Source organism: Acinetobacter sp. NBRC 100985, from assembly GCF_000241225.1.
In the GTDB taxonomy this organism is placed as follows: Bacteria; Pseudomonadota; Gammaproteobacteria; order Pseudomonadales; family Moraxellaceae; genus Acinetobacter; species Acinetobacter venetianus.
In genome coordinates this window covers 1-57,671 of the sequence record NZ_BAEB01000006.1, presented here as the reverse complement: position 1 = coordinate 57,671, position 57,671 = coordinate 1, and the positions used below count along the sequence as shown (strand labels likewise).

Here is a 57,671-nt window from a genome sequence, read left to right as displayed (position 1 = left end):
ATAAATACCTGAGTTGCACCTTCTTCAGATAACTCTTTCAAACCTTTTTGCAATTGCTTCGATTTCAAAGGATCTTTTAAGCGTACACGACGGAACATTTCAGGCGCAAAATGTGGAATACCTGTGAAATGTAAGTCTTCACCGCTGGTAAATGTATCACCAATTTGAATCGTACCGTGGTTGTGCAAACCAATGATATCCCCAGCCCAAGCTTCCTCTAGATGTTCACGCTCACCTGCCAAGAATGTTAAAGCATCCGAAATACGTACATCTTTACCAATACGTACATGATTCATTTTCAGACCTTTTTCATATTTGCCTGAACAAATACGCATAAAGGCAATACGGTCACGATGCTTAGGATCCATATTGGCTTGAATCTTAAACACAAAGCCTGAAAATTTCTCTTCCGTGGCTTCTACAGTACGTTCTTGTGTTGGATGTGCTTTTGGTTCAGGTGCCCAATCAATAAACGCATCAAGCACATGATCAACTGCGAAGTTACCCAAAGCAGTACCGAACAATACAGGTGTTTGCTTACCTTGTAAGAATAGCTCGCGATCTAATGGCTCATTTGCCATTTGTACTAGCTCAAGAGATTCTTCAAATGAAGCCCAAGCCAACTCACCTACTTTTTCACGAATGTCAGCATGGTCATAACCATCACGGATTTCAATATCTGTGATCGTCGAGCCAAAACCAGCTTTATAGACGTAAAGTTTATTTTCAAGGATATTATAAACCCCTGCAAAATCACGTCCCATGCCCAGTGGCCATGTGATTGGAACACAACGAATTTTTAAGACATTTTCAATTTCATCAAGCAACTCTAAAGGCTCGCGAATCTCACGGTCCATTTTGTTAACGAATGAAATGATCGGTGTATCGCGCATACGACACACTTCCATCAGTTTAATAGTTCGTTCTTCGACACCTTTTGCACCGTCGATCACCATCAATGCAGAGTCAACAGCAGTTAAAGTACGGTAAGTATCTTCCGAAAAGTCTTCATGTCCTGGGGTATCGAGTAAGTTGATGGTGTGCTTTTTATAAGGGAACTGCATCACCGATGTCGTAATCGAGATACCACGTTCTTTTTCCATTTCCATCCAGTCGGATGTCGCAGAACGATCAGATTTACGGCTTTTAACCATACCCGCAACCTGAATCGCCTTACCCCATAACAACAGTTTTTCTGTCATTGTGGTTTTACCCGCATCGGGGTGGGAAATGATGGCAAAAGTGCGTCGTTGGGCAACCTGTGCCGCTAATTCGTCTTTAAAACTCATGAGAAAATCTACAATTTTGTGCACCCACGTATCTTTGCAAATCGAGACAAAGAAAAATGGCATGCGAAAGAATTTGAAATTGGCGCAATTGTAGCAGATTTCTGAGATAGGTTTGTGATTGTTGATATGTCTTGATTTATCCACAAAGTAAGACATGTGCGAAGACAAATTAGCGTTCAATCAGATGTAATTGTTACGCAACGCTTTTAGGGCACATAAATATTTTTAAGCTTTTAAAGCAATTCAATATGACCATGCTCAAAATCAATTCTTTGAAGTCGATCACAAAAACTTCACTCTTTAAGCCGTATAAATAATCAGAGTCTTATTTTGATCAAGCAACTCAAGAAAACTATAAGGCTAAAAACAAAAATGAAACTACAAAGATTTAAAAATATCAAGGAGATACAAAATGGACTCTCGTCTACTTCTAGCAATTATGCTGAGTAGTTTTAGTGTAGCCGCGTCTGCTTCCAGTCATCGTGAAGCACCATCAATCACTAAAATGCCAAAAGTCGATGCAACCGATTTCTATATGTTCAAAAGTTACGAACCTAACCGTAGTAATTTCGTGACCATACTCGCCAACTATCAACCCCTACAAGATGCTTACGGAGGGCCTAATTACTTTTCATTAGATCCAAAAGCCTTGTATGAGATACATATCGATAATAATGGTGATGCGCAAGAGGACATCACATTTCAATTCAAATTTGATCAGGAGTTAAAAGACTTACAAGTCCCTGTTGGTGGTAAAAATATCTCCGTTCCATTATCAAATATTGGCAAAATTACCAATGATAGTAGTTCAGCACAAAATACCGCTGAAACATACACCGTTACAATGATCAAAGGTGATCGCCGCAAAGGAGATCGAAGCGTTCTCGGCTCTTTCAAAAAACCATTCGATAACGTTGGTGCAAAATCAATTCCAAACTATCAAAGCTATGCCAACAGCTTTGTTCAAAACATTAACTTTGGAAGTTGTGGCTCTGGTAAAGTTTTTGTCGGTCAACGCCAAGATCCTTTTGCCGTTAACTTAGGTGAGGTCTTTGATCTGGTAAATATTAAAATTCCTGCGACTCAACTCGCGCCTTCGGGAGTAAATGCAGAAGATCAAGGATTGAATACCATTGCTAATAAAAATGTCACAACAATTGCTTTGGAAGTCCCTCAATCTTGTTTAGTCGCATCTAACGACACAGTCATCGGAGCTTGGACCACGGCAAGTCTGCCTCAAGCCACCTTGTTGAACCCAAATCCTGAAAGCAATCTCACCAGTGCAAGCAAAGTTGGTGGCGCTTGGACACAAGTTTCACGTTTAGGTATGCCTTTGGTCAATGAAGTCGTGATTGGTCTTAAAGATAAAGATAAATTCAATGCGAGTAAGCCTGTAAATGATGGCCAATTTGCAGACTATGTAACCAACCCTACTCTACCAACCCTCATAGAAGTTCTATTTAAAGATGCAACAGGTGGTGCTGTTGTTGCGCCAACAAATTTCCCAAGAACAGATTTAGTTAATGCATTCCTGCTCGGCATTCCTGGCTTAAACCAACCGAAGAATGTCAAAGCATCTGAGATGCTACGTCTGAATACAGCGATTGGTGCTGCAACAAAAGATCAGCAAAATCGATTGGGTGTTATTGGTGGTGATGCGGCTGGATTCCCAAATGGTCGTCGACCTGGCGATGATGTCGTGGATATCGAACTGAGAGTTGCAATGGGATTACTTTGCACAGTTGATGGGGTAAATACTGCGGTTGGCTGTAAAGCAACTGATGCTAAAGCCGGAGGCATTGGCTTTACAGATGGCGCATTACAATCACCTCAACAGTTTGGCGCAACATTCCCCTACTTAAATACTCCAGTCGCTGGCTCTCCATTCAATACAGTTAGTAAATAATGAGGAGTAGTCACCATGAGAAAATTTATTTTGTTGTTCATGGTTGGTATCGGATTAAGTGGATGTGGCGGTGATGATAATAATTCCAAGCCGAATAATAACAACCAATCTAAAAATGACCCCGTACTAAAAGAGACGTTGTCATTGACCAATCAACCTCAAAGAAACTTTGAACAGGCTGAACCTAAAAGTCTTGCTGAGATTTCAGAATCTCCTATAGATAACAAAGCAGAGCCTGTTTCAGTGAAATTTTAAGATGAAGGCCCTTGGCAATCTTTTGCTAAGGGTCTTTATGGGAGTTATAAATGTTAATTCGCCAGCTAACCATTTCCTCGATTGCGATATTTTACTTGAGCACGGCTTTAGCTCATCCAAAGCATCACCATGAACACGCATCGGACACATCAGAAGATTCAAATTATTCTGTCTTATTGAAAAATAATCACAACGATGAACTTAGAAATCAGATTGTTAATGTGCTGCTAGAAAAAGCATATTCAAAAGGTGATGGCGCTTTTTTAGAGCAAGCTGAAGTGCTTATGAAATCAAGTCACAACCCTTCAGACATTGAAAATCAATTGCTGCAAACTCGGCTTGCACAGGCAAACCATGAGTTTAGTCGTGCAGAAACCATATTAAATACAATTCTTGAAAAAGATCCTAAAAATTACGATGCTATTTTACAGCTTGCAAACATCTACAGATTACAAGGGCAATTTAATCAATCTCTAAAATTATGTAATCAATTAAATCAACAAGATGTAAAACTTTATCAAGTTGGTTGTCAGCTACAAGTCGACGCCATGACAAAGAATATTACTGACATCCACCCGAGAATCGATGAGCTTCTTCAGTTAGCGCAACGACTGAATAAAAATGACCAACAGTGGTTAGGCAATATCATGCTTGAAGTCGCCACTCGGTTTAATGATCAAACTCTCGCTAGCCAATCGCTTCAACTACTTACTGTAGATAATTTACCCAATACACTCGCCAAATCTAATTGGTATATTGCTCAACAAGAATATCCAACCGCAATCAAAATTCTCACGCCTTATCGTTATCACGATGGTGCATTGTATCGAATCATCCTAAGCAAACAAAAACTGAATGATCCACTTGCAAAAAATGATCTCCATGAACTGACACAACGCGTTCAAAGCTTGCTCGACCATAAAGATCACATTCATCTCAGAGAACAAGCTCAATATCTATGGATCTCCAAAAAATATGATGAAGGCTTAGATATCGCGGCAAAAAACTGGAATATGCAAAAAGAAAATGATGATTTTGAAGTCTATGCGGCCCTTGCTCTCGCCAGCAACAATCGTGCAAGCACTGAAAAATTATTAAATTGGAGCGATGCAACAGGCTATCAAAATCCCACCTATATTCAAAAATTAAAACAGATGTTAAAGCAACTATGAGTCTAAATTCGATAAATAACTGAAAGCATAAACTTATCGTATTTTTATGTTCTAGAAATAAAGACAATTTATAAAATATATGGAATAAAAATGAAAAAAAGAATTTTGTTTTGTTTGTTGATCAGTAGTAGTCATTTCTATTTGAGCCAAATAACGCATGCTGGCGGTGAACTGACATCAACACTTCCAACTATTAAAATAACAGCCTCATCAAATGCTGATAGTTCCTTTGGCGTGGCATTTACTTCATCTCAAGGAACAATATCCAAAGAACAAATTGAAACTCGACCTTTATCACGCCCAGCAGAGGTTCTTGAGACGATTCCTGGGGTTATTGTGACTCAGCACAGTGGTAGCGGTAAGGCAAATCAATACTTTTTAAGGGGATTTAACTTAGATCATGGAACTGACTTTGCTACATCGTTTGATGAGCAACCAATTAATATGGTGAGTCATGCACATGGTCAAGGTTACACAGACTTAAACTTTCTAATTCCAGAACTGATTGAATCCATTCAATATCACAAAGGAGCGGTCTCGATTGATGATGGTGATTTTGCATCAGCAGGCACAGCAAAAATTTCGAGTATCCATTCTCTAGATAACCCTTATGCACAAATAACTATAGGTAATCACAATTTACTTAGATTTTTAGCCGTTGGAAACTTAGTTCTTAGTGATGGGGAATTAATTGGTGCAGTTGAAAATATCAACAGTGACGGACCATGGATCAATCCTGAAAATCTCTCAAAACAAAATGTATTCTTAAAATATTTCACGGGTGATCATAATAAAAATCAATCAATCGGTTTCCAACATTATCAAGCACGATGGGATGCGACTGATCAAATTCCAGAACGGCTTATTCAAAATGGTGAACTTAATCGTTTTGATAGCTTAAATCACAGTGATGGGGGTAAATCTTCTCGTACTGCGCTTTGGTATAATGCTAAAAATTATGAAAAAACCAAGTACTCTACACTTTCCTCTTATGCCATATACAACAAGTTAAATCTGTTTTCTGATTTTAGTTATTTTCTAAATGATCCTATCCGTGGTGATCAGTTTGAACAGGCAGAAGAGCGAACCATGCTTGGACTTAAATTTCAAAAAGGCTTATTGAGTGAGTTATCAAATAAAGAACTTTTGAACTCGTTTGGAGCATCTATAAGATATGATTATATTAATAACCTAGGTCTTTACCAAACAGAAAATCGGCAGCGTTTCAATACCATCAGAAATGATGATGTTCGCCAATGGTCTATTGGCTTATGGGGACAAAATCAAACGACATGGCAACCTTGGTTAAAAACGATTTTAGGCGTTCGGGGCGACTTTTACTCTTTCGATGTAAATTCTGATAATAAAGAAAATAGTGGTCATAAAACTGATCATATTTTCAGTCCTAAAATGAGTATCATCTTAGGACCATGGGATAATATTGAGTATTACATTAATTATGCCTATGGCTTTCATAGCAATGATGCAAGAGGAACAACAACTCGCTTAAACATTGACCCTCGAGATAGTAACTATTTAAGCCCTACTCTTCCCGTTTCACCATTAGTAAGAACAATCAACTCAGAGTTAGGATTAAGAGCAAAAATTATACCCGAACTCACATCAACCATCGCTTTATGGCAACTTGATTCCGATTCAGAGCTGGTTTTTATCGGCGATGCAGGTACAACAGAAGCCAGTCGACCGAGTAAACGACAAGGTATTGAGATTTCACAATTCTATCAACCAACAGATGCTTGGATAATCGATCTAGATGTCGCTTGGTCAAAAGCAAGGTTTAAAAATAAAAGCGCTGAAGGAGATCACATCCCTGGTGCGATAGAAAAAACGATAGCCGCTGGATTTACTTATAAACTAAATGATCAATTTAATTTTGGCGGTCGCCTACGTTACTTTGGCTCACGCCCTCTGATTGAAGATAATTCAGTTCGTTCAAATTCATCAACCTTGGTCAACTTGCAGGGCAGCTATCAGTTTAATAAAAACTTCCTAGCACAACTCGAACTATTCAATGTATTTGACCAAAAAACCAATGATATCGAATATTACTATGCATCATGTACTCGCCAAGATCTCAGTGATTCAGCATGCTCACCAAATACGAGCGACCGTGAGGGTATTTATGACAAGCATATTCACCCAACTGAGGGAAGAAACCTCAGAATGACCTTACGCTATTTATTCTGATCGGTGCAATAAATGCTAAGGAGGAGAACATCATGTGGATTCAAAAACAAATCAACATTTCACAGCGTTCGTTTCTCTTTAGCGTACTGGTTCATGCCTTATTACTCTCATTCATATTAAAATCAGCACTTTATATAAAAATAGAAACTCCCAAAGAAATGAAAGTGGTTTTAATCTCACTCCCTCAAGCATCTCAAAGTCATAAAGAAAATATCGTTTCTGCTAGTCGTACAGACAAGATAAATCAAACCAACGCTGAACCAAAAGACAATACAGTTGATCACACACTCAATGAAAATCCATCGGACTTGATGGATTCTGACACGAAGGAATTAACCAAACAATTAGACAATGATCCCCTCGCTGAAGCACGATATCGAGCTGAAAAAGCAGTCAAGGATGCAAAGATCATTGCTGATGAATACCGTAAAAATATAAGACCCATTGATGAGCATTCAATTGCTCGACTCGAGGGCCTTTTGGAAAATGAAGATCCAAACACTGATCAAGTTAATCATTTGTATAAAGTTGAAATTTTAACTGACAAAATAAATGATCAAAAATATGAGGAGCTCATCAATAAAGCAGCAATTTTTGAACCGAATGTAGAAGAAAGCAAATACTTAGTCGAATTAAGAAATAAATTGAATTTGCTTATTGAAGAAGATGTTTTAAAACAAGCAACAAGTGGAAATGCTTCTATCAAATTTACGATTGATCCCGAAAACTTAATCATTGTATTAGAGATTTTTACGACATCAAATGAAACAAAACAACGCTTACGGCACAAATTAGGCACACTGAACTATGATGCCTTATTCATTAATTCCAATCTAAATGACAGACCGTACTCGATATCATTCGAGCTAGATAATCTATTGACGTTAGATCACTTAAATCTGGATTGAACCTTGTCTAAAACGAAGATGATCTCGAATCAAACACCTCAGTCAGATCCACCTCTTTCGCGAATACAATCATTTGATACTATAAAGCACAGTTTATAAACGACTTCCCTTTAACCTATACGAGAAAAATGATGTCACAACAAGATTATGAAAATGGATTGAGAGTACGTACCGAAGTTATGGGCGAGACATTCGTAAAACGTGCACAAGACAATACTGTTCCGTTTACCCAGCCCTTACAAGACTGGATCAATGAACATGCTTGGGGTTCTACATGGCAACGTGAAGGTGTATTACCACGTAAATATCGCTCTCTCATCACCATTGCATTTTTAACGGCGTTGAAAAGCCCAACTGAGTTGAAAGGTCATATTCGTGGCGCATTAAACAACGGTGCGAGTGTTGAGGAAATTCAGGAGGTACTGTTACATAGCTTGCCTTATTGTGGCGCGCCAGCAACTCAAGAAGCCTTCCGAGCAGCACTTGAAGTAATTAATGAGTATCAAGCTCAAGCTTAGATACAGCAAACTAATCCAATGCCATTTGTTAAATGCCTAATACGATTGATTAGGCATTTAACTTTTACACAAAGGGAATTTATATCTAGTTTCAATTAAATATCAGTTTAGCGAGATTAATAAACTTTTTGCCATCTCCTTTCTCCCTGCAAATTACTAAGATGTAGAACATGACGAATAGAAAATGCAGTGGAGTAATGAATTGAGCAAGAAAACACAATCTGATCATCATGGTATACAGTTTCCAATTCCATCAGGAAAGAAAACACCAAGTACAACTCACACTGCTAAACAAATTCTGACCTCAGCACTACGAAGTGTAGATTCACCTTATGTATCAAAACTGATTGCAGAAAAAAACTGGCGCAAAAACTATCCTGTCTATTTTCAGGAATTGGTTGAAGCAGGAATTCAGTCTGTTCAGAATCCGACTCGAATTGCACAACATGGACTGGATACAGCCAAAGCATTATTTAGCTTCAATCGTGATGGCAACAGCGATGCATTAAATCATGCAATGCAAAATATCAAAGAACAGCCTTTTGAAAACTTTATCTTACAAGGTACTGGCAATCCCGAAGTAGAACCTTGGTACATTCCTTATCATGGGAAAAAATTACAAGGTGCTGAACTATTAAAACAAATTGATTTATGGGAAAAGCAACAAGTTATCGAACCAAGCCATGCTCAGGCTTTACGTGTATTGCAACAACATCCTGAATGGTTTGATTTATCTAAACGGACAATGGTGCTGTTTGGTGCGGGTTCAGAAGCAGGTCCTTTAAGTTGGCTAGCAAAATGGCGTGCGAATATCATCGCAATTGATCTACCACAAACTGCGATTTGGGAAAAAATCACCAATGTGGTGAAGCAAGGCAATGCAACCTTAATTGCACCACAAACCCAAACTGCCGATGGCGGACAAACGCTAGGGGCAAATTTGCTCACCCAAACCCCAGAAGTTGCCAACTGGCTAAATACATTTAGTGAAACACTAGACCTCGCGGGTATTGCCTATTTAGATGGTGAAAAGCATGTTCGTGTATCTATCGCCATGATTAGTATCATGGAACAGGTAAGCCAGCAAAAACCAGATAGCAGCATCATGTTTATGCTGACCCCAACCGATATCTATGCGATTCCAAAATCGGTGGTGCAATCAATTGAGCAAAAAGTTAAACAACGCCCTTTGCTTGAGAAAGTCCTGACCAAATCTATTCACAAAATTTCTCTCACCAACTTCTTTAAAGCCAATTCAGAACAATTAATTGCCTCTAATAATGGACAACAATACGGGATATCAGATTGTATGGTGATCGAGCAAGGACCGAACTATGCCCTTGCGAAAAGATTACAACAATGGTTTGCAATTACTGCGCGTGCCCGTGGTCAAAAGGCGGTGATTAATATCGCACCATCAACGACAACCCATTCCGTCACGAAGAATCCTATTCTGAAGGCTGCTTTTTCAGGCGCTGATTTATTTAATGTGGAAACATTTAGTCCTGAAACAACCAATGCAATCATGGCTGCATTGTGGATACATGATTTAAATAATCCTGAAAGTGCCGCAAATCCAGAAAGACCACTCGACCATCCACTCGAACTGATCATGGAAAATGCTAATCACGGCGGCTTGTGGCATGTGCCGTATTTGGCGAGAACTGCACTGCCATTTGCAGCAGCTTATGGCTGGGTCAGAGAAAAACTCTAACGCTGAGAAATACAAAATAAAAGCGGAAATCCTAACTTAAGATTTCCGCTTTTTTAAAAATGGCTCAATAATCATCATTGAACCATTCACAGTGATATTTACAAACTACGCTGATTGACACGCTTGGACAGTTCCTCGGCGGATTCTTTGCGCTCCGAATAGCGATCAGTAAAATACTGGCTTTGCCCACGCGTCAACAAAGTAAATTTATACAGCTCTTCCATCACATCAACGATTCGATCGTAATAAGAAGATGGTTTCATTCGTCCATCCTCCTCAAACTCTAAAAATGCTTTTGGAATTGACGACTGATTTGGGATGGTAATCATCCGCATCCAACGTCCTAAAATACGCATTTGATTCACGCTATTAAACGACTGCGAACCACCACTCACCTGCATAAGTGCCAAGGTCTTTCCTTGCGTTGCACGAATTGCACCGCCAGCCAAAGGAATCCAATCGATTTGTGACTTAAAAATTGAACTCATCGAACCATGACGTTCTGGCGAACACCACACCATGCCTTCAGACCATGCCAATAATTCATGTAACTCTTTGACTTTAGGATGTTCTAAATCTGCATCTTCAGGCAATGGCAATCCTTTTGGATGAAAGATTTTCACTTCAGCACCTAGATATTGCAAGATACGACCAGCTTCCAACACGGCCAAACGACTGTATGACCGCTCTCGATTAGAACCATAAAGCAATAAAATACGAGGTGGATGCTCAAGCTCTACCGCCTGAATTTGTTTAAATGCAGGTTTTACTAAAAGCGCTACATCCAAATTTGGCAGATTAGAATCAATTGTGTTCATGTGCAAAATACTTCTTTTTTAACCAAAGCGAAACGGAAACTAATGCAATCAGCACAGGTACTTCAACCAAAGGACCTATGACTGTTGTGAATGCCACAGGCGAAGCCAAGCCAAATGTTGCAATCGCAACAGCAAGTGCCAACTCAAAATTATTCCCTGCTGCGGTAAAAGAAATTGCCGTTGTCCGTGGATAATTATTTCCCATCGACTTACTCATAAAAAAGCTAATAAAGAACATCACCACAAAGTAAATCGTCAATGGAATCGCAATACGTAGCACATCCATCGGCAGGCTTACTACATCAGCACCTTTAAGACTAAACATAGCAACGATAGTAAAAAGTAATGCTGCTAAGCTTAATGGGCTAATTTTCGGTAAGAATTGAGTTTGATACCATTCCGCTCCTTTTGCACTTATCAACACAAACCGTGTGATAAATCCAAGGAAAAATGGAATACCTAAATACACCAACACCGCATGGGTAATAGTCCAGAAATCAACTTGAATAACTTGCCCAGCAATACCGAAGTATGGCGGTAAAAAAGTCAGGAATAACCAAGCATAGGTACTAAAAAACAGAATTTGGAAAATACTATTGAATGCAACAAGAGCCGCCACATATTGATTATCACCACATGCTAAGCCATTCCATACCAATACCATCGCAATACAACGCGCTAACCCGATTAAGATTAACCCTGTCATATATTCTGGATAATTGTGTAGAAATACGATGGCCAATATGAACATCAATACAGGTGCAATAATCCAGTTTTGTACTAAAGATAAAGTCAGTGTTTTTTTATCTTTAAAAACTTCTGGCAACGTCGCATAGTCAACTTTCGCCAGCGGTGGATACATCATTAAAATCAGTCCAATCGCAATTGGAAGATTGACCGAGTCATAACTCATCTGATCAAGTGCAATAGATGCCTGAGGAAAAAATACGCCAATTGCTACACCTAAACCCATCGCGATAAAAATCCACAGAGTAAGGTTTCGATCTAAAAAGGATAAACCTGATTTAGCCATATCTGTGTCCACTTATTCGATGTGAGAAATTTGATTGATTGCATTGATCAATTCTGCTCGCGTCATGGCAGCAGTATTTAAGTCAAACAGTGCATCTAAACGACGATTAATATGATCAACCGTCACGCGGAACGCTTTTAGCTTTTCATCTTTAGGAACATCGAGATGTGAAGGATCAGCCAATCCCCAATGTGCTTTAATTGCTTCACCTACATATAAAGGGCAGGCTTCTTGTGCAGCTGAATCACAAACAGTAATCACCACATCAGGCTGATATTGCTCACAATCATCTATCGTTTTGCTCCACAAGTCATCAGTAGAAAGACCTAAACTTACTAATGTCTCAATCGTTAACGGATGGACTTGCCCAGAAGGTTTACTACCCGCACTATATGCCTTCCAACCTTCTGGTGCTCGGCTATTGAATAACACTTCAGATAAAATGCTACGGCAACTGTTGCCTGTACATAAAAACAGAAATTTCATAATGTATTACTCACAATAGCTTTGCGTCGAACATGCTGGCAAAGTGGCTAAATGATTTGGTGAATGCTGTACGAGGACATTTAATATCTCATAACACCATGCAGGTAATTGAGTCGAAAGACTGTAGTAAACCCACTGCCCTTGACGACGATCTTGCAACAATCCAGAAGAACGCAATAGAGCGAGATGACGCGAAATCTTCGGTTGGCTAAGTTGCAGCTTTTCAGTTAAATCACAAACGCACAGTTCTTTATTTTCAGTCACTAAGGTGACAATACTGAGACGTGTTTCGTCAGCCAAACATTTAAAAAAACTCACCTGATCCATATCAAGCCTCTTATTTTTTAATACATTTTTTATTGAATACGCTGTCCATTTTCATCAACCACTTGCTCACCATCTTCTTTGGTGAATGCCCCTTGTTGAGCAATCGGCAAAATATCCAATACGATTTCAGATGGTCGGCATAACCGTGTTCCAACTGAAGTCACGACAAATGGGCGATTGATCAAAATTGGATACTGCAACATAAAATCAATCAGTTGCTCATCTGACCAGTCTTCTTGCGCTAAATTCAAATCACGATAAGGATCAACATTGCAACGAATAGCAGCTCGCACAGACAAATCAGCATCTTGAATCATTTGAATAAGCTCTGCTTTAGACGGTAGCGTTTGCAGATACTCAATAACTGTCGGCTCTACACCTGTATTACGAATCAGCCCCAACGTATTACGTGATGTACCACAGGCAGGGTTATGGTAAATTTTGATAGATTCTGTATTTGACATGATGATCTTACTAGATAAATTTTTATATACTTATATTCGAATATCCATATGTATGCAATATCATATATTCTATTTTTAGAAGTTTCTTATGCCATGCACACATTCAACAAAGTATTCTGAAAACCGAAAGAAAAACTCAAAATCGCGATAATTGATCATTTTGGAAAAGAAGTTAAGCATCTGAGTCACTGAGCTTATGCCTTTTTTCTTCTAATATGCCGCTACTAACATAGCAACCTCAGAGTTTTTGTTCGATGACTCAATTGCCAAAAGTTAAACAAGCTTTGCTTAACTCACTTACTGCTAAAAAAATCTTAAATAGTCGTGCTGGTCAGCAAACACGCCATATTCTCTCAAATGCAACTGACCGTGTCTTGCGCGGTCACCAACTGGCGCTTTCAGGGCAAACACCGTATGACGTGATTTACCAACGTGAAATTATTAGCTTGCGTCACTACAAAACAGGAAATGAAAACAGCAGCTCCAAATATCGCGTTCCACTTGTCATTATTCCGCCTCTTGCAGCAAATACTTTGGTCTTTGATTTATTTCCAGATCGCAGTCTAATCCGTTTTTTTCTCGCTCAGGGCTTTGATGTTTATATGATTGACTGGGGAACACCAAGTCTACGCCAAGCCAAATATAACTTTGGGACCTACATCAAAATCTTCATGCCTGATTTTCTTCAGCAGATTCGTGAACACAGCGGTCAGCAACAACTATCTTTATATGGTTGGAGCTTAGGTGGCGCAATTTCACTATGCTATACATCATTGTTTAAAGATAAAAATATTAAAAACTTGATGATCCTCGCCTCTCCAATCAATACGCATAAATCAGGATACATCGGTAAGTTATATCAACGCCTGAATACACCTGCACAATGGGTTCGGACAAATACCAATTTTAGGATTCGCCAAGTCCCTAGCCGTTTTTTCCATATTCATGGCTGGCAGAATACTCTTGGTTTTAAACTTACGGATCCGATCGGTAACTTTAAAAACTATTGGGTTTTATTGAAAAACCTCAACGATCGCCAATTTGTCATTAACCATGCGACATCAAGTTCATTTGTAGACAATATGCTGGCTTACCCCGGTGGTGTGATGCGTGACATCATTCTAAGATTCTGGATTGATAATGAACTCTCAACGGGTGTGGTCAAGTTCGGAGAGCAAACCGCTTATTTCAAAGATATTGATTGCTCTGTACTCGCAATCGGTGGCGATACCGACATCATCGTCACAACTGAAGCCGTAAGACCTTTAATGAGCTTGATCAGTAGTGAGGACAAAGAATTTAAAATCGTTCCGGGCGGTCACATGGGCTTAGTTTCAGGTAGCCAAGCACCTCAAACTGTTTGGCCTGTCGTGTCGGAATGGTTAGCTAAACGCTCAGACTAATCAAAAAGCTAAAATAAAAAGGTTGCTGGTGATTCATCATCTCAGCAACCTTTTTATTTTGAGATAATTACTTGATTAAGCAAAATGATGATGTTGATTCAATACTAAACTTTCCACATTGACAGGAATACCGAGTAGATAGCCTTGTAATTGATTACAGCCCAAACTTGTCAATATATCTGCTTGCTGTTGCGTTTCTACGCCCTCAGCCGTCACAACGAGACCCAACTTTGCAGCAAGGTGAATAATACTTTCAAGGATTGCCTCTTCTTTAGAGTTTGGCTGTAAATCAGTCAAGAAACCTCTATCAATTTTAAGTTCATCAATTGGTAAATCTTTTAAATATAAGAAGCTTGAATAACCTGTACCGAAATCATCAATCGCGATCTTAATCCCTAACTTACGTAATCGCTCTAAGGTTCGAATGCTCGAATCAATATGATGCATTGCTGTAGATTCGGTAATTTCAAGGATAAGATGTTCAGGCTGAATTTGATATTTTTCTAATAATTTTTCGAGTACACAAAATAGTTTTTTATTTTCGAACTGTAAGGCTGATAAATTCACCGCGATTGGATAAAAGGGACTATTACTCTGCTCCCATTTTTGGATTTGCTGGCAGGCTTGTTCTAGTGCCCAATACCCCATTGGAATAATAAGTCCCGTTTTCTCCGCCCCCTCAATAAACATTTGCGGAGTAAGCAACCCTAAACTTGGATGTTTCCAACGAATTAAAGCTTCAACGCCACAAATTTCATAATTTGCAGTGAACTTAGGTTGATAGAAAAGAACAAATTGCTGTTCCTCAACGGCTTTATATAAATCATTAATCAATTTAGACTGACTGCGAACGTCTTGCTGATCACTCATCGAATGGAAAATCGTATACGTGTTTCTGCCCTGCTCTTTGGATGCCAGCATGGCAACATCAGCATTGATCAACAAATCTTGAACATTGGTTCCATGTTCAGGATACATCGCAATTCCAAGGCTAGCTGAAATATTGATTTCTTTATTTGCAATAAGATAGGTTTCTTGAATGAAATGAAGAATTTCTTCGGCGAGTTGCATCGCTTCATTCATATCTGTGTTTTCAGAAATCAGAACAAACTCATCACCACCAATGCGAAATAACTTCTGAGAGGGTGTTAACTTATCATGTAAGCGATTTGCCATTTTGATCAGGAGCTGATCACCAATATGATGTCCGAAAGCATCATTCACAGATTTAAAACGATCTAAATCAATATATAAGAAAGCGGCCTTTTGCTCACTTAAACGATGATGGCTAAAGATGACTTCTGCATAATCAGTTAAAAATAAACGATTGGGTAATTTGGTTAATGAATCATGTAAAGATTGAGCTGCAAGCTCTCTATTGATTCTTGTAAGTTGTAAATTACGCTGTTCTAAGCGAGCTTCAAGCACAGCCACCGCAAATCCGGCAACAAAAACCAAACTCGTAATAAAGATAATGGTGAACAGTAATACGCTTTGTTCTGTCTGAGCTGCACTGAGAACTTTTGCGATACTCTCATCAAAAGAGGTTGCGGCCATTCCCGTATAATGCATACCGACGATGCTCAATGCCATGAGCACTGCAACAATCGCTTTCAGTCCAGTTCGATACTTTACGGCTGTTTTATATTTAAAAACGAATAAAAAGCTAAGCCCAGAACCACAAATCGCGATCAAAACCGAACAGATCACCAGTAAAGGATCGTAACGCATTTGGTGATGTTCAACAGATAGCGCAAGCATCCCTGTGTAGTGCATCCCCGAAATTCCCAGCCCCATAAAAACTGCGCCAAGAATTAAACGCGGCATCGGTAATGTTGGACGGGTTGTTAACCAAACAGCAAAGACAGAAGCAATAGCCCCAACGAGATAAGAAAGTATGGTTAAACTAACGTCAAAATTATAGCCTTCTGGCAAGTGGCTAGCCAGCATTCCCACAAAGTGCATTGCCCATATTGCTAATCCTAAGATTAAGCCGCTCGTCACCAATATGCTTTTTTCAAACTTTTTATAAGCTGCTTTGAAAACGAGTTCTTCCATTGAAACTGCAGCATAACAAGTTGCTACTGCAACCAGAATGGAAACGATGACCAATGTGCTATCGTAATCAACGTGTACCATAAAGGACTTCCATGATTATTCAGTACTTTTTTTTATTTGTTGAGCGAATTGCTCAAAATCAGAACGATCCTTCACACTCAAAAAAGATACAAATTGTGTATTCATAAACTTTCCTTAACAATAACATCATCTAGCATAAGGTCAAGTCTTTTTCACTTTATAAATCAATAGAATAAAAACATATAATCATTTCAAACCAATGAAAAGTATTGTTTTTTTATTACAACTTTTTGACCAAAAGACTTAATTATTTTAGCTAGATATTTTTAAAATTAAACTTTGTATTTTCTTGTTGATTTTAAATTGAACTGCAATATCGAAGAATGCAGCAATCTTGTTGTTTTTGTCACGTTTAAATCGCTTTGATTCGCCATTTAACATTTCTATATTAGGCTTTTTTTTAATCAAAATTGTTATAACTCTGTTATCAAAATAAAAAAGCCCCGTATTCAACGAGGCTTTTTGGGATAAATGAAAAACTTAGTTTTTCTCTTTATCTACGATTTTGTTTGCTTGAATCCTGAGTAGGGAATAAGAAAGCATCGCTTTCGCCCTACGCAAGGAACAAAGATGAAAGCACTGCTTTCATTTTTTGAGGTACGTAACAATAAATACAAAAGACCCACTCAAATAGAGTGGGTCTTAACATTCAAATCAATTGATTCGAGAAATTAGTTCTTTTCTTTATCAACGATTTTGTTTGCTTGAATCCAAGGCATCATCGCACGTAATTTATTACCTGTAACTTCGATACCGTGAGCAGCATTTTGACGGCGGCGAGCAGTCATTGATGGGTAGTTCAACGCACCTTCTTGAATGAACATCTTCGCATATTCACCAGATTGGATACGTTTCAATGCATTACGCATAGCTTCACGAGACTGTTCGTTGATTACTTCAACACCAGTTACGTATTCACCATATTCAGCATTGTTAGATACTGAATAGTTCATGTCAGCAATACCACCTTCGAACATCAAGTCAACGATGAGTTTAAGCTCATGTAGACATTCGAAATAAGCCATTTCTGGTGCATAACCAGCTTCAACCAAAGTTTCGAAGCCCATTTTAACCAATTCAACAGCACCACCACAAAGAACTGCTTGCTCACCGAATAAGTCAGTTTCAGTTTCTTCACGGAAAGAAGTTTCGATGATACCAGTACGACCACCACCTACGCCTGATGCGTAAGAAAGCGCAACGTTACGTGCATTACCAGAAGCATCTTGGTGAATTGCGATTAAGTCAGGAACACCTGAACCACGTTGGAATTCTGAACGTACAGTGTGACCTGGTGCTTTAGGCGCAACCATAATTACGTCTAAGTCCTTACGTGGAACTACTTGGTTATAAAGAACAGAGAAACCGTGAGCAAATGCTAACGTTGCACCTTCTTTGATGTTTGGCTCAATTACGTCACGATAAAGCTGAGCTTGGAACTCATCTGGAGTCAAGATCATCACTAAGTCAGCTTGAGCAACAGCAGCTGGAACTTCAGATACTTTAAGACCAGAGTTTTCAGCTTTTTTCCAAGACGTTGAACCAGCACGTAAACCAACAGTTACGTCTACGCCAGAGTCTTTCAAGTTAAGTGCGTGAGCATGACCTTGTGAACCATAACCAATGATCGCAACTTTCTTACCTTGGATGATAGATAAGTCACAGTCTTTATCGTAAAAAATTTGCATCTGTTTTCTCCGCTAAAATTTTTGTCATTTCCCTTGTTGTACAAGGACAGATCTTTTGTAAACTCCCAATTCTTGCATTTCACTATGAAGAATTGGGGACAGCCTATTAAATTGTTAAAACCTTTTCACCGCGCGCGATACCCGATACACCAGAACGTACAACTTCAAGAATTGTGTTCTCTGCAAGCGCATCAATAAAGCCATCGATCTTATCGGTAGTCCCTGCAATCTGAATCGTATATGTAGTCGGTGTAACATCTACGATTTGTGCACGGAAAATATCAGCTGTACGCTTGATTTCCGCACGGGCAGCACCTAAAGCTTTCACTTTAATTAACATGAGCTCACGCTCAATGTGCGCACCTTCAGATAAATCAACCACTTTTACCACTTCAACAAGCTTGTTCAACTGTTTGGTAATTTGCTCGATTTTGTGATCATCGCCATAGGTTGTCAGCGTCAAACGAGATAATGTCTCATCTTCAGTCGGTGCAACATTGAGTGTTTCAATGTTATAGCCACGTTGACTAAATAAACCAACTAAACGAGAAAGCGCACCTGCTTCGTTCTCAACGAGTACAGAAATAATATGTCTCATTACGTACGCTCCCCTTTACCTAACCACATATCCTTCATTGACTGACCCGCAACCAACATTGGATATACGTGTTCAGTACGGTCTACCATGACATTAATGAATACACATTTATCATTAATTGCCATCGCTTCAGCTAATTTAGATTCCAACTCATCTGCATGATTAATCTGAATGCCGACGTGACCATATGCTTCCATCAATTTTGCAAAGTCAGGTAATGAGTCAACATATGAACTTGAATGACGTCCTTCATAGTTCATGTCTTGCCATTGTTTTACCATGCCTAAAGCTTGGTTATTTAAGCAAAGAATTTTGACATTCATGCCGTATTGCTTACATGTCGAAAGCTCTTGGATACACATCTGAATCGATGCTTCACCTGTAATACAAACCACTTGTTGATCTGGGCAAGCAAGTTTGGCTGCCATCGCGTACGGTAAACCAACACCCATAGTCCCTAGACCACCTGAGTTGATCCATTGACGAGGACGCTTGTAGGTATAGTACAAAGCACCAAACATTTGGTGTTGACCCACGTCAGACGTGATAATCGCATCACCATTGGTCACTTTGCATAATGCTTCAACAACTTGCTGCGGCTTCATTGAACCATCAGTAGGTGTTTGATATTTCAAACCGTGAACTTTACGCCACTCATTGATTTGAGACCACCATTCAGCAATCGCTTCAGGATTTGGCTTAGACACATTCATTTGTTTGAGTTGTGCCAACATTTCCTGAAGAACAGGCTCTACAGCTCCTACAATTGGAATGTGCGCCATGATCGTTTTAGAAATAGTTGCAGGGTCTACATCAATATGAATGACTTTTGCATTGAGACAGAATTTTGCAGGGTTGTTGGTCACACGGTCATCGAAACGCGCGCCAATCGCTAAAATAACGTCTGCATTATGCATCGTCATGTTCGCTTCATATGTCCCGTGCATCCCTAACATGCCCACGAATTGTGGATCATTACCCGGGAAACCACCTAAGCCCATTAAGGTATTTGTTACTGGATAACCTAAAAGGTGAGCAAGTTCTGTTAATAGCTCTGAAGCATTGCCTTGAACAACACCACCACCCGTATAAATAATTGGGCGTTTCGCAGTGATAAGCTCATCAATCGCTTTACGGATTTGACCTGAATGTCCACGTGAAGGTGGCTGATATGAGCGCATTTTCACTTTTTCAGGATATTCGTAGGCAAATTTTTCTGCAGGGTTTGTTGCATCTTTAGGAATATCAACAACAACAGGGCCTGGACGACCAGATGAAGCGATATAGAATGCTTTCTTAATAATTGCAGGAATTTCGCTGGCATGACGCACTTGGAAACTGTGTTTTACGATTGGGCGAGAAATACCCACCATATCAGTTTCTTGGAATGCATCTTCGCCAATTAAATGGCTCGCAACCTGACCAGACAAAATCACCATTGGGATTGAGTCCATGTAAGCAGTTGCAATTGGAGTCACTGTGTTTGTTGCACCGGGACCAGAAGTTACAAGAACTACACCAGTTTTGCCAGTTACGCGTGAGTATGCATCTGCCATGTGACCAGCAGCTTGCTCATGACGAACGAGGTAATGGTTAATTTTGTCTTGTTGAAATAGCGCATCATAAATATGTAATACAGCGCCGCCTGGATACCCAAAAACATGCTCTACGCCTTCGTCCGCAAGCGCACGAACGAGCATTTCACCACCAGATAAAAGTTCCAACGTGATTCACCCTAGTGTTTGCACAATTTATGGGAGACATAAATTGTGTTCATTCATTAACTTTTGCACTTCTTATAAGTGTGCGTATTCTACTCGTTTTTGCTGCAATAGGAAAAATTTTCTGAGACTCATCAGCCGTATAAACTTGATGACATCTCGAATCGAAATATGCTGGGATAAACATATTTCAAAACAGCATTCTCTCGGCTAGAAAGAATGTCCATTGCAAGCCATGACATTTATTCGAAGGGTGATCAAATAAACGCATATAAAACTAAAGCAAGCATTTTTGTTGCTTTCATAAACAATGTCAAGGATAAAGAAAGAGATTTTAACGAATATTTTTTAGCTGTCGTTTTTTTAAGCAAACCGTTCTAATCATAGCAATCCACCCTTTTATCAAAAAACTATTTTCTTTTTTAGTAAAACTCGGCATTGTAGACAGCACATTTATGCACTTTGATCGAATATAGACAAAATTCTCTTGGGGAGATCAAATATGAAATCATCTTATTTAAAAACAATCTTATACACAGCCACGACAACAGCATTATTATTGGGTTCTAGCCATAATTATGCACAGCAGTATTACAAATGGGTGGATGCAAATGGATCGACGCACTACACCGCAACGCCACCACCCAAAGGTGCTAAACGCTTGGATAAAGTTTCGACTTATGGCAGCAATATCCAACGCCCTCCTGTACAAACTCAACCAGAGCAAGGTGATGCAAAACAAGTAAATAACCCTCCACCTGTCAATACAACCACTGTAGCACCAGCAGCATCTAGTTCAGCTCCAAAAGGTGATGCACCACCACCGCCTGCCCCTCCTGCAGCAAACTCTAACTACTAATCCATATCCATTCACTTTTGTTTATTTTCAAGGTGGCGGCTTCTCTACCGCCTTGAAGATAAAATCCCGATCTAATCACTGACATTTCATACGATTTTGCGCTATGCTGTGCGGCAATCTTATTTTTATTTTTTGTTGTATCGCATATCCCTATGACGACTTCTCACATTGACTCCGAATACCAAGCAAGCGCCATTGAGCCTCAAGTTCAACAAGACTGGGACAATCGCAAAGTTTTTAAAGTTGCTGACACTGTAGAGGGCAAACATCGCTATATCCTGTCGATGTTCCCTTATCCAAGTGGAAAGCTGCATATGGGGCATGTGCGTAACTACACGATTGGTGACGTGATCAGCCGTTTTTATCGTTTAAAAGGCGAAACCGTTTTACAGCCAATGGGTTGGGATGCTTTTGGTTTACCTGCTGAAAATGCAGCGATTGCACACCAAGTAGCACCAGCAAAATGGACATTTGAAAACATCGCGTATATGCGTGACCAATTAAAAAAATTGGGCTTGTCTGTCGACTGGGACCGTGAATTTGCGACTTGTACTCCAGAGTACTACCACTGGGAACAATGGTTATTTGTACAACTTTATAAGAAAGGCTTGATCTATCGTAAGCTTTCAACAGTGAACTGGGATCCTGTAGACCAAACTGTACTTGCGAATGAACAGGTGGAAAATGGTCGTGGTTGGCGTTCAGGTGCATTGGTAGAAAAACGTGATATTCCAATGTACTACTTCCGCATCACTGACTATGCACAAGAATTATTAGACGATTTAGACACATTAAAAGATGGTTGGCCACAACAAGTCCTCACGATGCAGCGTAACTGGATCGGTCGTTCTACAGGGATGGAAATCACTTTCCCTTCTGCCAATACTGAAATCTATGCAGATGACTTAACGGTTTATACCACGCGTGCTGATACCTTAATGGGTGTGACGTATGTTGCTGTTGCAGCAGAGCACCCAATGGCTTTGAAAGCAGCTGAGAATAATCCTGAGCTGGCTGCATTTATTGAAGAATGCCGCATGGGTTCAGTAGCAGAAGCTGATTTAGCCACTGCTGAAAAGAAAGGCATGGCAACAGGTTTGTTCGTAAAACACCCTGTAACGGGTGAAGAACTTCCTGTCTGGATCGCAAACTATGTACTCATGTCTTATGGTTCTGGCGCAGTGATGGCTGTTCCTGCACATGACGAACGTGATTTTGAGTTTGCCAATAAGTTTAACTTGCCTATCAAGCAAGTGATTGATGCCAAAGGCGCTGACGATGCTGAATACTCAGCAACTGAATGGCAAGAATGGTACGGCTCTAAAGAAGGTAAACTCGTAAATTCTGGCGAGTTTGATGGTCTTGAATTCCAAGCTGCTTTTGATGCCTTGATTGCAAAATTAGAACCACAGAATTTAGCAAATGCTAAGGTTCAATTCCGTTTACGTGACTGGGGTGTCTCTCGTCAGCGTTATTGGGGTTGCCCGATTCCAATGATCAACTGTAATACTTGTGGACAAGTACCAGTGCCAGAAGATCAATTGCCAGTCGTGTTACCAACTGATGTCGTACCAGATGGTTCAGGTAACCCACTGAATAAAATGCCTGAATTCTACGAAACTAAATGTCCAAGCTGTGGCGGCGATGCACGTCGTGAGACAGATACCTTAGACACGTTTGTTGAATCGTCTTGGTATTATGCACGCTACGCATCTCCTGACTTTACAGGTGGTATGGTCAAACCTGAAGCAGCGCAAAACTGGCTTCCAGTAAACCAATACATCGGTGGTGTTGAACATGCCATCTTGCACTTACTTTATGCACGTTTCTTCCATAAGTTGATGCGTGATGAAGGTGTGGTACAAGGCAACGAGCCATTTACTAACTTGTTGACTCAAGGCATGGTTTTAGCAGACACCTTCTATCGTGAAGCTGAAAGTGGCAAAAAAACGTGGTTTAACCCTGCTGATATCGAATTAGAACGCGATGAAAAAGGTCGTATCCTTTCTGCTAAATATTCAGGTGATGGTCAAGAAGTTGTTATCGGTGGACAAGAAAAAATGTCTAAGTCGAAAAACAACGGTATTGATCCACAAGCAATTATTGATCAATACGGCGCAGATACAGCACGAGTTTTCATGATGTTTGCTGCACCACCAGATCAATCATTAGAATGGTCTGATGCAGGTGTTGAAGGCGCAAACCGCTTCTTGAAACGCGTATGGCGTTTGGCTGCTGGTTTCCTAGAAAATGGCAATCAAGCAACGGCTATTGACACTGCGAATTTGTCGAAAGATGCGCAAGATCTTCGTCGTAAAACCCATGAAACGATCCAAAAAGTGGGTGATGACATCGAACGTCGCCACGCCTTCAATACTGCAATTGCAGCATTGATGGAACTATTAAATGCTAGCAACAAATTTGAAGCAAAAGATGACAATGATGTGGCTGTTGCTCGTGAAGCAATCACAACATTACTCACTTTACTTGCTCCATTTGCACCACACTTGAGCCAAACACTTTTAGCTCAGTTTGGACAAGATTTAACAACGACTGAGTTCCCTCAAGTTGATGAATCTGCATTGACACGTAATACGCAAACGATTGTTGTACAAGTGAATGGTAAACTTCGTGGTAAGTTAGATGTGGCTGTCGATATATCTAAAGATGATTTATTGGCTTTGGCAAAAGCATTACCAGAAGTGCAACAATTCTTAACTGGCCCGACTAAAAAAGAAATTGTTGTGCCAAATAAACTCGTGAACTTGGTGGTTTAAAAGCTTGTAAGACTCCCTTTAAAGAAGGCAGATTAAAAGCAATAAACAAAACCTCATCAAAGCCCGCTGTCATTCAACGGGCTTTGATTCTAAAATATGGTCAATTTATTTAGTTTAAATCTTCCATGTTTGATGGAATATCATAAGGACAAAGCATGCATTTAGTTCAACGTGTTGCAGCAGTTGTATTAACTTTAGGCCTAAGTGCAGGCTTAGTCGGTTGTGGCTTCCATTTAAAAGGCAGTAACCCAACAGCGACGCCGTTGGTTTATAACAAGCTCACATTGGTATTACCTGATAATACTGATGAACTAGAAAATCGACTTAGCATTTATTTAAGTGCAACAGGCGTACAACTCAGCAATTCCAACGATGCTTATGTGCTTCGTATTTTGGATTACACGCCTCGCCGTCAACTCCTAAACGGTAAATTAACAGAAGTATTACTACGTCTAACGGTCACATTCCAAATCGAAGATCGTCAAGGCAATAAAATCACAGAACCACGGACATTGACTGCCTCTCGTAGTTATCAATACGACGTTGCAACAGTGAATACCGACAACCAACAAGAATCTTATTTAGACAAGATTGTCATTGACGATGTGGCACAACAAATCACACGTCAAATCGCAGCAAACCGTCTACCTAAAGCACAGTCATAATTACGACTTATGAAACTAGATTATGTTCAAGCATTAAAACGTGTAGATGAGGCTCGTGGCGCATGGATTATGCATGGTCAAGAGCCTTTACTTGAACAAAATCTGCTAGATGCTTTTCGTAAAAGCTGGCAACAGCAAGAAGTTGAGCGTCAACGCTATGACATTAGCAGTGTAAATGACTGGAAAAATGTCTTTAATGCATTGAATAGTTTGTCACTATTTTCTCAGCAGCTTGCGATTGAAGTACACGGCAATATCAAACCTGATGCAAATGGATTAAAACTACTTAAAAGCTATATTCAACATAATGAACATAACTTACTGTTAATTGTGTTACCAAAACAGGATAGCAGCAGTCTAAAGTCAGCATTTTTCCAAGTCGTTGAAGCGAATGGTGTTGTTGTCCCGCTTACTGCAAACTATCCTCAAGATCGTCAACGCATCCTTACCATCGAAGCAGAAAAATTGGGGATCACACTCAACAATGATGCATGGCAATGGTTAATGCAACATCATGAGCATAACCTCCTCGCAGCAAAAAATAGTTTGATGCGCGTTGCGGATACCTTTCCTGATATTAAGCAAATTCAAATTGAGCAGCTCTATGCATGTTTACAGGATCAATCGCGCTATACCACCTATGATTTAAGCGATGCATTATTGGCAGGTCATTTGGCTCAATCTGTCAAAATCTATCAATACTTGCTTGCCGCTGGAGAGCCTGACAGTTTGATCTTATGGACACTCAGTAAAGAAATGCGTTTACTGATGCAACTTTTTGAGCAACCACACAATGCATTACAACTCGGAATTTGGAAAACCAAAGTTTCACAATATCAGCAAGCTTTACGTCGCCTAAACCCTCGGCAATTTCTCACTTGGCCAGAGCTATTATTACGTATCGATGCATCGATTAAAGGCATGTCGAAAGAAAGCGCTGAGCATTTAATGCTGCAAGCTGTCAGCGAATTATGTGGAAAAACATTATTTATTCAATCTGCTTAAAATAAGATCTAAATTCAAGATAATAATAACAAGGTGAAAGCAATGATGTTCGGTCTAAGCCCAGATCAAATTCAGAAAATTAAAGTAGCCTTTCAACGCGCTGACAGCTTAATCATTTCAGCAGGTGCGGGTATGGGAGTGGACTCAGGTTTACCTGATTTTCGAGGCAATCATGGCATGTGGCAAGCTTACCCTGAGCTTGGAAAACAACGAATCGACTTTACTGAAATAGCCAATCCTGCCGCTTTTAGACGTCACCCACGTTTAGCATGGGGATTCTACGGACATCGACTAGCTCTCTATCGTCAAACTAAACCGCATCGAGGATTTACTTTACTCAAGCAATTGGCAGAAACATTACAACTACCCTATTTTATCTTTACCTCAAATGTCGATGGGCAATTTCAAAAAGCGGGCTTTGACTCGGCCAACATCTATGAATGTCATGGGTCAATTCATCATGTACAATGTCTAAAATCTTGCCAGCAAGAGATTTGGTCAGCAGATGATATCTCTCCTGAAATTGATCATCAAGAGTGCCAATGGTTAGGCGATTTACCGCACTGTCCTCACTGCGGTCATTTAGCGCGTCCTAATATTTTAATGTTTGATGACTATGATTGGTTAAGCCATCGACATCACCTACAAGGTCAGCGTTTGGATCACTTCATCAAAGTACATCGCAATCCGATCGTGATTGAAATCGGTGCAGGTACAGCAATTCCAACTGTACGATATTTCAGTGAGCGCTTTGCACCCAACTTGATTCGGATCAATCCGCGTGAATACACACTTCCACCGCACGGCGGCATTGCACTTGCAAGTAACGCGGAGGCTGGGATCGAAAGTATTTATCAGATATTTATAAAATAAGTATGTGGAAAAATAGAAAATAATTCTCATTCTAGATTAAAAATATTCACGTTTTATCCTTATTTCACTTTTATACTAAGCCCAGTTCTCACTTTTGACCTGTCGCCATGCCAAAAACAACGTCTAAAAAAATACCATCTCGCAAAATTATTATGATCGCTATCGGCGTGCTCATCATTGCAGCACTCGGATGGATGTTCTTTAAACCCAAAGCACAGCAACCACAGTACATTAGTGCAGAAGTCTCTCGTGGCGATATTGAAGATTCAGTATTAGCGACAGGTGTACTTGAAGCAACCAAAATGGTGAGTGTCGGCGCACAGGTGTCTGGTCAGGTGAAAAAAATGTATGTGCAATTGGGTGACCAAGTAAAACAAGGTCAATTGATTGCGCAAATTGATTCGATTCGACAAGAAAATGATTTAAAAACAGCGGAAGCAAGCATTAAAAATCAACAAGCTCAACTGGCTGTACAACAAGCGAATTTAGCAAAAGTTGAAGCAGAATACAAACGCCAACAAGCGATGTATAGCCAAGATGCAACTTCCCGCGCTGAGCTTGAGACTGCATTGGCAAATTACAAAACCGCTCAAGCGCAAATCGCAGCGATCAATGCACAAATTGAGCAGTCTCGCTTAACACTGGCGACAGCAAAAGAAGACTTGGGTTATACCCGTATCGTTGCACCGATGAATGGAACGATTGTTGCAATCGTGACAGAGGAAGGTCAAACCGTAAACGCCAATCAAACCGCACCAACCATTGTGAAATTAGCGACTTTAGACACTATGACTGTCAAAGCACAAATTTCAGAAGCGGACGTCATGAAAGTTGAAAAAGGTCAAACGGTGTATTTCACAACGTTGGGAAATAGCGAGAAGAAACACTATGCAACCTTGCGCCAAGTAGAGCCAGCTCCTGACTCAATCAATACAGAAAGCACGACGACCAGTTCATCGTCTTCAACATCTGCAATTTACTATAACGCTTTATTTGATGTGCCCAATGATGATGGCAAGCTTCGTATTGATATGACTGCACAAGTTTATATTGTATTAGCGGAAGCAAAAAATGCGTTAACCATTCCTGCGGCTGCGATTCAAAGCAAGCGTTCAAATCAAAAACAAAGCAGTAAAAATAATGCATCAACTGATACCACACAAAAACCTGAAACAGCAAATGCACAACGTCCAAAACGTTTAGAGTTAACCGATCAAGAAAAAGCACTCGTGTCTCAAGGTAAAGCGACAACAGGCATGGTGCGTGTCTTGCAAGCTGATGGCACGGCGAAGCCTCAACCTGTTCTGATTGGTCTTAATAACCGCGTGACAGCGCAAGTCCTGAAAGGACTTAAACAAGGTGATCAAGTTGTGATTGCTGATGCAACTGATAGTTCAAATGAATCAGCAAAACGTAGCAATCAACGTGCAATGAGAATGTAATATGACTCAAAATCAAACACATTCATCACAGCCGCTACTTGAAGTCAGCAAACTGACTCGGGAATTCCCTGCGGGTGAAAGTACAGTCCAAATTCTCAAAGGCATTGATTTAAAGATTTATGCAGGTGAATTGGTTGCGATTGTTGGGCAATCAGGATCAGGTAAATCAACCTTAATGAATATATTAGGCTGTCTGGATAAACCAACAGACGGAAGCTATCTAGTCAGTGGCCGTGAGACGAGACAGCTTGAACCTGATGAACTTGCACAATTACGTCGTGAATATTTTGGCTTTATTTTCCAGCGCTATCATTTGCTTGGTGATTTAACTGCATCGGGCAACGTTGAAGTTCCTGCGATCTATGCGGGTGTAGAGAGCCATCTACGTCAAGAGCGTTCAGCGGAATTGCTCTCTGAACTTGGGTTAGAAGAGCGTCTACATCATCGTCCAAGCCAACTTTCAGGTGGTCAGCAACAACGTGTTTCGATTGCACGCGCACTGATGAATGGTGGCGATGTGATTCTTGCCGATGAACCCACAGGTGCATTGGATAAGAATAGCGGTATTGAAGTGATGCGTATTTTACGTGAGCTCAATGCCAAAGGTCATACTATTATTTTAGTCACCCATGATATGAATGTTGCAAAAAATGCGACACGTATCATTGAGATTAGTGACGGTAATATCATCTCAGACCGCGCAAATACACCTGAAAATGATGATGCCGATTTAGAACGTCAAACACTACAAAGAACACCGCAGAAGAAAACCTCTGCATGGCGATCTTTTCTAGATCGCTTGGGTGAAGCATTCCGTATGGCACTGCTTGCCATGAATGCACATCGAATGCGAACCTTTTTGACCATGCTCGGAATCATTATCGGGATCGCCTCTGTAGTGTCTGTTGTTGCACTCGGTAATGGTTCACAAAAACAGATTTTGGAAAATATCAGCAGTCTCGGAACCAACACCATCACCGTATATCAAGGTCGTGGCTTTGGTGATAATTCAAGAGCCTCACAAACCAAAACGCTCGTTCCTGCCGATGGTGAAGCTTTAGCTGAGCAACCCTATGTCGATGGTGTCAGCCCTTCTGTGAATACAAGCGTCACTTTACGCTTTAAAGAAACGGAAGCCTCGGCGACCGTCAATGGCGTGAGTTCTGACTTCTTCTATGTTCGAGGCATGACCTTTAAGTCTGGACAAGCTTTTGATAAAGACAGTGTGACTCAACGTGCGCAAGACGTGGTCATTGACACCAATACTGAAAAAACGTTCTTTGCTGATGGAACAAATCCCCTCGGACAAGTGATCTTATTGGGAAGTGTGCCGAGTCGTGTCATTGGTGTGATTGATGCTGAAAAAGGCTTTATGGGAAATTCAGACAGCTTAAATGTCTATCTCCCCTATTCAACGGTCATGAGCCGCATGTTAGGTCAGTCTAATGTGCGTAGCATCATTGTTCGTATTAAAGATGAATATCCAAGTAGTGCGGCTGAAAATGCAATTTTGACGTTGCTTGAGCAACGCCACGGCGCACAAGATGTCTTTACTCAAAACTCAGACAGTATTCGTGAAACGATTCAACAGACCACTGCAACCATGACACTGCTAATTTCAGCGATTGCGGTGATTTCACTGGTCGTCGGTGGCATCGGCGTGATGAACATTATGTTGGTTTCTGTGACAGAACGGACTCAGGAGATTGGTGTTCGTATGGCGGTCGGTGCTCGACAAAGTGATATTTTGCAGCAGTTCTTGATCGAAGCGATTTTGGTCTGCTTACTGGGTGGTGTACTCGGTGTACTTCTGTCTTTAGGTATTGGACAAATTATCGGGCATTTTGCGAAAGGTGTGATTGAAATGAGTTATTCAACCACATCTATTGTTGCGGCCTTTGTCTGCTCAAGTTTGATCGGTATTGTTTTTGGTTTCTTACCCGCACGAAATGCAGCACAACTCGATCCAGTTGCAGCTTTAGCAAGAGAATAAGGAATTTGAGTATGTCTTTTCATTTAAACAAATTAGGACTTGCACTAGCACTCACAAGTTCTCTGGCTGGCTGCTCTGCTGTTGTCAAAACACCTTACAACGCACCATCTGTACAAGTTCCGCAGCAATACCAATATAATGCGCAAACCAATAAAAGCGTAGCGCTTACAGACCAATGGTGGACATTATTTAATGACGCTCAGCTCAATCAGTTGATTGATCAAGTCTTGGCGACAAATAGTGATCTAAGTGTTGCAGGTATCACACTGAAGCAAGCCCGCTTACAAGCAGGCTTGGCTGCAAATCAACAAGGCATCCGCACCAGCTCAAGTGTCTCGACAGGTCATAACTATGATCTACGTTCAGGCGATGGTTCAGATCGTGGTTTATCTGCTAGTGTCGGTGTAAGTTATGAACTCGATTTGTTTGGAAAACTCGCCAATCAAACAGAAGCCAGCCGCTGGGAAGCGCTCGCTAGTGCTCAAGACTTACAAGCAACGGCACAAAGTTTGGTAGGAACAACTGCAAAACTGTATTGGCAATTGGGCTATCTCAATGAACGTTATCAAACCGTTCAACAAAACTTAGCCTCGACTCAAAAGATTTATAATTTAGTTCAATCGCAATATAAAGCGGGTGCGGTTTCTGGCTTAGATCTCACGCAAGCTGAACAATCAGTGCAAAGTCAAAAAGCAAGTTTGAGTCAGATCGAGCAACAACGTGTAGAAACACGTACTGCTCTCGCTGTACTGCTACATGAACCTGTACAACAACTGAACATTCAAGAACCTGCTAAATTACCGCGTAATGCATTACCCAATATCGCTGTTGGTTTACCCGCAGATATTTTATCTCGCCGCCCTGATTTACAAGCCTCAGAGTTACGTCTTCGTAAAACGTTAGCCAGTAAAGATGCAACCAAAGCCAGTTATTATCCGTCGATTAATCTGACTGGAAATTTGGGGTCTTCGAGTACATCTCTGACTCAACTTTTGCAGAATCCTGCACTCACCTTAGGCGCAAGTTTAAGTCTGCCCTTTCTTCAATATAATGATATGAAGAAAGATATTGCGATTAGTGATCTTGAATATGAGAAAGCCATTACTCAATATCGTCAAACGTTATACCAAGCGTTTGCTGATGTAGAAAATGCGTTATCGAATCGCACTCAACTTGACCAACAAGTTCAGCTTCAACAACGTAATCTTGAATTAGCGGATAAAACTGAGCGACTCACTGAAGTTCGTTATCGTAATGGTGCGATTGCATTAAAGAATTTACTTGATGCACAAGAGACCACACGGAATGCCCGACTGAGCTTAGTTGAAACCAAGCAGAGTCAATACAATGCCTATGTGACCTTAATGCAAGCACTAGGTGGAAGTCCTGTGAAAGAATTACCTGAGCAATAACACACGAGTTGTTATTGCTTACTCACTTAGAGTTTTTGGCTCATTTTGAATGAGCTGAGAACTTTTTATGTGATCTTGATCATCAAAAACAACCTCATAAGAAAGTTGTTCTCCATTGAAATAAACTTCAGTTGGCGAACCAATGATTTCCCATAGACCAATCGTGGCAATATCCGCAGTCGTATGCCATAGCGTACGGCTGACTCTAGCTGCTTTTGAGTAACCCTGTTGGAAAGTATAAATCTCTTTACGTTCTCCATTTACGGTTTCTGATGTGACTGGTGCACCCAATTCAGAAATCACATAATTACGATGTTTTCCAACCTCTAAAACTGTCAAATTCTTTTTACTTGGTTGCTTACTTGCCATGACCGCGGCACAACCTTGCAGTGAAAGTAAAATCACTAAGCCAAAAACAACAGCTATTTTTTTCACGCTTTAAATTACCCCGAAAACAAAAAACAATATGTTTATCGAAATTCTATTTGAATTTCTGATTAAACAAAAACCAGCATTAATTAGCATATAAATTATTCGATGACAAATTATTAGTTATACTCATTGAGATATTTTAAATATACCGCGGATTGTAGACTAAAATATAAGATCAGAACTTATAAAGTGATGTTGTTCATAGCTTTTGTGTTGACGTAAATATTGCTGTTGCATATGCTGATCCAAATATAATTATATTGGATAAGCACAAAATTGGTTATATGGCATTTTCATTTTGGTTATACGACAAATTTACCGTATAACTTTATTTAGCTTCAGTCAAAGCAAGAATTTGAGATATGGATGATTATCAAAATCCGAAAGAAGGTAAGACCTACATTAGTCCAAGGTTAGATGCCTTTGGTAACTCTGACAGGAAGGTGCGAATTGCTTCTAAGGTAATTGAATCACCCGACTCATATGCTTTTGCGAAAATCAAAGATGAAGTAGTACTGAGGCATAAAGAGGGTGCTAAGTCACATATCACCGCAAAATTTCTTGAAGACAATCGAGGAATATTTGTTCTTAGCATTCAAAGCTATACTATCGCTACAGAGAAGCCACATAATGCCAGCTTCTCCTTTATTGGAGAGGAAATTGGTAAGCTCCTAGAATTTATACGAAATATCCAATCGGTTAATTTAGATAATCCATCTAGAGTCAATATTAGTGATGAAGAATTAAACCGAATTATACTGAATGACAAGCAGGTCAAAAGCTTGTTCCACGAAAACCAAGAACTATTTGCTGAGGTCCTAAAATCTGAAATTACTACGGAAGATTTGATTGCAGTCGGCTACCGAAAAACGCAACTAGATGTCTACGAGAAACTTCTTTCTAATCAAAGCTACTTCGAATCAATTAAGTCCAAGAAAAATACAACTAATGAAGGTCTATGGCAAAAGTACTTTGAAAAGAATCCGTGGGTATTTGGATATGGGCTGGGATACATATTCTTATCCACCCTTGACGACAAGAAATTGGAGCAAGTTGTGCAAGGACATAGTGTAGACTCGCACGGAAAAAGAGTTGATGCGTTAATGAAAACGAAGGGGATAATTTCTAACCTTTGTTTTGTTGAAATTAAAACTCATGTTACTGAGCTGCTTGAATCTAAACCATATAGGGCGGGCTGCTGGGCACCATCAAAGGAGTTGGCTGGTGCGATAGCCCAAGTTCAAGGTACTGTTTCATCTGCTGTCGAGAGTCTATCTAGCAAAATTAATCCCAGTGATAGTCAAGGCAATCCAACTGGTGAAGAAATCTTTAACTATCAGCCGAAATCGTACCTAGTAATTGGTAGTATGAGCGAGTTTGTTTCAGAAAATGGAGTAAATAAAGACAAGATAAGGTCATTTGAGCTATTGCGTAAAAACACTACAAACCCAGAGATTATAACCTTTGACGAATTATATGAACGTGCAAAATTTATCGTACATCATAATCAAAGCTAACAAGGCGCTGCTGTTGGACAAATTTTCCGCTACGCTCCAAATTCGTCATAAATCGTAATGTTATAAAGTAAGTATTTCACAATCTAAAAAAAACAAAGCCGCTATCAAAGCGGCTTTATTCAATAAATTAGATCAATCTAATTATTCATCATCCATCATGCTTTGGCTCATACCGACAGTATTGAAACCACCATCGACATACATGATTTCGCCAGTAATACCTGAAGCCCATGGCGAGCAAAGGAACAATGCAGCATTGCCCACTTCTTCAATCGTCACATTACGTTTTAGTGGAGCAATCTTTTCATTGGCATCTAACATTTTACGGAAAGATTTAATCCCCGATGCTGCCAAAGTACGGATTGGGCCAGCAGAAATTGCATTTACGCGAATGCCGTCTACACCCAAGCTAGACGCTAAATAACGAACACCCGCTTCTAAAGATGCTTTTGCCATACCCATTACATTGTAGTTTGGCATTACACGCTCAGAACCTTGATACGTCAATGTCAATAAACAACCCTGACGTGCTTGTAATAAAGGTTTTGCAGCACGCGCCATTGCAACAAAGCTATATGCGCTAATGTCATGTGCGATTTTGAAACCGTCACGATCTGTCACGTCTGTGAAGTCACCATCTAATGTATGTGCTGGTGCGAAACCAATTGAATGCACAACACCATCTAAACCATCCCAATGTTTCGACAATTCAGCAAATGCACCATCAATTTCTGCATCAACAGCAACATCACAAGGGAAAACCAAAGTTGAACCAAACTGTGCTGCAAAATCATCAACACGTTTTTTCAACTTTTCATTTGGATAAGTAAACGCAAGCTCCGCGCCTTCGCGGTGTAATGCAGCAGCAATACCGTAAGCAATTGATAATTTACTTGCAATGCCAGCAATTAAAAAACGTTTACCAGCTAAAAGTCCTTGTGACATCTTATTCTCACTCGAAAAATTTTCACCACATCATGCCAATATTCCAGCAATTTCGGAATTGCATAATCCATCTTTTTTACAATCTTGCATAAAAAAATCGCCTTCAGATGAAGACGATTTTATTTTTAAGCAAAAGCTTAGTCATCACCTTGGATCAGACTCAACAAGCGCATGAATGAGTAATACATCCAAACTAAAGTTGCGAGTAATGCGATACCACATAACCACTCAAAAGATTTTGGTGCACGTTGTGCCGCAGCATTTTCAATCAAATCAAAGTCTAAGATCAGGTTTAATGAAGCGATTACCGCAACAAAAGCAGCAAAGCCGATGCCCAACCAGTTACTTTCAAAAATGTAAGGAATAGTTGAGCCAAAAGCTAAACGTAAAATAATTTGCACCACAAATACCAAAGCAATCGCCAATGTCGCAGAGATCACAATCGATTTAAATTTCTCTGTCGCACGAATCACTTGGAATTTATATAAACCAAATAACACCAATGTCGTAATGAAAGTTGCCAGTAATGCTTGTAATGGCACACCAGGAAACTTCAATTGGAAAATAAAGGAAATGCCACCTAAAAATGCACCTTCAAATAAAGCATAAGGAATCGCTAAAGCAGGTGCAGTATTTGATTTAAATGTGGTAATTAAAGCCAGAACAAAACTACCAATTGCGCCAACGATTGCAGCGGCATAAGCAATAGAAAGATTTGCAGTCATCGCACAATAGAAAAATAATGCGATGCCTAAACCCGCAGCAATCACGGTTAAAAGGACGGATTTTTGAATCGCCCCTTGGATCGTCATTGGTTCAGCTAAATCACTATAGGTTTCTACCCGAGTTAAAATTGGATTATTACTTTGCATGTATGCTCTCTTTTTATATTTCGCAATAAAACGCTGAGTTTAAGCGATTTTTTAACCAAGCCCAATATTTTTTTACATTCAATAAAAAAGGAGCATCCGCTCCTTTAATTATCAAACAATTAACTTGCTCGATTAGTTTTTGTCGTGATTCATAATAAAGAAATATTCACGATAATATTTTAACTCTGCAATCGAATCACGAATATCATCCATCGCTAAATGCGAGGCATTTTTCTTCAGACCACTCATAATTTCTGGTCTCCAGCGTTTTGCTAACTCTTTTACAGAAGACACATCTAAATTACGGTAATGGAAAAATTGTTCCAACTCAGGCATTAAACGATGCAAGAAACGGCGATCTTGGCAAATCGAGTTACCACACATTGGTGATGATTTTGGATTGACCCATTTTTTTAAGAACTCAAGCGTTTGCTGCTCTGCATCTAGTGCAGATAACTTACTACGGCGTACACGTTCAATCAGACCAGATTGACCATGTTGCTTGGTATTCCACTCATCCATTGCATTTAGAATCAAATCTGATTGATGAACAGCAAGAACAGGACCTTCAGCTAAAATATTAAGATTGTCATCTGTAATAATTGTTGCAATTTCAATAATCTTGTCATTATCGGTATCAAGACCTGTCATTTCTAGGTCGATCCAAATTAATCGTGTATCTGGGGTGCTGCTCATAAATGGCGATTCTAAAGTGCTTAAAAACATCAATAGTAGCAAATTAATTACATCTTGGCTGTAATTCTATAGCGGCTTCGTGCTATTTTTGCGGTCTTCAAAGTGTGGATTTTTTGGGATATGAATGGCTTTAATTCGTAAGCGTCGTTTAACCGAACAGCAGCAACGTCGTATTGAAAAACAGCATAAATCGCGTCAAGACGACATTGATACATCGCAGGATTTGGATGGACTGGTTGTTCAACATTATGGTCGTCAACTCGAAGTACAAGCTTTATCTGTGCCTGAGCAGCACCCCGAAAAACCACAAGTCGCTGATGGTGAACCAGAACCGTTCTGGAAACCGATTGAATTAGACAGTGTTTGGCGCTGTCACACCCGTACTAACTTAGAATTATTGGTCACAGGTGATCGAGTAAAATGGCAAGCTGATCCGAATACAGGTCTGGGTATCATTACCGCGATCTATCCACGAAAGTCATTGCTGACTCGTCCAGACCGTTATCATAAAGTTAAACCAGTTGCCGCAAACATCAGTCTGATCGTGATTGTATTCGCGCCTTTACCAGAACCAGCACCGACATTGATTGATCGCTATCTCGTTGCATGTGCTGACGCAAATATTCCAGCCCTACTGGTGTTGAATAAGTCAGACTTGCTCACTGAAAATGATCCGATTCTGACCCTACTCAGTGAATATGAAGCATTGGGTTATGAAACTTTGGTTTGTCATTCACGCGGTGATTTGTCTGCGCTTGCAGCACGCTTGGATAATGAAACTGTTGCTTTCGTTGGGCAGTCAGGCGTAGGCAAAAGCTCGCTGATCAATACCATCGTTCCTGATGCAGCACAGAAAACCAATGTCATTTCAGAGAACTCTGCACTTGGGCAACATACCACGACTTCAACACGTTTGATTAAATTTGGAACAAACGGTGCATTGATCGATTCACCTGGAATCCGTGAATTTGGACTCTGGCATCTTAGTTTAGAAAAGGTACGTACAGGTTTTCCTGAGATTGAAGCACATCTTGGACTATGTCAGTACCGTAACTGCACCCATACGCATGAAAAAAATTGTGCGTTGAAACAAGCGGTTGATGCTGGTGAAATTTTACCGCGTCGTTTAGACAGTTATTTACGTCTTATTGATGAAATTCAAGAAGCTCAACAAAAAAGTTAACTTTCTTGGTGCTTCGCCCTTGAACTAACATTTTTGATCACCATTGAGATAAGTTATACTCAGGATCAATTTTGATTTTAACTTTAGGTGACTTGTGGAACGCTGGTTAGAGTTTATGGGGAATCACCCCTTCTTATTTGGTACGCTTGCCGTATTAATCGTGTTGTTCTTTATTTTAGAAGGGCAACGCAATGGTCGTAAAATCTCGCCGCAATCTCTAGGTATTTTGGTCAAAGCAAAAAATGCAATGTTGATCGATCTACGTGATGGAAAAGATTTCCGCGATGGTCACATCAGCGGTAGCCGCAACATTCCATACAGCCAAATCACAAGTCATATTGATGAATTAAAAGCAAGTGATCGTCCATTGGTCTTTATTTGTAACTTAGGGCAAGTTGCTGGTTCAGCATTGCAGAAAGTCGGTCATAGCGATAGTTATCGTTTAGACGGCGGTATCAGCAACTGGAAAGCACAAGGCTTACCCCTCGTTAAAAGCAAAGCAAAAGCTTAAGGAGCAATAAGATGACAACTCCAAACGTCACAATTTATTCAACACTGTCTTGCCCATACTGTGTACGTGCAAAACAATTACTTGAGCGTAAAGGCGTTGCTTTTAAAGAAATCAATCTTTCAAATGAAGCGCCAGAAGTTCGTATTGAGTTAATGCAACGTACCAATCACCGTACAGTGCCTCAAATTTTTATTAAAGATCAATTTATCGGTGGTTTCGATCAACTTTATGCTTTAGAGCGTGAAGGTAAACTCGACCAATTATTAGCTTAACAACACTCCAAGATTTAAGGAAAAACAATGAGCGAAGAACAAGTTCAACCACAACTCGCGTTAGAACGTATTTATACTAAAGACATTTCTTTTGAAGTTCCGGGTGCACAAGTATTTACTAAACAATGGCAACCAGAACTCAATATCAATTTATCTTCTGCGGCGGAAAAAATTGATCCAACACACTATGAAGTGTCTTTAAAAGTTGTGGTTCAAGCAAATAACGAAAATGAAACTGCGTTCATCGTTGATGTAACTCAATCAGGTATCTTCTTGGTTGATGGCGTTGAAGAAGACCGTCTTCCGTACATCTTAGGTGCTTACTGCCCAAATATCTTGTTCCCATTCTTACGTGAAGCGGTGAACGATTTAGTGACTAAGGGTAGCTTCCCTCAATTATTGCTTACACCAATTAACTTTGATGCTGAATTTGAAGCAAATATGCAACGCTTACAAGCGGATGCTGATGCGCAAGGTCAAGCATAATCGTTATTACGATAGCAACAAAAAAGGACTGAATATCAGTCCTTTTTTTATGTCATTCAACAATGGTTCTAAACGTTAAGTTAATGCGTGCAGTGCTGACTTTCTTCGTAGGCGGCAAGCGATGTAACCAATAACTTTGGGTTGTGTCCTTCATTACTAGTAAGCTGCCGTGTTCCAAATACAGTTCAACTTTTTCTTTGGTTTGCTTATGTTTTAATGCAAATTTTCTTTCTGCCCCAAAGCTTAGCGAAGCGATTGCGCCATTTTTCTTAAGATCAATTTCCCCATCACTATGCCAAGCCATCCCCTCCTCACCTGTATGGTAAAGGTTGAGAAGACATGAATTAAATGTTTCACCTGACAATTGTTCAACTAAAGCTTTAAGTTCTATTAATTCGTCCGTCCAAGCTAAAGCATATTTATTTACATTCGAATAGGTATATTCATAGCCACGATCACCGTACCATGCGACCTTTCTTTTCGTGATGATTTGACGACCAAAAATGACTGCTTGATCATTTTCCCATTCAATACTGCGTAACAACACATCAAAGTAATGATCAGCTTGCTGGGATGATACGACTTTGCCGTAGTAATTTACTGTACCGTCATAAGGTAAATGGTTTTGCTTTGGGTCAGCTTCAATATCAAATAATTGCATTTTTCCATTTCTTATATGCTGTTTTCATACAATGTCCGCAAGGTCGATAACCTTGCATTAAAGCTTCACTTTCATCTGTAAAAAAGACACGATTCGTTTTCATCATGCGCTTACCCGAATGACATGTCAAAGTGCCATAGATTTTCAATTGACGATTTCCAGCAAAACGAATTTCACCGCGTTTTAGTTTCTGTCGTAAATCGCTCTGCTCTAAATCAATATGCTGCCACATCACACTAACTCACAGCATCATGAAAAATAATCCCCAAACTATAACGCTCGCCTTGCAAAACAGTGCTGACACCATGCTTCATATTCACACGATGATAGCCCCGAACTCCTTGTTCAGGTTTAAACTGCGTGGTGAAAATCAGAATGTCACCTTGATTGGGTTGTAACACCATTGCTTTAGACTGAGCACGAGGATTTTGCTGCGTTATTACAAACTCACCACCAATGAAATCCTCATTTTGCTGATTTAAAACAATCACCAATTGCAGTGGGAAATACACATCACCATAAATATCTTGATGTAAGGTATTAAAACCCTCTTGCTGATATTTCAATATCAGTGCTGTTGCTTTGGTTTGTTGATGTTGCTGACATTGTTTCAACAATTCTTCATGTGCTTTTGGAAATGGATCACCTAAACCGAGGACATCAAACCACGCATTTGCGATAGGTACTAAGAAAGGATAAATTTCACGTCGGAGCTGTTGGATTAAATCTGGCAAAGGATAGTTAAAATATTTGTACTCACCTAAGCCAAATCGATAACGCTGCATATTGACTGTTTTACGATATAACGATTCATCTACATACGCATTTCGAAGTGTTTGGCATTGCTGTGCTGAAAACACCTTTTGAATCGTTGCAAAACCATGCTGATGTAGTTGATCACTGATCTGACTCCAATCAGCAGTCCTAATTTTTTCAATCACACTTGCGATCTGAGCAGATTCAAATTGTGGCATGTGCCTGAACCCCTTCCCAACCGATTAATGCGGTCTTACGTGTTGTTCCCCATTCATATCCTCCAAATACCCCCGTAGACTGAATCACACGATGACAGGGAATCAAAAATGCCACAGGATTACGTCCAATTGCCGTGCCCACTGCACGCGCTGCTTTTGGATGATCAATTGCATGTGCTAACTCACCATAGGTCGAAAGTTGCCCCATAGGAATTTTGAGTAAGCTCTGCCAGACCTTGAGTTGAAACGGCGTACCTTTTAAATGCAGTTTAATTTCAGCAAATTGATCTCGATCTTTTTGAAACAGCGTAAGCGCATTTTGCTGAAAAGAATCAGTTTGCTCAGTAAAAGCCGCTTGAGGAAATTGAGCTTTTAAATGTGTCAATGCTTCGTTTGCTTGATCCACAAATGTCAATGCACAAATCCCTTTATCCGTAGAGGCAATCAGAACCTGACCAAACAAAGTTTCTGCAAAATGATAATGAATAGTTAAGTTTTGCCCGCCATTTTTATATTCAGCAGGCGTCATGCCTTCAATTTGAATAAATAAATCATGTAAGCGACTGGTACTTGAAAGCCCCGTCTCAAATGTTACATCCAAGATACTACTTGTATCCTGTTTTAAAATCTTCTTGGCATATTCAATACTGATATATTGCAAAAACTTTTTCGGACTCGTGCCGACCCATTCAGTAAATAGTCTTTGAAAATGTGCTGGACTCAGATGCACATAGGCAGCCACATCATCTAACTGCGGTTGCTGTTGAAAATTCTGTTGAATATAGTCAATTGCTTGAGCAATACGCTCGTAGTGTTGTTGCGAGGACATTTCACCACCTCTCATCATTTCTTATTTTACTGTATCAACTTTAGAATTCAGTGAAAATCCGAATCATGCTGAGTCTACATTTTGATTTTCACGGTATTAAAACAATAAAAAAGCTGCACTCCTTTGAGTACAGCTTCATGATTGAGAGCATCGACTCTCCATCAATTAATGCATGTAATGTTTATGTCCTTGATCACGTAGTTCAGCAATTTTTTTGGCTTGTTTTTTCGCTTCATCTAACTTGCCAGCTTGAACAAGTACTTTCGCTTTATCAATCTCAACAATAATTTGTTCAAACAAAGCAGGTGAGCTAGTGACTTTATCTGTGGTATTTGGAGCCAACTTATATTGTTTTGAATGAGCCGCTGCGGTACGCATATTATTTAATGCAGCTGTCGCAGCTTGTGGATTAGTCGCTTGGTTAAACGCCTTATAATTTTTACCTAAAGTTTTCATATCATCTTCTAAACCAGCAGCCATAACAGTGCTACTAAATGCAAAACATGACAACATAACGGCGGTGGCTAAAGTTTTTTTCATCATTAGGATATCCCTATCAAAACTGTGGCTATGATTGATTGAACATCATGATTTGAACTCAAATGGACGTTCAAATTTTAAATGCTCTATGCGTTGAGCATACATAAAAAATGCAACGATTTCGTTGCATTTTGATAAAAGAACGATTTAATTATTTTTGCAGCAAAGCATCATGAATTGCTTCAACCAGTTGCTGTGAAATCTCTTGTTTCGATGCTTTTTCTAACTCGCGCTTTTCCAAATGGTAAGACTGCGCAAAAAATACAGTCATCGCATTTTCATCAGATGCAAAACCGATATCTGGACGAGAAACATCATTACACGCGATCATGTCTAATTTCTTGGCAACCAGTTTTCCCGCAGCATATTGCTCAACATTTTGTGTTTCAGCAGCAAAACCCACCATGAATGGACGTTCTTGCTGTTGCGCAATCGTTGCGACAATATCGGGATTCTTCACCAATGAAACTGCAAGCTCATCCCCTGCTTTTTTGATTTTATGCTCAGCCACTTCGGCAACACGATAATCGGCTACCGCAGCCGTCGCAATGAAGATGTCACAACCTTGTTTGAGTTGATCCATACTCACATCAAGCATTTGCATTGCAGACTTCACATTGATTCGATCTACACCATTTGGCGTATCCAAACTCACAGGCCCAGCAACTAGAGTGACTTTTGCACCCGCTGCATAACATGCTGCTGCCAAAGAAAAACCCATTTTCCCTGTACTGTGATTAGAAATATATCGAACAGGGTCAATTGCTTCACGCGTTGGGCCAGCCGTAATGGTCACACGTTTACCCGCCAACAAACCAAATTTCTCTGCAATCGCACGTTGTGCTTTGTGGAAATAAGCAGCAACTTGACGCGCAATATCTTCAGGTTCAGGCATACGACCTAAACCCACATCACCACATGCTTGCTCACCTGCATCAGGCATGATGACATGCACACCATCCTCAACAAGTGTTTGTAAATTACGTTGTGTTGCTTTAGCTGCCCACATTTGCTGATTCATGGCAGGTGCAACCCACACAGGCGCTTTGGTCGCAAGATACAAGGTACTTAATAAATCATCCGCCAAACCATTGGCAAATTTTGCAATCGTGTCACAGCTTGCAGGAGCAACTAAAATCAAATCAGCCCAACGCGCTAATTCAATATGCCCCATTCCCGCTTCAGCCTCAGGATCTAGCAATTCTGTATGTACAGGATTTCCAGAAAGTGCTTGGAAAGTTAAAGGCGTAATAAAAGCTTGTGCCCCATGTGTCATGACCACGCGGACATCAAAACCATAATCTTTTAAACGACGAACTAAAATGGCACTTTTATAGGCAGCAATACCACCTGTAACCGCTAATATAATGTTTTTATGGGGAATAACACTTAGATCAAAGCTCACAAACAGTTTACCTTTCTGTTGCAGTGGCGCTCACAATATCATTAAATACCCGCATACCCAAGTAGGGGCTGTTGACATTTCACCTTGCGAGCTTTCAGCTCTCATTGCAACAGAAGACGTTTTTTAGACGATACAAGGCATGTTTTGCGAAATTTAGCCATTCTAAATGAGCAGAACATAACGCAGTAGCGGCAAAAAATGTCTCTGTCCTCGAGCTTCGCCTTGCGCTGCGATCAAAGCAGTGCTTTGCTCTTGCTCAGGGTTATGGCTAAAACTTCCCTAAAATTCGTTATGAAACTTGACAAGGGGGTCGCCATTACCTGCGTTTCATGCCTTGTTTATGTCGTTTTAGCCTATAACGCAATGCATGGATGAAATATCAACAGCCCCTTTATGCTTGGAAAAATCATCACCATAAAAAAATTATGTGAATAAAAATGAATCATCAGATAAAACAATCCATCAAAGCATGGCCAGAACAAGAACGACCAAGAGAACGTTTACTGCTTCAAGGGGCACAGAGTTTGTCGGATGCAGAATTACTTGCGATCTTTCTTCGCTCAGGCTCCAAGCAACACTCCGCTGTCGAACTAGCGCGAATCCTTATTCAACATTTTGGGGGTCTCAATCCTATCTTTGACGCATCACTTGAAGAGTTATCACAATTTAATGGTATTGCTTCAACCAAGTATTCTCAACTCATGGCCGTCAAAGAACTCGGACGACGTTATCTCAATAATTATTTTCATCAACAACGCTTATGCCTGAATACATCAACTTTGGTGCTGGATTATTTACGTTATGAGCTGCAAGGTGAAAAGCAAGAGGTCTTCGCAGTCTTATGTCTCGATGCAGAACTCCGAAAATTGCATTTTAAAAAACTATTTTTTGGATCGCAGCACAGTTGTAGTGTTTCAATTAATCAAACCCTCCGTTATGTATTGCAACAACAAGCAAGTCAAATTGTGATTGCTCACAATCACCCCTATGGAATTGCACAACCATCACCTGAAGATATTTATCTGACCCAACAGCTTAAACAAGCCTGTAAGTTGCTCGAAATACACCTGATTGATCACTTTATTATTTCACCCGATTCACATTTTTCTTTTTCTGAACAACAACTGCTCACACCTATGAAAATCAAGCAATCTGGTCTTGACAAAGCTCAAATCTGACCTGAACATCAACACATAAAATTAACGATTCAAAAAACATGATTGTCCGCGACCAGCCAAGTATTTTTAAAGTTCTATTTTCATGGCGCGGGACGATTTTACCCAAAATTTTGCCGTCTTTAGGCTTTGTCATGTTGATCTCTGCCATCATTGGTGGCGTTGAATATATCAATCTATTTCGCTTTCCAGAAATACCATTGGTTGGATTTACTTTAATTGGTGTTGTTCTTTCAATTTTTCTCGGCTTTAAAAATACAGCCTGCTATGAACGCTGGTGGGAAGCACGAAAATTGTGGGGAATTTTGATCGCGACAGCACGTCATTTTGATCGAGACTGCCGTATTCTCTCGCAAGGTCGACGTGAGCGTATTATTCAACATGTCATTGTTTTTGCAAATGTGTTGCGAGATCGTTTACGCCATCAAACTGTGAATCCAACCGAACTCACTGAAACTAGTGGCTTAAGCCAACAAGCACTGACTCAGCTTTATCAGCAACATAATGCGCCTCAATATACGCTGAGCTTGATTCAATGGGAGTTGCTGCAAGCACTTAAAGAAGGTGAAATCACAGATATCATTTATACGCAAATGAACCAGCACGTTGCGGCATTAAGTGAGATGCAAACAGGCTGTGACCGTATTGCCAATACACCTATTCCTTTTGCATATTCAGTTTTGCTGAATCGCACCGTTTACTTCTTTTGTGTGATGTTACCATTCAGTTTAGGTTCTCTACTCGGTTTAGTGACACCTCTCTTAGTTGGTATTTTAGCTTATACATTCTTAGGCTTAGATGCACTCAGCACTGAAATTGAAGAACCTTTTGGGACGCAGAGTAATGACTTACCTTTAGACGCAATGGTTCGTTCAATTGAAATTGAATTATTGGGTACATTAGGTCGCCCGACACCACCACCAATTCAAGCACAAGATCATAATTTGCTTTAGTGGAACTGTAAAATCTCAGAATATATTAATCTGTATATATTCTAAAAAATCGTCTTCGACAATACTAAACTCCGAAACTATTGCTATATTGGTATTCGTAATAGGGTGATCAACAATCAATCTACTCAAAGAATGAGATTGTCTTAATTTATTAATCACATGTATCTCTAAAGGAATTAAATCGCAAGGTGGAGACATAAATCTTGGTAAAGCTGGTTTTTTTTGATTATCTACCATTTCCTCGCAATGAAAATCACAAATAGATATAACTATTTCCTGTAATTTTTCAGCATCCGCATACCAGTGGTCTATTAGTTGCTTAAAATCACCTGAAATATTTTGAATGATATCGGATTTCTCTTCGACCCAAGATTCATAAAGCCATAAGCAGAAAAGCTCATAATCTAAATGCAAGTTTCTAGTTACATTTTTTAAATTTAAATAAAATAAAAACTGATTTCTTATTTTTTTAGCCAAGCTTTTATTTCCAATTAAAATTGACCAAAGTAATAAGGGTGCAAGCTTGAATAAGCATCGTCGAACATGCTCCAATTGAATGCAAACAGAGTTTTTGTTTTCATTAAATTCAATTTCTTGTGCAACTTCTTTGTACATAAATGATAAATTTAAGAACCTTAGTGCTTCAGGACTAACTCCCCCTGTTTCAATTAAACAAAAACCTTTCATCGCATACTGGCAACTAATCGACTCCATATGCAAAAAAGGAGGTCTTCGAGCTTCTATAATTTCTTTACGAATACTATTTTGATTATCAATAATCATCCCATCTCGATCTTGGTGATTAATTTTTTTATAAGAAGACACCGTTCTATTTATTAATCTTTTAATATCAGTCAAGCTACACCTCACCTAAAACTTTCCCAAATTCCTCTCTGCCCTTCTTTCACTCTTGGTGTTTGACCCAATTTAATCCAAGGCATATTGTCACCATGGAAATCACTACCAATCGACACAGCGAGATCAAATTGCTCAATCATACGATCTACCATTTGCCGTGTTGACGCAGGCTCTATACTTGGAGGCAACTCCACGGCATCCCCACCTAACGATGCAAATAACTCAATCAAATAACGAATGTTGGTCGCAGATAAATCATAACGTGTTGGATGCGCTAACACCGCAAGCCCTTGACTTGCATGGATCACTTCAATGGTTTCTTTAAGCCCAATACCCTCAAACTTTACAAACGCCTTTTTGCCTTCTTTCAAGAAACGATCAAATGCCTGTTGAGGACGACTGACAATATTTTTTTCCACCAGTGTTTTTGCAATGTGAGTACGCGTTACTCGATCAGCATGTCCATCTACTTTAGCCACCACATCTGGATAAATATCAAAACCTATACATTTTTCTAATAATCCACAAATCACTTTTGCACGTTCTGCACGAATCTTTTTTTGATTTTCTAACATCGTTTTGATCGGTGCTTCATCTTGCATATTGAGTGCAACAATATGCACACCATAACTTTTTTTGATATTTGGGCGTGACCACTGACTTGATATTTCTACACCCGAAACGATTTTAATATCAGGTGTTTGAACCTGTTCAAGCACATAACGCTGAGCGCGTTCTAAGCCATCCATAGTATCGTGATCAGTGATCGCCAAAAGATCAATTTTTAGATCAATAGCTGCCTGCACCAATTGTTCTGGTGAAAACGTCCCATCAGAAATGAGGGTATGTGTATGTAAATCGACACCGAACATGGTTTGTATTATGCTATCTGACCTATTTCATCTCCGTACTGTAACATGAAAGCGTTGCTCGACTACCTTCCGCTGATTATCTTCTTTTATTTTTATAAAACCACTGACCCTAAAGATAGTCATCATCCACTATTAGAACTTGTCGGTAGTGCGGGAAATACGGATCAAAACCACATTCTAGTTGCAACCTGTGCATTGCTGATCTCAACTTTGGTGGTTTATGGCTGCTTATTCTTTTTCCAAAAGTTTAAATTGGAAAAAATGCAGTGGTTTATTGTCGTAATGTCGGTCGTTTTTGGTGGAATTACCTTAGTTTTCAGTGATGTCACTTACATCAAGATGAAAGCGGTCATTATCAATGTTGGTATCGGAATAGGTTTCTTAGTTACTCCTTTATTTAATAAAGAGCGAATGCCAATCATCCAAAAGCTATTAGGTTCATTGCTGGAACTCAGTCCACAGGGTTGGATGCGTTTAAACTGGGCATGGTGTGGACAGTTCTTTTTGTTAGCTACTTTACACTTCTTCTTTGGTTTCGTATTTATGCAGGGTAAATATTGGGGTGAATTCACCGCTTTCGGCGATATTATCGTTTCTATCAGTTACCTAGCTGTTATACTATTTTGCTTAAGAAAGCATTTTAAAACCACTGACTAGATCTTGAATCATTGAGCTACTGCTATGCCATATTTTGTGCTGACTTGTACTGATCATGAAGGTACTTTAGAGAAACGTTTAGCGACCCGTCCTCAACATGTAGACCGTCTGCAAAAATTAGATGATGAAGGCCGTTTAATTGCTGCTGGTGCACATCCTAAAGACCCAAATGACCCTCAGGCTGGCTTTCTCGGTAGTACAATTATTGTCGAATTCGATGATCGTGCAGCTCTCGATGCGTGGATTGAGGAAGAGCCATTTTTAAAAGAAGGAATTTACTCACATATTGAAGTAAAACCTTTTAACAAAGCTTTTCCAAAAGGTTGATCTATGCAAATCGCAGTTAAAAGCTTATTTGCTTTATGTTTACTCAGTTCTGCAACATGGGCTGTCGAACCAACAACACCCACTACAACACCAGTTGCATCAGTTAATACGACGCAACCCAAACCTAGTTCGACGACAGCTCCGATCATAAGCAACACCGTTGCTAAACCTTTAACAGCAGAGCAAATTGCTAAAGCGAAACAACAGCAAGAAACCAAAGTTAAAGCATTGATTCAAGATCAAAATAACCGTTTAAAGCAACTTGAACATGCCAATCTTGAAGCCCTCGCACAGAATCAAGAATTACAGTTAAAAAATGATAATTTAACGGTTCAAGTTCAAGTTCTACAAAGTGAACGCAGTGCGCAAATGTTCTTATATGGTGCGATGACCATTGCGGTAGGTGTGATTCTTGGTTTCTTTATTGCGAGTTATGTTTATACCAAACGCCGTCGCCAGTGGTAAAACTCAATATTTTCATCTATGTCACATTCATCAAAACTACAAACAGCTGAACTCGATTGGGAACTCGTCGATGGTATTGAAGTTCCCATTTCAAAACAATTTGGCGATGTTTATTTTTCCAAAGATAACGGTTTACTTGAAACACGCCATGTCTTTCTAAATGGCAATGATCTCAGCGAACGTCTTTCCCAACTCAAAGATTTTAAATACTTCTGTGTAGGTGAAACAGGCTTTGGGACAGGCTTAAATATTCTGACCTTATGGCAGCTTTGGCAACAAATTCGCCCGAACAATCACAGCCATTTGCATGCGATCAGCGTTGAAAAGTTTCCGCTGAGTAAAGCAGACCTTATCCGAGCACTGAATGTTTGGCCAGAACTTAAACCTTTGGCTGACAAACTCATACAACAATATCCTTTGCCGATTGCGGGTTGTCATCGTCTGAGCTTTCCCGAAGAGCGGTTTAGCATTGATCTTTGGCTCGGTGATGCACAAGATATTTTTCCGAGTATTCCGAAAACACAATCTGTAAATGCTTGGTTTCTCGATGGCTTCGCTCCTTCTTGCAATCCAGATATGTGGCAAGAAAATGTACTCAATCATATCGTCCGTTTATCTGACTACGGCACTACTTTTGCCTCTTTTAGTGTTGCAGGTGTGCTTAAGCGTGGATTGAAACAACATGGTGTTCAAATTAATCGTCCGCGTGGTTTCGGGCATAAACGAGAAATGCTGAAAGCTATTTGGTTAGCCCCAACTAGAACTGAAAATACTGATTCAAATGCAATTGTTAGCGATCAAATTTCGTTAGAGGAAATACCAAACAAAACCCAACGTAAAATCGCCATTATAGGCGCAGGAATCGCAGGTTTAACGACTGCATGGGCATTTGCTCAGCGTGGACATCAAGTGACTATCTACGAGCAAAATGAGCCGCTTTCAGGTGCATCAGGTAATCCACTTGCGCTGCTCAATCCCAAACTATGTCCTATTGAACAAGCGCATGAACATCTTATGACGCTGAGTTGGCAACAAGCTTTGAAATTTTATTCAAGTTTTAAAGCGTTTCGCTCGATTCAAGTTCATCAACTCGCTTTAAAAAATGCTGATGAATTGCTTGATTTAGCGGAGCAATATCCAGAAGATGTATTATCAATACATGCAACAGATGAAATCACGCTGCAATCTAAGTTTCCAAGTTTAAACTTACACCATGCGGGCGCTGTTTCTCCACACCAGCTTCGAGATGAAATTTTAAAACATCCGAATATTCAGTTGGTGATTGCTCAAATTTCTGCTGTGAAAGAAATGAACTCACACACTGAGCTTTGGCAAGATCATGTTCATCTTGCAACCACTGATCATACGATTGTCTGCTGCGCCAAAAAAAGTGCTGAGCTTTTCGAAGATTACCCTGTATTAAAACCTATTCGAGGACAAGTCAGTTGGGTTGAAAATGTGGAACAGCCTTTAGCGTTAGATAAAGCCTATAGTTATGGCGGTTACTGTATGCAGCTCAATCCATCTCAATTAATTTTAGGCGCATCATTTTATCCCAATCGAGATGATGCTGAAGTACTCGCCGAAGATCATGTGCATAACTACGAACTTATCCACAGTGTCTTTCCTGATTATGCAGAAAAACTTCCATCCGTAGAAAAATGGCAAGGACGCGCTTCTGTTCGTGCGCAGAGTCTGGACTATTTTCCATTCGTAGGGAAAATGAAAAATCATGAACAGACTTATACTTTTGCAGGTTTAGGATCAAAAGGTTTTTTATTCGCACCATTATGCAGTGAAGTATTAGCAGCATTAGTGCTTGGTGAGCTTTGCCCAATACCACAAACATTGCTAAACAAGTTAAGTCCAGAGAGATTTCAAAAGAAAGTCAAAGCGAAGAAGCCGTATTATTCAGGCTAAATTGTTCTTTTAATTTTTTAATACTTTCATAATTCTTGATTTGCCAAAATACAGATGTATTTTGGCAAATGCTAATGCTTAAGCGCCTTGCTCTAATGGCAAGCCAGCATCACGCGCAGCGCGTGTGCCTCCCATCAATACAACGTATTCACGAGAAGCATCAAAACCATCTAACAATTCCGCAGCACGTGGTGCTTTACTACCTCCGCCACACAGAATATAAATCGGCTGATCCGCTGCAACTTGAGTCAAACTATCCGACGTAATCTCGGCAATTGGGCGATTCACTGCCCCTTTGACATGAGCCTCAGTGTAGGCTTTAGTATCGCGGACATCCCAAATGACTGCGCCTTCTGGGAACTCAAATGTTGTAATTTCTTGTTTACGGATCATTGCGCACTCCTTTGATGTAAACAACACTTGGCAAATGAAGAAAACCCCCTTAGCATCTCAAATATTCTTTCCCTTTGTAAAGGTCTAACCATGCCTTCTTTTGATATTGTTTCTGAATTAGAGTTATTTGAAGTCAATCATGCGGTGCAAAACACGCAAAAAGAGATTGGCACACGCTTTGACTTCCGTGGACAAGACGTTTCGATCGAGTTAAATGAAAAAAATAAAGAAATCAAAATCTCAACTGAAAGTGACTTCCAATGTGAACAAGTCTATACCATGCTCGAAAATCATTTTTATAAGCGTAAAATTGATGTGCAAGCACTTGATCCACAAAAAGCTTCAGCTTCAGGCAAAAATGTTGTTCAAGTAATCAAACTTAAAGATGGTCTTGACTCAGATACTGCAAAAAAAATTAATAAAGCCATTAAAGAAAGTGGCATCAAAGCGCAATCTTCTATTCAAGGAGACAAAATCCGTGTCACAGATAAAAAGCGCGATACTTTACAGCAAGTCATGAACTTTTTACGTGAACAACAATTTGGTCTACCACTCCAATTCAATAATTTCAAAGACTAAGATTTAGGTTCGCTATGGCAAAAGATAACCGTCTTTACACGTTGGTTAAAACCACTTCTAAATTTCCAAAAGGCATTCGTAGCACACTTTGGAGCAAAGCTTTTGGACGTGTTGTTCCAATGGTTGGCACTGCAAATATTCGCTACTTAGAAGTGGATAAAGATCATGTCACTGTTCGTATTGAAAACCAACGCAATATGCAAAACCATATTAAAGGTGTTCATGCAGCAGCAATGGCTTTATTAGCTGAGACAGCAACAGGTTTTTTAACAGGTCTACATATTCCTGATGATCGTATCTTATTGATTAAATCATTACATGTAGACTATTTAAAAGTTGCACAAGGCGGTTTGACGGCTACAGCAACATTATCAGCAGATCAACAAAAGTTCATTGCTGATAATGAAAAAGGCGAGTTATTGATCCCAGTCACTGTCATTGATGATTCAGCGAATGAACCAATTCACTGTCAAATGCTTTGGGCTTGGTTACCTAAACGAAAAAATCATAACTGATCTAAACTACAGTTAGGTCGTTATTATGCTCAAGATACAGAATCATTTTGTATCTTGAGTTGATACCATGAACAAAATACTTGCTGTTCCAACAATTCTAAGCATTCTTACGCTAACGGCTTGTACTAACATGCCTTTATCACATAATTCAAATCAACAAAGCTCTTCCACGCGATCCAATAGCAATCTTGCAGAACAGAATAAAAAAATTGTGATTGATTTTTACGAAGGTGTTTTCTTAAAACATCAAGTTAAAACATATGCTGATCGATATATCGGCGATCAATATATTCAACACAATCCCAATGTCCCTGATGGTAAAGCACCTTTTGTGAATTTCTTTACTCAAAAGTTTCAAAATAACCCTCAAGCAAAAAACACGATCAAACGAGCAATTGCGGAAGGAAATCTAGTCGCACTACATGTCCAATCAATAGAAAACGAGCAAGATCGCGGTAGAGCAATTATTGACATTTTCAGAGTAGAAAATGGGAAAATTGTGGAACATTGGGATGTTATCCAAACGATTCCTGAAAAGAGTCAAAACGCCAATACGATGTTCTAACCAGTAGAGTTAAGAAAGCCCAAACTGAATTGGGCTTTTATGAAAGTCTTATTTACATAAAGTTTTCAATCATAGCAATCAATTGTTTGAGGTATTTAGCATCCACTTCATCAAACTGATTTAATTCACTACTATCAATATCCAGTACACCCAAGCATTCACCATTTTTCATGATCGGCAACACAATCTCTGAACGTGATGCGGAACTACATGCGATATGCCCAGGAAACTGATCTACATCAGGCACAATAATCACTTGCTGTTGCTGCCATGCACTACCACAAACACCACGCCCGATTGCTATACGGGTACAAGCAATCGGCCCTTGAAATGGGCCTAAGACCAACTCATTGTCTTTAACAAGATAAAAACCGATCCAAAACCAATCAAATTGCTGTTTTAAAGCAGCACAAATATTGGCTAAATTTGCGATTACATCTGTTTCATCTTCAATAATTGCCTGAATCTGAGGAATGATACTTTGATATTGCTCAGCTTTTTGACCTTGTTGCAAAATCAACTCTTCAGCCATTGAACCGTCTTCCCTAAAATATGATGGAAATATCAATGTAAATTCAACTAAGAACTCACGTCTTGATTATGATCTAACTTCATGATTGAGATGCTAAAAAGGCCTGCCTAATTTCTTCACTAATTACGCGTTTATTACCCTTTACATCAACAGCAACAAAAGTAAAAACACCCTCTGTGATACGAACTGGTTCTCGAGAGTCATCATGACTAATCCAGACCTCAATCTGAACCTGAACAGATGTGTTGCCTACCTTTAAAATTTTAGTATAGGAACTGATGACATTGCCCACTTTTACAGGAACCAAAAAACTCATCTGATTGATAGCAATCGTCGCACAACGGCCTTTCGTTAAACGCTCAACGTGAATCGCACCTGCCAAATCCATCTGCGATACAATCCAACCACCAAATACATCACCACTCCAATTTGTATCAGCTGGCATCGCAATATTTTGAAGAGATAACGTCCCTTCTGGATGGTTCACACGTTCCGTCATTTTAATTTCCTTTGTGCTGTTGCAGCTGCTGATCTAACCATTGCTGTAATTCAGGTGTACGTAATGCACCACTTACTCGAGCCAATTCATTGGTTTTATTCATTAATACTAGAGTCGGAATACTGCGAACATTAAATGCAGCACTCAATCGAGGATTCGCCTCTGTATCAATTTTTGCAAAAATCACATATGGGTTTTGTTTTGCAACTTGATGGAAATGTGGAGCCATCATTTTACAAGGACCACACCATTCAGCCCATAAATCAATCAAAACAGGTAGATCAGTATTGCTAATAAAATGACTAAAATTTTGCTCGTTTAATTCAATCGGTTCATGTGGCAATAGCGGTTGATGACATTGCCCACAATTAGGATTTACGGCAAGTTTTTCTTCTGGCACACGATTTTTTGCACCACATGATGTACAGACAATAATCATTTACATCACTCCTATATGTTGATGTAAAAATTCTAATTGGGTTGTGACTGCTTTTTCAAACCAAGTCCCATGATAAATATCGAAATGCTTCATATCCCACTCATGATAGCTCACAAAAGGAGCAATATTTGTAGCTGCCTCTCGACTTGAAGCAATAGGAATCAAAGAGTCTTGTTTTGCAGCAATAAATAAGACTGGAATATTAATTTTTCTAACAAATTGAATCGGACGATAACGCATTAAATTAAAGAAAACACGTGCAGGGACTTCACCACTCCAAAAATAATCAGGATTTACAATAGATTGATAACCATAATAGCTATCCGATGTAGGTAAAAAACAGAGTTTATACTGATCGACAACTGGGAGTGTTTTAGGCACTAAGCCCATTTTGGACCCCATATAATCCTGACTTGAACGTTTCAAAGCTTCAGGATAACGTTGTAAGGGATATAATTTTGCAGTTTCAGCACCATCTACATATGGCACTTGAACCATAACCGCCTGAATATTCTTTAAGTCAGTAGCCAAGCTTAGTGCATAGCCACCACTCAAAGAGGTTCCCCAAAGAATAATACGTCGACTATCAATTAATTTACAATTTGATGCATATTGGACAATTGTTTTCCAGTCATCTAATTGAGAGGTTAAAGACACTAATTCGCGTGGTTTACCAGTGCTCCCCCCCCAATAACGATAATCGAATAAGATCACAGCATAACCTGCATGAGCAAACCTTTGTGCATATTGAATGAGCTTAAACTGACGTAATCCAGCAAATCCATGAGCCATAACTATTACAGCTGGCTTTATAGTCGTTTTTGGAAGGTAAAAGTCAGCAGCAATCGTTTCATCACCACTAGGAACATACAAAGGCTCGACGGTATAGGTTTGCATGCGCGCTCCGTTGCGTTATCTTTTTGCTTATCATCGTTTATTTACTATAGACATTTAAACTCAAGATTAAGCTTAATGCTATGATAGAGCATAAAATGTTTTGTTTATTTTTGGAGTGACAAGATGTCAGAGAATGTTGGTTTTGCAGGTCAAATTGGTCCAGAACATGTAGAACAAGTTCTAGAAAAAGGTTTTAAATCTATTATTAATAACCGCCCAGACATGGAAGGTGGTTCAGAACAACCAACGAGTGCTCAAATTGAAGAATCTGCTCGTAGCGCTGGTTTGGATTATGTTTATCAGCCTGTTGTAGCTGGACAAATTACAGAACTCGATGTCCGCACATTTGCAAACCACTATAATGAATTGCCAAAACCAATCCTTATGTTCTGTCGTACAGGCAATCGTTCGAATAATTTATATCAGTTAGCGAAACAGATGGATTTATTGGATGATTAACAATCATGATTGAAATAAAAAACGGCTCGAAAGCCGTTTTTTATTACTAGTAAAATCAGTTTACTACTTCACTTGGAACACAATATGAAGGAGTCTGTTGAGGTCTTTTCAAAGAGATTTCACTATCAAGCCATTGTCTAACAGGAATCACACTAATATTACAATTCGTATCAACTCTTAAAGTAAATACATGCCAATAATTTTTATTAACCATATTCACTGATTCGCCACTATTAGGGACAAATAATTCCGAACCAGTAGGAGTATTTAATTCAACTCGAGTCGGTGAATCTGTTATTCCTGGATTATAAGTACCCGAATAGTTATGAACTACATAATAATAATCACCAACCATCAAACGTCGTATAGTTACAATCTCTGGGCCAAAGCTACTTGTATCATCCACATCTAAATAAGCATATGGTGCTGATGATAAACTACCTTTACTACCATAGTAAACTAATGAACCATTAGGAGCTAAAAGATGTGAGTCAATATCATTTGGTAATGAGCCCCAAGTTAACTTCACCGTCACATTGTTTGATAAATTAGTCATTTCCAAACATGGTGACATAGCGTAACTATTAGCAGCTGTTGTTATCTTATTAGAATTACTAATCGACCTTCCTAATTGTCCAGCAACTACAGCGGTCGAGTTAGCTCGTGCAGAGATTGTGAACTCACCATTACTATTCGTTATCGCAGTTGAATAACCAGAATAATCCACACCTTCTAATGAGATAGGCACACTTTGTAAACGATAACCATTTGCATCAGCCAGACAACCCGTTACCTCTACAGTTTGATATACAGTAGCGGCACTGACTGCACCAAATTGACTGGTACTGCCAGTGTAATATTTTCCATCTGTAGATAAGGTCAAAATATTTGAACCATCTTTTACCCAATAGCCTTCTTCAACATCATATATATATAGCGGTGTTGTAGCAGGCAATGTTGTGCTTCTCGTAACAACTGGAATACTAACAGTAGCTACATTACCAGTTTTTAAAGTTACCTCATTATCTGCGCTATCTACGGCATTAATGATCATAGCTCCAAAACTTTCGATTAATTGTCTCTGTCCACTACTATCAACTGTTGCCAACTCACCAGGTAGTTGATGTATATCTAGTATGGAATTAATTGGAGCAATTCTTATTGAAACATTCCCATTAATAGATTGACTATCGGTACGGGCTAAGCTATTAGCAGAAACATCAACTTTGGCGATGGGATTACTCAAGCTTACACTGGCATTTGTCGAAGGGCTAAAGCTACCAGCTAACTTTAATGGGAGTAATTGAATATTAATATTACTTGGCTGTCCAGTAATCGTATTAACGACAATTGATTGTTGTGCAAAACCTTGACTATTTATGTTGAAAAGGACTTTTTCACTATTCATAATATTACTTAGAGTTACATCACCATTAGCGCCTGTAGTCTTTGTTTCTGTACCAACTTGAATTTGGGTATTAGCTAAGACTGAACCAGTCTCACCATTAAAAACTCGTGCTATTACGGTACTGTTTTCAGCGGATAGAGGAGTTATCCTAATAGTCTGTGTAGCGGTCGTTTGTCCTGCCCCTACAGTAACATCAGCATTAGTCACTTGATAGCCATTTGCGGTTACAGTAGCAGAATGCGTTTTACCACTTTCTAATCTAAATGTAACAATACCTTGTTCATTTGCTATCATCTCTGACTCACCAATTTTAACAATGGCAGCTGGAATCGCAAAACCCGTGACATCTCGTATAGTAATAGTAACTGTTGCTATTTGTGCTACAACTGTACCCTTATTTCCATTTTCCTTCCCATAATATCCATCCCCTCCACAGCTTGCCAATAAAACAGATACAGCAATTGCAGACAACTTTAATATAAGTTGTTTTTTATTCATGACCACTCCTTTATATCCCCATCTAATACCATTATGAAATTAATTTTTTTCATTATAAAAATGGCTTTTATGTAACCATACTATTAATTTTATGTAAACATTTTTTATCTTAATAAAATTAGCGCTAAAGTGAATCAAATCATTTTTCTATCAAAAAATGAGAATTTGATAAAATTTAAATAAAGGTCTTAAGAAGTTAGGTATTTTAACAAGTATGGTAACTCCCTTATACAAAACTAAAAATAGATACTATTCCCGTTCACAAGTTACAGAAGTAAATTTAGATAGGTCATTTGCTTTTTTTGCCTTGGATTTAACTGGCTCAAATACAGTTAAATTTACCCATATTTTGTACGGTTAATTAATACTGCTTATATCAAATTGAGTAAGAAATCCCTGCTCAATGCAAAAAAGTATTTCTTTTCAATGGCACTCGTTATACAAAACATTCTATTCATCAAAAGTAGAAATATATTTATATTAATAGGTTTCTTCTTTCTTTAATAAACATTAATAGATATTGAAAAATAAAAAGATAGTCAAAACTAGCAAGTACTAAATAAAGTTTTTAACTATTACTTTTTGAGTAAGTAAATTATTTACCACAAATTGGAAATAAAAATTAATTGGTAATATGCAATCATATAATTAAAATAAATATACC

Annotated in this window: 59 protein-coding genes (1 of these 59 running past the window's edge); 31 read left to right on the top strand and 28 right to left on the bottom strand. The window is 39.4% G+C overall.

All coding sequences use genetic code 11. The features are described 5' to 3' along the window. Positions 1-1,289 carry the 5' portion of a peptide chain release factor 3 gene (locus tag ACT4_RS02145; RefSeq protein ID WP_007479426.1) on the bottom strand. The gene continues 304 nt to the left of window position 1, outside the view, so only the first 1,289 of its 1,593 coding nucleotides appear in the window; it begins with the start codon at positions 1,287-1,289; its stop codon lies off the left edge, out of view. A 412-nt stretch (positions 1,290-1,701) separates the two neighbouring features. Between ACT4_RS02145 and ACT4_RS02140 the strand changes: the two genes are divergently transcribed. The 7 genes from ACT4_RS02140 (at position 1,702) to ACT4_RS02110 (ending at position 9,970) form a co-directional block, all read left to right on the top strand. Continuing rightward, positions 1,702-3,195, top strand: a complete 1,494-nt coding sequence (locus ACT4_RS02140) for a DUF4331 domain-containing protein (protein ID WP_007479425.1) — start codon at positions 1,702-1,704, stop codon at positions 3,193-3,195. Positions 3,196-3,210: 15 nt separating this feature from the next. Beyond that, positions 3,211-3,450: a hypothetical protein gene (locus ACT4_RS02135; protein ID WP_007479423.1), complete on the top strand. Its 240-nt coding sequence runs from the start codon at positions 3,211-3,213 to the stop codon at positions 3,448-3,450. Between the two features lie 50 nt (positions 3,451-3,500). After that, a complete protein-coding gene (locus ACT4_RS02130; protein WP_007479421.1) occupies positions 3,501-4,622 on the top strand; it encodes a lipopolysaccharide assembly protein LapB in 1,122 nt (373 codons plus the stop codon). 90 nt (positions 4,623-4,712) lie between these two features. Beyond that, positions 4,713-6,830, top strand: a complete 2,118-nt coding sequence (locus tag ACT4_RS02125) for a TonB-dependent receptor (RefSeq protein WP_034604477.1) — start codon at positions 4,713-4,715, stop codon at positions 6,828-6,830. A gap of 32 nt (positions 6,831-6,862) precedes the next feature. Continuing rightward, positions 6,863-7,738, top strand: a complete 876-nt coding sequence (locus tag ACT4_RS02120; RefSeq protein WP_007479418.1) for a hypothetical protein — start codon at positions 6,863-6,865, stop codon at positions 7,736-7,738. 131 nt (positions 7,739-7,869) lie between these two features. After that, positions 7,870-8,256: a carboxymuconolactone decarboxylase family protein gene (locus ACT4_RS02115; protein ID WP_007479415.1), complete on the top strand. Its 387-nt coding sequence runs from the start codon at positions 7,870-7,872 to the stop codon at positions 8,254-8,256. A gap of 184 nt (positions 8,257-8,440) precedes the next feature. Further along, entirely contained in the window at positions 8,441-9,970 is a 1,530-nt protein-coding gene (locus tag ACT4_RS02110) for a hypothetical protein (protein WP_007479413.1), read from the top strand. A gap of 98 nt (positions 9,971-10,068) precedes the next feature. Here the strand turns inward: ACT4_RS02110 and arsH are convergent, their stop codons facing one another. The 5 genes from arsH to arsC are packed head-to-tail and all read right to left on the bottom strand — an operon-like array spanning position 10,069 to position 13,098. Beyond that, positions 10,069-10,788: an arsenical resistance protein ArsH gene (arsH, locus tag ACT4_RS02105; RefSeq protein WP_007479411.1), complete on the bottom strand. Its 720-nt coding sequence runs from the start codon at positions 10,786-10,788 to the stop codon at positions 10,069-10,071. Further along, positions 10,775-11,821, bottom strand: a complete 1,047-nt coding sequence (arsB, locus tag ACT4_RS02100; RefSeq protein WP_007479409.1) for an ACR3 family arsenite efflux transporter — start codon at positions 11,819-11,821, stop codon at positions 10,775-10,777. The genes arsH and arsB overlap by 14 nt, the downstream gene beginning before the upstream one ends. A 12-nt stretch (positions 11,822-11,833) precedes the next feature. Beyond that, a complete protein-coding gene (locus ACT4_RS02095) occupies positions 11,834-12,307 on the bottom strand; it encodes an arsenate reductase ArsC (RefSeq protein WP_007479407.1) in 474 nt (157 codons plus the stop codon). Between the two features lie 6 nt (positions 12,308-12,313). Further along, positions 12,314-12,634, bottom strand: a complete 321-nt coding sequence (locus ACT4_RS02090; protein WP_004881679.1) for a metalloregulator ArsR/SmtB family transcription factor — start codon at positions 12,632-12,634, stop codon at positions 12,314-12,316. Between the two features lie 29 nt (positions 12,635-12,663). After that, entirely contained in the window at positions 12,664-13,098 is a 435-nt protein-coding gene (arsC, locus tag ACT4_RS02085) for an arsenate reductase (glutaredoxin) (protein ID WP_007479405.1), read from the bottom strand. Between the two features lie 254 nt (positions 13,099-13,352). On the opposite strand from arsC, the gene ACT4_RS02080 reads away from it, so the two are divergent. Beyond that, a complete protein-coding gene (locus ACT4_RS02080; RefSeq protein WP_007479403.1) occupies positions 13,353-14,501 on the top strand; it encodes an alpha/beta fold hydrolase in 1,149 nt (382 codons plus the stop codon). A 75-nt stretch (positions 14,502-14,576) separates the two neighbouring features. Here the strand turns inward: ACT4_RS02080 and ACT4_RS02075 are convergent, their stop codons facing one another. The 4 genes from ACT4_RS02075 to ACT4_RS02060 form a co-directional block, all read right to left on the bottom strand. After that, the gene (locus ACT4_RS02075; protein ID WP_007479402.1) at positions 14,577-16,640 is read right to left on the bottom strand and encodes a bifunctional diguanylate cyclase/phosphodiesterase; all 2,064 of its coding nucleotides are present in this window, start codon (positions 16,638-16,640) and stop codon (positions 14,577-14,579) included. A 671-nt stretch (positions 16,641-17,311) separates the two neighbouring features. Further along, positions 17,312-18,328 (bottom strand): ketol-acid reductoisomerase, encoded by a 1,017-nt coding sequence (ilvC, locus tag ACT4_RS02070; protein WP_004881670.1) that lies wholly within the window; start codon positions 18,326-18,328, stop codon positions 17,312-17,314. A gap of 106 nt (positions 18,329-18,434) precedes the next feature. Further along, a complete protein-coding gene (ilvN, locus tag ACT4_RS02065) occupies positions 18,435-18,926 on the bottom strand; it encodes an acetolactate synthase small subunit (RefSeq protein ID WP_004637892.1) in 492 nt (163 codons plus the stop codon). Further along, positions 18,926-20,650 (bottom strand): acetolactate synthase 3 large subunit, encoded by a 1,725-nt coding sequence (locus ACT4_RS02060; RefSeq protein WP_004881668.1) that lies wholly within the window; start codon positions 20,648-20,650, stop codon positions 18,926-18,928. Before ACT4_RS02060 ends, ilvN begins: the two co-directional genes overlap by 1 nt. Before the next feature lie 499 nt (positions 20,651-21,149). On the opposite strand from ACT4_RS02060, the gene ACT4_RS02055 reads away from it, so the two are divergent. From ACT4_RS02055 to ACT4_RS02020, 8 genes are all read left to right on the top strand, one after another. After that, positions 21,150-21,506: a DUF4124 domain-containing protein gene (locus tag ACT4_RS02055; protein ID WP_004881665.1), complete on the top strand. Its 357-nt coding sequence runs from the start codon at positions 21,150-21,152 to the stop codon at positions 21,504-21,506. 152 nt (positions 21,507-21,658) lie between these two features. Continuing rightward, the gene (leuS, locus tag ACT4_RS02050; protein ID WP_007479396.1) at positions 21,659-24,283 is read left to right on the top strand and encodes a leucine--tRNA ligase; all 2,625 of its coding nucleotides are present in this window, start codon (positions 21,659-21,661) and stop codon (positions 24,281-24,283) included. A gap of 155 nt (positions 24,284-24,438) precedes the next feature. Further along, positions 24,439-24,948: an LPS assembly lipoprotein LptE gene (gene lptE, locus ACT4_RS02045; protein WP_004881660.1), complete on the top strand. Its 510-nt coding sequence runs from the start codon at positions 24,439-24,441 to the stop codon at positions 24,946-24,948. A gap of 9 nt (positions 24,949-24,957) precedes the next feature. Further along, a complete protein-coding gene (gene holA, locus ACT4_RS02040; RefSeq protein WP_007479393.1) occupies positions 24,958-25,953 on the top strand; it encodes a DNA polymerase III subunit delta in 996 nt (331 codons plus the stop codon). 42 nt (positions 25,954-25,995) lie between these two features. Next, complete coding sequence (locus ACT4_RS02035) at positions 25,996-26,826, top strand: Sir2 family NAD-dependent protein deacetylase (protein WP_007479392.1); 831 nt, start codon at positions 25,996-25,998, stop codon at positions 26,824-26,826. 107 nt (positions 26,827-26,933) lie between these two features. Then, the gene (locus ACT4_RS02030) at positions 26,934-28,268 is read left to right on the top strand and encodes a MacA family efflux pump subunit (protein WP_007479391.1); all 1,335 of its coding nucleotides are present in this window, start codon (positions 26,934-26,936) and stop codon (positions 28,266-28,268) included. A gap of 1 nt (position 28,269) precedes the next feature. Continuing rightward, positions 28,270-30,261, top strand: a complete 1,992-nt coding sequence (locus ACT4_RS02025; protein ID WP_007479389.1) for a MacB family efflux pump subunit — start codon at positions 28,270-28,272, stop codon at positions 30,259-30,261. Positions 30,262-30,272: 11 nt separating this feature from the next. Continuing rightward, positions 30,273-31,673 carry an efflux transporter outer membrane subunit gene (locus ACT4_RS02020; protein ID WP_007479387.1) on the top strand — a complete coding sequence of 467 codons (1,401 nt, stop codon included), beginning with the start codon at positions 30,273-30,275 and terminating at the stop codon, positions 31,671-31,673. Positions 31,674-31,691: 18 nt separating this feature from the next. Here the strand turns inward: ACT4_RS02020 and ACT4_RS02015 are convergent, their stop codons facing one another. Beyond that, a complete protein-coding gene (locus ACT4_RS02015) occupies positions 31,692-32,108 on the bottom strand; it encodes a hypothetical protein (RefSeq protein WP_007479386.1) in 417 nt (138 codons plus the stop codon). Positions 32,109-32,467: 359 nt separating this feature from the next. Here ACT4_RS02015 and ACT4_RS02010 point away from each other — a divergent pair, with 359 nt between their 5' ends. Further along, positions 32,468-33,622 (top strand): Shedu immune nuclease family protein, encoded by a 1,155-nt coding sequence (locus ACT4_RS02010; protein WP_007479385.1) that lies wholly within the window; start codon positions 32,468-32,470, stop codon positions 33,620-33,622. A 141-nt stretch (positions 33,623-33,763) separates the two neighbouring features. Here the strand turns inward: ACT4_RS02010 and ACT4_RS02005 are convergent, their stop codons facing one another. The 3 genes from ACT4_RS02005 to orn form a co-directional block, all read right to left on the bottom strand. After that, on the bottom strand, positions 33,764-34,567 hold the full coding sequence (locus ACT4_RS02005; RefSeq protein ID WP_004881643.1) for an enoyl-ACP reductase: 804 nt from the start codon (positions 34,565-34,567) through the stop codon (positions 33,764-33,766). Between the two features lie 137 nt (positions 34,568-34,704). Beyond that, a complete protein-coding gene (locus tag ACT4_RS02000; RefSeq protein ID WP_007479384.1) occupies positions 34,705-35,439 on the bottom strand; it encodes a Bax inhibitor-1/YccA family protein in 735 nt (244 codons plus the stop codon). A 132-nt stretch (positions 35,440-35,571) separates the two neighbouring features. Then, entirely contained in the window at positions 35,572-36,135 is a 564-nt protein-coding gene (orn, locus tag ACT4_RS01995) for an oligoribonuclease (RefSeq protein ID WP_007479382.1), read from the bottom strand. A 124-nt stretch (positions 36,136-36,259) separates the two neighbouring features. On the opposite strand from orn, the gene rsgA reads away from it, so the two are divergent. The 4 genes from rsgA to secB all read left to right on the top strand — a co-directional run bounded on the left by rsgA (position 36,260) and on the right by secB (position 38,587). Next, positions 36,260-37,318, top strand: coding sequence for a ribosome small subunit-dependent GTPase A (gene rsgA / locus ACT4_RS01990; protein WP_004881637.1), 1,059 nt, complete (start codon positions 36,260-36,262; stop codon positions 37,316-37,318). A gap of 94 nt (positions 37,319-37,412) precedes the next feature. Continuing rightward, a complete protein-coding gene (locus tag ACT4_RS01985) occupies positions 37,413-37,829 on the top strand; it encodes a rhodanese-like domain-containing protein (protein ID WP_004881636.1) in 417 nt (138 codons plus the stop codon). Between the two features lie 11 nt (positions 37,830-37,840). Next, positions 37,841-38,101, top strand: coding sequence for a glutaredoxin 3 (gene grxC, locus ACT4_RS01980; RefSeq protein ID WP_004774456.1), 261 nt, complete (start codon positions 37,841-37,843; stop codon positions 38,099-38,101). A gap of 27 nt (positions 38,102-38,128) precedes the next feature. Further along, positions 38,129-38,587 carry a protein-export chaperone SecB gene (gene secB / locus ACT4_RS01975; protein ID WP_004655889.1) on the top strand — a complete coding sequence of 153 codons (459 nt, stop codon included), beginning with the start codon at positions 38,129-38,131 and terminating at the stop codon, positions 38,585-38,587. Between the two features lie 52 nt (positions 38,588-38,639). Here secB and ACT4_RS01970 read toward each other — a convergent pair whose 3' ends face one another. From ACT4_RS01970 to coaBC, 6 genes are all read right to left on the bottom strand, one after another. Further along, on the bottom strand, positions 38,640-39,248 hold the full coding sequence (locus ACT4_RS01970) for an alpha-ketoglutarate-dependent dioxygenase AlkB (protein WP_007479369.1): 609 nt from the start codon (positions 39,246-39,248) through the stop codon (positions 38,640-38,642). Then, positions 39,235-39,480 carry an Ada metal-binding domain-containing protein gene (locus ACT4_RS01965; protein ID WP_007479367.1) on the bottom strand — a complete coding sequence of 82 codons (246 nt, stop codon included), beginning with the start codon at positions 39,478-39,480 and terminating at the stop codon, positions 39,235-39,237. Before ACT4_RS01965 ends, ACT4_RS01970 begins: the two co-directional genes overlap by 14 nt. A 4-nt stretch (positions 39,481-39,484) precedes the next feature. Then, on the bottom strand, positions 39,485-40,222 hold the full coding sequence (locus ACT4_RS01960) for a 2OG-Fe(II) oxygenase (protein ID WP_007479365.1): 738 nt from the start codon (positions 40,220-40,222) through the stop codon (positions 39,485-39,487). Next, positions 40,209-41,051 carry a methylated-DNA--[protein]-cysteine S-methyltransferase gene (locus ACT4_RS01955; protein ID WP_007479363.1) on the bottom strand — a complete coding sequence of 281 codons (843 nt, stop codon included), beginning with the start codon at positions 41,049-41,051 and terminating at the stop codon, positions 40,209-40,211. The genes ACT4_RS01960 and ACT4_RS01955 overlap by 14 nt, the downstream gene beginning before the upstream one ends. A gap of 165 nt (positions 41,052-41,216) precedes the next feature. Beyond that, on the bottom strand, positions 41,217-41,594 hold the full coding sequence (locus tag ACT4_RS01950; protein ID WP_007479362.1) for a cytochrome b562: 378 nt from the start codon (positions 41,592-41,594) through the stop codon (positions 41,217-41,219). A 148-nt stretch (positions 41,595-41,742) separates the two neighbouring features. Beyond that, positions 41,743-42,996: a bifunctional phosphopantothenoylcysteine decarboxylase/phosphopantothenate--cysteine ligase CoaBC gene (coaBC, locus tag ACT4_RS01945; protein ID WP_007479361.1), complete on the bottom strand. Its 1,254-nt coding sequence runs from the start codon at positions 42,994-42,996 to the stop codon at positions 41,743-41,745. 437 nt (positions 42,997-43,433) lie between these two features. On the opposite strand from coaBC, the gene radC reads away from it, so the two are divergent. Together radC and ACT4_RS01935 are read left to right on the top strand one after the other, a co-directional pair. Then, positions 43,434-44,174: a DNA repair protein RadC gene (radC, locus tag ACT4_RS01940; RefSeq protein ID WP_007479360.1), complete on the top strand. Its 741-nt coding sequence runs from the start codon at positions 43,434-43,436 to the stop codon at positions 44,172-44,174. Between the two features lie 38 nt (positions 44,175-44,212). Next, positions 44,213-45,124, top strand: coding sequence for a bestrophin family protein (locus ACT4_RS01935; RefSeq protein ID WP_004881618.1), 912 nt, complete (start codon positions 44,213-44,215; stop codon positions 45,122-45,124). A gap of 15 nt (positions 45,125-45,139) precedes the next feature. Here the strand turns inward: ACT4_RS01935 and ACT4_RS01930 are convergent, their stop codons facing one another. Beyond that, on the bottom strand, positions 45,140-45,982 hold the full coding sequence (locus ACT4_RS01930) for a hypothetical protein (RefSeq protein ID WP_007479358.1): 843 nt from the start codon (positions 45,980-45,982) through the stop codon (positions 45,140-45,142). 8 nt (positions 45,983-45,990) lie between these two features. Continuing rightward, positions 45,991-46,854 (bottom strand): PHP domain-containing protein, encoded by an 864-nt coding sequence (locus ACT4_RS01925; RefSeq protein WP_007479357.1) that lies wholly within the window; start codon positions 46,852-46,854, stop codon positions 45,991-45,993. A 45-nt stretch (positions 46,855-46,899) separates the two neighbouring features. Here ACT4_RS01925 and ACT4_RS01920 point away from each other — a divergent pair, with 45 nt between their 5' ends. Genes ACT4_RS01920 through mnmC form a run of 4 tightly spaced genes read left to right on the top strand, consistent with a single transcriptional unit; the run spans position 46,900 to position 50,223 of the window. After that, positions 46,900-47,511, top strand: a complete 612-nt coding sequence (locus ACT4_RS01920; protein WP_007479356.1) for a septation protein IspZ — start codon at positions 46,900-46,902, stop codon at positions 47,509-47,511. 24 nt (positions 47,512-47,535) lie between these two features. Next, positions 47,536-47,838 (top strand): YciI family protein, encoded by a 303-nt coding sequence (locus ACT4_RS01915; RefSeq protein ID WP_007479355.1) that lies wholly within the window; start codon positions 47,536-47,538, stop codon positions 47,836-47,838. A 3-nt stretch (positions 47,839-47,841) separates the two neighbouring features. Further along, positions 47,842-48,303: a hypothetical protein gene (locus tag ACT4_RS01910; RefSeq protein WP_007479354.1), complete on the top strand. Its 462-nt coding sequence runs from the start codon at positions 47,842-47,844 to the stop codon at positions 48,301-48,303. Between the two features lie 18 nt (positions 48,304-48,321). Further along, on the top strand, positions 48,322-50,223 hold the full coding sequence (mnmC, locus tag ACT4_RS01905) for an FAD-dependent 5-carboxymethylaminomethyl-2-thiouridine(34) oxidoreductase MnmC (RefSeq protein WP_007479353.1): 1,902 nt from the start codon (positions 48,322-48,324) through the stop codon (positions 50,221-50,223). Positions 50,224-50,301: 78 nt separating this feature from the next. Here the strand turns inward: mnmC and ACT4_RS01900 are convergent, their stop codons facing one another. Next, positions 50,302-50,616 carry a rhodanese-like domain-containing protein gene (locus ACT4_RS01900; RefSeq protein ID WP_007479352.1) on the bottom strand — a complete coding sequence of 105 codons (315 nt, stop codon included), beginning with the start codon at positions 50,614-50,616 and terminating at the stop codon, positions 50,302-50,304. Between the two features lie 90 nt (positions 50,617-50,706). On the opposite strand from ACT4_RS01900, the gene ACT4_RS01895 reads away from it, so the two are divergent. From ACT4_RS01895 to ACT4_RS01885, 3 genes are all read left to right on the top strand, one after another. Continuing rightward, entirely contained in the window at positions 50,707-51,195 is a 489-nt protein-coding gene (locus ACT4_RS01895) for a YajQ family cyclic di-GMP-binding protein (RefSeq protein WP_004881601.1), read from the top strand. Between the two features lie 14 nt (positions 51,196-51,209). Next, positions 51,210-51,710: a DUF4442 domain-containing protein gene (locus ACT4_RS01890; RefSeq protein WP_007479351.1), complete on the top strand. Its 501-nt coding sequence runs from the start codon at positions 51,210-51,212 to the stop codon at positions 51,708-51,710. 67 nt (positions 51,711-51,777) lie between these two features. Continuing rightward, positions 51,778-52,275, top strand: a complete 498-nt coding sequence (locus ACT4_RS01885) for an ester cyclase (RefSeq protein ID WP_007479350.1) — start codon at positions 51,778-51,780, stop codon at positions 52,273-52,275. 52 nt (positions 52,276-52,327) lie between these two features. Here ACT4_RS01885 and ACT4_RS01880 read toward each other — a convergent pair whose 3' ends face one another. The 4 genes from ACT4_RS01880 to ACT4_RS01865 form a co-directional block, all read right to left on the bottom strand. Then, the gene (locus ACT4_RS01880; protein ID WP_007479349.1) at positions 52,328-52,807 is read right to left on the bottom strand and encodes a GAF domain-containing protein; all 480 of its coding nucleotides are present in this window, start codon (positions 52,805-52,807) and stop codon (positions 52,328-52,330) included. 79 nt (positions 52,808-52,886) lie between these two features. Further along, the gene (locus tag ACT4_RS01875) at positions 52,887-53,306 is read right to left on the bottom strand and encodes an acyl-CoA thioesterase (RefSeq protein WP_007479348.1); all 420 of its coding nucleotides are present in this window, start codon (positions 53,304-53,306) and stop codon (positions 52,887-52,889) included. Between the two features lies 1 nt (position 53,307). Further along, the gene (trxC, locus tag ACT4_RS01870) at positions 53,308-53,745 is read right to left on the bottom strand and encodes a thioredoxin TrxC (RefSeq protein ID WP_004881592.1); all 438 of its coding nucleotides are present in this window, start codon (positions 53,743-53,745) and stop codon (positions 53,308-53,310) included. Then, the gene (locus ACT4_RS01865) at positions 53,746-54,642 is read right to left on the bottom strand and encodes an alpha/beta hydrolase (protein WP_007479347.1); all 897 of its coding nucleotides are present in this window, start codon (positions 54,640-54,642) and stop codon (positions 53,746-53,748) included. Between the two features lie 123 nt (positions 54,643-54,765). On the opposite strand from ACT4_RS01865, the gene ACT4_RS01860 reads away from it, so the two are divergent. Further along, positions 54,766-55,101, top strand: coding sequence for a TIGR01244 family sulfur transferase (locus ACT4_RS01860; RefSeq protein ID WP_007479346.1), 336 nt, complete (start codon positions 54,766-54,768; stop codon positions 55,099-55,101). Positions 55,102-55,156: 55 nt separating this feature from the next. On the opposite strand, the gene ACT4_RS01855 is transcribed toward ACT4_RS01860, so the two are convergent. After that, on the bottom strand, positions 55,157-57,007 hold the full coding sequence (locus ACT4_RS01855) for a YfaP family protein (RefSeq protein ID WP_007479345.1): 1,851 nt from the start codon (positions 57,005-57,007) through the stop codon (positions 55,157-55,159). Between the last annotated feature and the right edge of the window lie 664 nt (positions 57,008-57,671).

Bases quoted from the DNA above. Each gene is read 5' to 3' on its own strand.
- ACT4_RS02140 (WP_007479425.1), top strand. From the start codon at position 1,702: ATGGACTCTCGTCTACTTCTAGCAATTATGCTGAGTAGTTTTAGTGTA.
- ACT4_RS02135 (WP_007479423.1), top strand. From the start codon at position 3,211: ATGAGAAAATTTATTTTGTTGTTCATGGTTGGTATCGGATTAAGTGGA.
- ACT4_RS02130 (WP_007479421.1), top strand. From the start codon at position 3,501: ATGTTAATTCGCCAGCTAACCATTTCCTCGATTGCGATATTTTACTTG.
- ACT4_RS02125 (WP_034604477.1), top strand. From the start codon at position 4,713: ATGAAAAAAAGAATTTTGTTTTGTTTGTTGATCAGTAGTAGTCATTTC.
- ACT4_RS02120 (WP_007479418.1), top strand. From the start codon at position 6,863: ATGTGGATTCAAAAACAAATCAACATTTCACAGCGTTCGTTTCTCTTT.
- ACT4_RS02115 (WP_007479415.1), top strand. From the start codon at position 7,870: ATGTCACAACAAGATTATGAAAATGGATTGAGAGTACGTACCGAAGTT.
- ACT4_RS02110 (WP_007479413.1), top strand. From the start codon at position 8,441: ATGCAGTGGAGTAATGAATTGAGCAAGAAAACACAATCTGATCATCAT.
- arsH (WP_007479411.1), bottom strand. From the start codon at position 10,788: ATGAACACAATTGATTCTAATCTGCCAAATTTGGATGTAGCGCTTTTA.
- arsB (WP_007479409.1), bottom strand. From the start codon at position 11,821: ATGGCTAAATCAGGTTTATCCTTTTTAGATCGAAACCTTACTCTGTGG.
- ACT4_RS02095 (WP_007479407.1), bottom strand. From the start codon at position 12,307: ATGAAATTTCTGTTTTTATGTACAGGCAACAGTTGCCGTAGCATTTTA.
- ACT4_RS02090 (WP_004881679.1), bottom strand. From the start codon at position 12,634: ATGGATCAGGTGAGTTTTTTTAAATGTTTGGCTGACGAAACACGTCTC.
- arsC (WP_007479405.1), bottom strand. From the start codon at position 13,098: ATGTCAAATACAGAATCTATCAAAATTTACCATAACCCTGCCTGTGGT.
- ACT4_RS02080 (WP_007479403.1), top strand. From the start codon at position 13,353: ATGACTCAATTGCCAAAAGTTAAACAAGCTTTGCTTAACTCACTTACT.
- ACT4_RS02075 (WP_007479402.1), bottom strand. From the start codon at position 16,640: ATGGTACACGTTGATTACGATAGCACATTGGTCATCGTTTCCATTCTG.
- ilvC (WP_004881670.1), bottom strand. From the start codon at position 18,328: ATGCAAATTTTTTACGATAAAGACTGTGACTTATCTATCATCCAAGGT.
- ilvN (WP_004637892.1), bottom strand. From the start codon at position 18,926: ATGAGACATATTATTTCTGTACTCGTTGAGAACGAAGCAGGTGCGCTT.
- ACT4_RS02055 (WP_004881665.1), top strand. From the start codon at position 21,150: ATGAAATCATCTTATTTAAAAACAATCTTATACACAGCCACGACAACA.
- leuS (WP_007479396.1), top strand. From the start codon at position 21,659: ATGACGACTTCTCACATTGACTCCGAATACCAAGCAAGCGCCATTGAG.
- lptE (WP_004881660.1), top strand. From the start codon at position 24,439: ATGCATTTAGTTCAACGTGTTGCAGCAGTTGTATTAACTTTAGGCCTA.
- holA (WP_007479393.1), top strand. From the start codon at position 24,958: ATGAAACTAGATTATGTTCAAGCATTAAAACGTGTAGATGAGGCTCGT.
- ACT4_RS02035 (WP_007479392.1), top strand. From the start codon at position 25,996: ATGATGTTCGGTCTAAGCCCAGATCAAATTCAGAAAATTAAAGTAGCC.
- ACT4_RS02030 (WP_007479391.1), top strand. From the start codon at position 26,934: ATGCCAAAAACAACGTCTAAAAAAATACCATCTCGCAAAATTATTATG.
- ACT4_RS02025 (WP_007479389.1), top strand. From the start codon at position 28,270: ATGACTCAAAATCAAACACATTCATCACAGCCGCTACTTGAAGTCAGC.
- ACT4_RS02020 (WP_007479387.1), top strand. From the start codon at position 30,273: ATGTCTTTTCATTTAAACAAATTAGGACTTGCACTAGCACTCACAAGT.
- ACT4_RS02010 (WP_007479385.1), top strand. From the start codon at position 32,468: ATGGATGATTATCAAAATCCGAAAGAAGGTAAGACCTACATTAGTCCA.
- ACT4_RS02005 (WP_004881643.1), bottom strand. From the start codon at position 34,567: ATGTCACAAGGACTTTTAGCTGGTAAACGTTTTTTAATTGCTGGCATT.
- ACT4_RS02000 (WP_007479384.1), bottom strand. From the start codon at position 35,439: ATGCAAAGTAATAATCCAATTTTAACTCGGGTAGAAACCTATAGTGAT.
- orn (WP_007479382.1), bottom strand. From the start codon at position 36,135: ATGAGCAGCACCCCAGATACACGATTAATTTGGATCGACCTAGAAATG.
- rsgA (WP_004881637.1), top strand. From the start codon at position 36,260: ATGGCTTTAATTCGTAAGCGTCGTTTAACCGAACAGCAGCAACGTCGT.
- grxC (WP_004774456.1), top strand. From the start codon at position 37,841: ATGACAACTCCAAACGTCACAATTTATTCAACACTGTCTTGCCCATAC.
- secB (WP_004655889.1), top strand. From the start codon at position 38,129: ATGAGCGAAGAACAAGTTCAACCACAACTCGCGTTAGAACGTATTTAT.
- ACT4_RS01970 (WP_007479369.1), bottom strand. From the start codon at position 39,248: ATGCAATTATTTGATATTGAAGCTGACCCAAAGCAAAACCATTTACCT.
- ACT4_RS01965 (WP_007479367.1), bottom strand. From the start codon at position 39,480: ATGTGGCAGCATATTGATTTAGAGCAGAGCGATTTACGACAGAAACTA.
- ACT4_RS01960 (WP_007479365.1), bottom strand. From the start codon at position 40,222: ATGCCACAATTTGAATCTGCTCAGATCGCAAGTGTGATTGAAAAAATT.
- ACT4_RS01955 (WP_007479363.1), bottom strand. From the start codon at position 41,051: ATGTCCTCGCAACAACACTACGAGCGTATTGCTCAAGCAATTGACTAT.
- ACT4_RS01950 (WP_007479362.1), bottom strand. From the start codon at position 41,594: ATGATGAAAAAAACTTTAGCCACCGCCGTTATGTTGTCATGTTTTGCA.
- radC (WP_007479360.1), top strand. From the start codon at position 43,434: ATGAATCATCAGATAAAACAATCCATCAAAGCATGGCCAGAACAAGAA.
- ACT4_RS01935 (WP_004881618.1), top strand. From the start codon at position 44,213: ATGATTGTCCGCGACCAGCCAAGTATTTTTAAAGTTCTATTTTCATGG.
- ACT4_RS01925 (WP_007479357.1), bottom strand. From the start codon at position 46,854: ATGTTCGGTGTCGATTTACATACACATACCCTCATTTCTGATGGGACG.
- ACT4_RS01920 (WP_007479356.1), top strand. From the start codon at position 46,900: ATGAAAGCGTTGCTCGACTACCTTCCGCTGATTATCTTCTTTTATTTT.
- ACT4_RS01915 (WP_007479355.1), top strand. From the start codon at position 47,536: ATGCCATATTTTGTGCTGACTTGTACTGATCATGAAGGTACTTTAGAG.
- ACT4_RS01910 (WP_007479354.1), top strand. From the start codon at position 47,842: ATGCAAATCGCAGTTAAAAGCTTATTTGCTTTATGTTTACTCAGTTCT.
- mnmC (WP_007479353.1), top strand. From the start codon at position 48,322: ATGTCACATTCATCAAAACTACAAACAGCTGAACTCGATTGGGAACTC.
- ACT4_RS01900 (WP_007479352.1), bottom strand. From the start codon at position 50,616: ATGATCCGTAAACAAGAAATTACAACATTTGAGTTCCCAGAAGGCGCA.
- ACT4_RS01895 (WP_004881601.1), top strand. From the start codon at position 50,707: ATGCCTTCTTTTGATATTGTTTCTGAATTAGAGTTATTTGAAGTCAAT.
- ACT4_RS01890 (WP_007479351.1), top strand. From the start codon at position 51,210: ATGGCAAAAGATAACCGTCTTTACACGTTGGTTAAAACCACTTCTAAA.
- ACT4_RS01885 (WP_007479350.1), top strand. From the start codon at position 51,778: ATGAACAAAATACTTGCTGTTCCAACAATTCTAAGCATTCTTACGCTA.
- ACT4_RS01880 (WP_007479349.1), bottom strand. From the start codon at position 52,807: ATGGCTGAAGAGTTGATTTTGCAACAAGGTCAAAAAGCTGAGCAATAT.
- ACT4_RS01875 (WP_007479348.1), bottom strand. From the start codon at position 53,306: ATGACGGAACGTGTGAACCATCCAGAAGGGACGTTATCTCTTCAAAAT.
- trxC (WP_004881592.1), bottom strand. From the start codon at position 53,745: ATGATTATTGTCTGTACATCATGTGGTGCAAAAAATCGTGTGCCAGAA.
- ACT4_RS01865 (WP_007479347.1), bottom strand. From the start codon at position 54,642: ATGCAAACCTATACCGTCGAGCCTTTGTATGTTCCTAGTGGTGATGAA.
- ACT4_RS01860 (WP_007479346.1), top strand. From the start codon at position 54,766: ATGTCAGAGAATGTTGGTTTTGCAGGTCAAATTGGTCCAGAACATGTA.
- ACT4_RS01855 (WP_007479345.1), bottom strand. From the start codon at position 57,007: ATGAATAAAAAACAACTTATATTAAAGTTGTCTGCAATTGCTGTATCT.